This window comes from Streptomyces sp. NPDC005931 (assembly GCF_042871235.1).
GTDB lineage: Bacteria > Actinomycetota > Actinomycetes > Streptomycetales > Streptomycetaceae > Streptomyces.
The window spans coordinates 115,343-171,273 of record NZ_JBIAIG010000009.1; the positions used below are offsets into that span (position 1 = coordinate 115,343).

The window sequence follows — 55,931 nt, forward strand, 5'->3', positions numbered from 1 at the left end:
ACGGACCTCCTTCTCCGCCTCACGGGACGGACCTTAAAGGACGTCGGATTTGCGCCACCTACGGTATCAGGTCGTGAGCGACACGCCGGATCCCCCTCGATCACCCTTCGGACACCCCCCTGATCACCCGTATGGAGCAGTCGGCCCCGGCCGATGCGGAAGCGTCGGTGTGGACCATTCGGCTTGACGCGCGAGAGTAACGCTGCGTAACCTCACAGTGAGTTACCAGCCGCGCGGCCCGGAAACCACAACCGGACGCGTCGACACAGTGCCGGGGAGCTATATGTCCAGCGAATACGCCAAACAGCTCGGGGCCAAGCTCCGGGCGATCCGCACCCAGCAGGGCCTTTCCCTCCACGGTGTCGAGGAGAAGTCCCAGGGACGCTGGAAGGCGGTCGTGGTCGGTTCGTACGAGCGCGGCGACCGCGCCGTGACCGTGCAGCGCCTCGCCGAGCTGGCGGACTTCTACGGCGTCCCGGTGCAGGAACTGCTGCCGGGCACCACCCCGGGCGGCGCCGCCGAGCCGCCGCCGAAGCTGGTCCTGGACCTGGAGCGGCTGGCCACGGTGCCGGCCGAGAAGGCGGGCCCGCTCCAGCGCTACGCGGCGACGATCCAGTCGCAGCGCGGTGACTACAACGGCAAGGTCCTCTCGATCCGCCAGGACGACCTGCGCACCCTCGCCGTCATCTACGACCAGTCGCCCTCGGTCCTCACCGAGCAGCTGATCAGCTGGGGCGTGCTGGACGCGGACGCCCGCCGCGCGGTGGCGTCGCACGAGGAGAGCTGACCGCCCGACGCTACGCGGGTTGAGCAGAAACGTGCCGCCGGGGCGGTGGGACCTGAGAGGTTCCACCGCCCCGGCGGTTCTCGTACGGACGGCCCACAGCCCTCGTGGGCAGCGGGCCGTCCGTACCGGTGTGTCTCGCGCTGCCGGTCTCAGCGATCGTCGCGGCGCAGCGACGGCTTGAGCTCCTTCAGCCGGCCGAGCAGGCCGTTGACGAACGACGGCGACTCGTCCGTCGAGAACTCCTTCGCCAGCTGCACCGCCTCGTCGAGGACGACGGCGTCCGGGGTCTCGTCGACCCAGATCAGCTCGTAGGCACCGAGACGCAGGATGTTGCGGTCGACGACCGGCATCCTGTCGAGCGTCCAGCCGACGGAGTACTGGGCGAGCAGCTCGTCGATGCGCTTCGCGTGTTCCGCGTAGCCCTCGACCAGCTGCATCGTGTACTCGCTCACCGGCGGCTGCCGGGTGTCGGTCCGGGAGTGCCGGATCCAGTCCGCGAGGACCGTCAGGACGTCGGCGCCGCGCTGGTCGCCCTCGAAGAGGATCTGGAAGGCGCGCTTGCGGGCCGTGTTGCGGGCAGCCACGGTTAGCTGTTCACCCGGCCGAGGTAGTCGCTGGTGCGGGTGTCGACCTTGATCTTCTCACCGGTGGTGATGAAGAGCGGGACCTGGATCTGGTGGCCGGTCTCCAGCGTGGCGGGCTTGGTGCCGCCGGTGGAGCGGTCGCCCTGGACGCCGGGCTCGGTCTCGGCGACGGTCAGCTCGACGGCGGCCGGGAGCTCGACGAAGAGCACCTCGCCCCCGTGCTGCGCGACGGTGGCGGTGAAGCCCTCGACGAGGAAGTTGGCGGAGTCGCCGACGGCCTTGCGGTCGACCATGAGCTGGTCGTAGGTCTCCATGTCCATGAAGACGAAGTACTCGCCGTCCATGTAGGAGAACTGCATGTCGCGCTTGTCGACGGTGGCCGTCTCGACCTTGACGCCGGCGTTGAAGGTCTTGTCGACGACCTTGCCGGAGAGCACGTTCTTGAGCTTGGTGCGCACGAAGGCCGGGCCCTTGCCGGGCTTGACGTGCTGGAACTCGACGACGGACCAGAGCTGGCCGCCTTCGAGCTTGAGCACCATGCCGTTCTTGAGGTCGTTCGTGGAAGCCACGGTTGCGGAATCTCCTGGACTGACGTGGACGACCCCGGGGCAGGCGCACAGCGCGAGGCTAGAGCGCGAGCAGCTCCTTGGTCGTGATGGTGAGTAGCTCGGGTCCGCCGTCCGCCTCGGGGCGTACGACGAGCGTGTCATCGATCCGGACGCCGCCCCGGCCCGGGAGGTGGACCCCCGGTTCGACGGTGACCGGCACGCAAGCGTCCAGTTTACCCATGGCCGCCGGGGTCAACTGCGGGTCCTCGTGGATTTCGAGTCCGACCCCGTGCCCGGTGAGCACCGGCAGGGCCTGCGCGTACCCGGCGCAGTCCAGCACCTGGCGGGCGGCACGGTCCACGTCGCGGCAGGACGCACCGGGCACCAGGGACTCCCGGCCGGCGCGCTGAGCGGCGAAGACGACGTCGTACAGCTCGATCTGCCAGTCCGCCGGGGCGGTGCCGATGACGAAGGTCCGGCCGATCTCACAGCGGTAGCCGCGGTACGTGGCACCGAGGCAGACGGAGAGGAAGTCGCCCTCCTCCACCCGCCGGTCGGTGGGACGGTGACCGCGCCGGCCCGCGTGGGGTCCCGTGCCGACGGAGGTGGGGAAGGCCGGGCCGTCGGCGCCGTGGTCGACCAGGCGGCGCTCCAGCTCCAGTGCGAGGTGCCGCTCGGTGCGGCCGACCAGGATGGACTCCAGGAGTTCGCCGAGAGCCTGGTCGGTGATCTCGGCGCCGATGCGCAGACAGGAGATCTCCTCCTCGTCCTTGACCACGCGCACTTGCTCGACCGCGCCGCCGATGTCGGCGAGGCGCAGCCGGGGTGCGACGGACCGGATGGCCCGGTGCCGGGTGACGGTGAGGTGGTGCTCCTCCACGGCGAGGGAGTCGGCGCCCTGTCCGGTGGCGAGGTCGGCGGCCGCGACGGCGGGGTCGCCGCCGGTGCCGGGCACCCTGTGCACCCGCAGCGCCTCGTCGGGGCGGGCCTGCGGGTACCGGTCGTCGAGCAGGTCGGCGCACACCAGCAGGTCCTCGGTCCTGCCCAGCAGCAGCACGGCGCCCTCGGGGGCGGCACCCGCGAGGTAGCGCACATTGGCGGGCCGGGACACCAGCGCCGCCGCGCTGCCGCCCGCGTTGCAGCGTTCCCGTACCCGCGCCCGGCGGACCGCGTACACCTCTGACATGACCCGAGCCTATGAGCGGTGGCCGGATACCGCCGGTCGAGAGGTCCGAGCGTGTGCCTCCGGCCGCGCGGAGTCCGTTGTCACCGGCGGTTCGCGCGCCACCGGCGCCCGGGGTGGGCAAGGCCGCGGGGACGTGCCCGTGCCGGGTCCGTCGGGCTCACCAGGCGGGCGGGCTGGCGATGGACCGGGCCAGTACGTCGTCCAGGATTCTCGCCGTCTCCGGGATGTCAAGCTGGGAGTTGTCGATGATCGGCAGGCCCGAGCCGTACCATCCGGCCATGCGGCCGTGGATGCGGGCGACCTCCTCGTCGGAGAGGCGGCGATTGCCCGTGCGTTCCGCGTTGCGCTCCAGGACGATGTCCAGGCCCGGCAGGAGGACGACCGGCAGCAGGCCGGGACCCACGTGCCGTTTCCAACCGCCCAGTCCGACCACCGGGCGGTCGGGGAAGACCGCGTCGTCGAGGATGCACGAGATGCCGTTGGCGAGGAAGTTGCGCGCGGCGAAGCCGCAGGTGCGGCGGGCCAGGCGGTACTGCGCCTCGGAGTTGTCGTTCCACCCCGACTGGGGGTCGGCGAAGCCGGAGCGGACCCACTCGCGGACGTCGTCGAGGCTGATGTGGGCCGTGGGGACCCGGCGGTGGTCCGCCCAGTACTTGGCGACGCTGGTCTTGCCCGCGCCCGCGGGTCCTATGAGTAGCACGGCGATGGCCGCGCCGGCCGGGTCGGGAGCCGCGGCGGCGGGGGGCGTGCCGGGCACGGCCACGGGGGCACCGGGCGGCAGCGGGACGTGACCGGTGGTGTCCGGCGGAGGGGGCATCGAGGCGTGCCGCACTCCCGTGGCCTGCGGGGCCGGGCCGGCCGGGGGCGCCGGATAACCCGGCGCCGGAGGTGGCGGGGGGACGGGGGCAGGGCCCGGGTGCGCTCCCGGGTGCGGGCCACCGGGGTGATGTGCGGCCGGCGACCAGCCGGCGGCCGGTCCGTGCCCCGGCTGGTGGGGCGGCGGCAGCGGAGAACCCACTGCGTGCTGCATCCGGTGCCACTCCGTCTCGTTCTACTGGCTCGGTTCGCCTCGGGCGATGGGCGCTGACAGCGGGGGCGCGTCCGGAGTCGCCCTGGCTGGGCGGCAGGGCGAACCCCCATCCGAACGGTACCGCCCCCGGCCGTCGTTGTGTGAACGGCCGGGGGCGGTCCTGAGTGCCCGTCACCGCGAGGCGGATCGGGTCGCGGGTCGGTTCCGGGGTTCTACTGCCCCACCTCGCCGTACGCGGCGAGCAGGACCGCCGGGTCCGGGCCCTCCATCACGGTGGGCTTGGCAAGACCGTCGAGGACGATGAAGCGCAGCAGGTCGCCGCGGGACTTCTTGTCGACCTTCATGGTCTCCAGCAGCTTGGGCCATTGGTCGTAGCGGTAGTGCAGCGGCAGCCCGACCGATTCGAGGATCGTGCGGTGACGGTCGGCGGTGGCGTCGTCCAGCCGGCCCGCGAGCCGGGCCAGTTCGGCGGCGAAGTGCATGCCGACCGAGACCGCCGCGCCGTGGCGCCACTTGTAGCGTTCGTTCTTCTCGATGGCGTGCCCGAGGGTGTGGCCGTAATTGAGGATCTCCCTCAGGCCCGACTCCTTCAGGTCGGACGACACCACGTCCGCCTTGACCCGGATCGAGCGCACGATCAGCTCGGCGGTGTGCGGCCCGGCCGGGGTGCGGGCGGCCTGCGGGTCGGCCTCGATCAGGTCGAGGATCACCGGGTCGGCGATGAAGCCGGCCTTGATGACTTCGGCCAGCCCGGAGACGTAGTCGTTGACCGGGAGGGAGTCCAGCGCGGCGAGGTCGCACAGCACACCGGCGGGCGGGTGGAAGGCGCCCACCAGGTTCTTGCCCTCGGCGGTGTTGATGCCGGTCTTGCCGCCGACGGCCGCGTCCACCATGGCCAGCACGGTGGTCGGGATGGCGATCCAGCGCACCCCGCGCAGCCAGGTCGCGGCCACGAAACCGGCGAGGTCGGTCGTGGCGCCACCGCCCACGCCGACGATGACGTCGGTGCGGGTGAATCCGGACTGGCCGAGCGCCTTCCAGCAGTAGGCGGCGACCTCGGCGGTCTTGGCCTCCTCCGCGTTGGGCACCTGGATGGCGATCGCCTCGTAGCCCTGCCCGGCCAGGTCGGCGCGCAGCGCGTCCCCGGTCTCGGCCAGTGCCTCGGGGTGCACGATCGCCACGCGCTTGGCCCTGGGTCCGATCAACGCGCCGAGTTCGCCCAGGAGCTGACGGCCCACCAGGACGTCGTAGGGTTCGGTGCCCGCCGTGCCGCCGATGTGGATCCGCGTCACTGCCTCGCTCATGCTTCCTTCAACTCCAGTGCGTCCAGGGCGGCCCGGGTGACTTCTTCGGGCGTGCGGCCGTCGGTGGGCACGACGGCCGTGGCGACCTCCTCGTACAGGTGCCGCCGGGCCTCCATCAGTTCGCGCCACTGCTTGCGCGGATTGACGGCGAGGAGCGGGCGGGCGACGTTCAGGCCGGTGCGCCGGACGGCCTCCTCGACATCCATCGACAGGTAGACGACCCGCTGCCCGGCGAGCAGCGCTCGGGTGTCCGGGTCGAGGATCGCACCGCCGCCGAGGGCGAGCACGCCGTCGTGCTCGGCCAGCGCGGTGCGCACGGCCTGCTTCTCGATCGATCGGAAGGCGCTCTCGCCCTCGTCGACGAAGATGTCGGCGATGCTGCGTCCCCGACCCGCGACGATGTCGTCGTCGGTGTCCCGGTAGCCCATGCCGAGCCGGTCGGCCAGCAGCTGCCCGACGGTGGACTTGCCCACCCCCATCGGGCCGACCAGCACGACGACCGGCCCGCTCATCGGATGGCCAGGTGGTCGAGGTAGGACCGCACGTTGCGGCGGGTCTCGGTGACGCTGTCGCCGCCGAACTTCTCGGCGAGCGCGTCCGCGAGGACCAGCGCGACCATGGCCTCGGCGACGATGCCGGCGGCCGGCACGGCGCACACGTCGGAGCGCTGGTGGTGGGCGGCCGTCTCCTCGCCGGTGACGACGTCGACGGTCTTCAGCGCCCGCGGCACGGTGGCGATCGGCTTCATCGCGGCACGCACGCGCAGCAGTTCGCCGGTGGTGAGCCCGCCCTCGGTGCCGCCGGAGCGGCCGGAGGTGCGCCTGAGTCCCTCGTCCGTGGCGACGATCTCGTCGTGGGCCTTGGAGCCGGGCACCCGGGCCAGGTCGAAGCCGTCACCGACCTCGACGCCCTTGATCGCCTGGATGCCCATGAGAGCGGCGGCGAGGCGGGCGTCCAGTCGCCGGTCCCAGTGCACGTGCGAGCCGAGACCCACCGGCACGCCGTAGGCCAGGACCTCGACGACGCCGCCGAGGGTGTCGCCGTCCTTGTGGGCCTGGTCGATCTCCGCGACCATCGCCTTCGAGGCGTCCGCGTCCAGGCAGCGCACCGGGTCCGCGTCCAGCTTCTCCACGTCGGCCGGCGTCGGGTACACCCCGTAGGGGGCCTTCGCGGCGGCCAGTTCCACGACGTGGGAGACGATCTCGATCCCCGCCGTCTCCTTCAGGTACGACCGCGCCACCGCGCCCAGGGCCACCCGGGCCGCGGTCTCCCGCGCGGAGGCCCGCTCGAGCACCGGACGGGCCTCGTCGAAGCCGTACTTCTGCATGCCGGCGAGGTCGGCGTGACCGGGGCGCGGGCGGGTCAGCGGGGCGTTGCGCGCCAGGTCCGCGAGCACGTCCGGGTCGACCGGGTCGGCCGACATGACCTGCTCCCACTTGGGCCACTCGGTGTTGCCGACCATGATCGCGACCGGGGAGCCGAGGGTCAGGCCGTGCCGGACCCCGCCGAGGAAGGTGACCTCGTCCCGCTCGAACTTCATCCGGGCACCGCGACCGTAGCCCAGCCGCCGCCTCGCGAGATGGTCCGCCACCATGTCCGTGGTGATCGGCACGCCGGCGGGAAGGCCCTCCAGCGTCGCGACGAGTGCGGGACCGTGGGACTCCCCCGCGGTCAGCCAGCGCAACCTGCTCAACGGTGCTCCTCATAGCTCGCGCCCCGGTACTGCCCTGCACACGCTCCTCGCGTGCGGCTGCGGCGCGACGGGGTGCGCGGCCCCGGCCCGCCACCTCCGATCCTCCCACGTCCGCGGCCGGGACCCGGCCGCCGGTCCATCAGGCGGACGCGGCCCGGGCGACCGGGGCGGGCGGGATCAGACCGGTCCGTCGGTGCGGCCGTGCCGGGGGGCGTAGGCACCGAGGAAGTCGGCGCCGCTCGGCTGCCCGCCGACGGGCTGTGCGGCCTGGGGCGCGTACGGGCCGAGATGGGCGGCCCCGCCGCCCTGCTGCTGGGGGGCGTAGGGCCCCAGGTGGTCGGCGCCGCTGCCGCCGTGCTGCGCGGTCTGCGGCTGCTGCTGAGGGGCGTACTGGCCCAGGTAGGCAGCTCCGGGGGCCTGTCCGTGCCGGGCCGCCGCGTGGATCGGCTGCCCGTTGCGGACGGCACGACGGTAGGCGATCTTCCGCTTGATCTTGACCGCCCAGGAGACCAGGAGGACGAGCACGACCAGGGCGAGCACCGTGATCTGCACCCAGTCGGGCATGAACTTCAGCACGGCTTCGAAGATCTCGGCCTTGCCGGACGCCGTGGACACGCCAGTGGACATGAAGCGATTCCCCTCCCGTTCCGCCCCCTGCGGAACCGGACAAGGATACTGGGGCGCGTCGTTGGATCATGCCGCGGGCGCGGGGTGCGGCACGCGCATATCCGCGGCGTTGTCGTCGGTTTCCGACGCTCCGCGTCGACGCCCTCCTCCGCCGTGCCGCCGCATGCACGGACCCCGCTCACGGTGGTGACCAGGCGCCGTGCCGCCTCCCCGCGTGCCCTAGCGGGCCGCGAGAGCCCGCTCCCCCGCGTTCCGCATGGCCTCCAGCGGTGCCGGGGACCGCCCCGTCATCTGCTCCACCTGGAGCACCGCCTGGTGCACCAGCAGGTCGAGCCCGCCCACCACGGCACCTCCGTACGCCGACCAGCGGGCCGCGAGGACGGTCGGCCAGGGGTCGTACAGCACGTCGAAGAGGGCGGCCGGGCGTTCCGGCACCGCCCGGGCGAGGGGGTCGGTGACGCCGACCGGGGTGGTGGTCACGACCAGCGGCGCGTGCAGCGCCCGCTCCGCGTCGTCCCAGTCGGAGATGCGCACGGCGACGTCCAGCCGCTCGGCCCACTCACGCATCTCGGCGGCACGGGCCTCGCTGCGGACGTAGACGGCGACCTCGCCCGAGCAGATGCGGGACAGCGCGGCCAGCGCGGAGGAGGCCGTGGCTCCGGCGCCCAGGATCGCGGCGTGCTCGACCTTGTCGATGCCGTGCTCGCGCAGGGCGGCGACCATGCCGGGGATGTCGGTGTTGTCACCGGTGCGGCGGCCGTCCTGGGTGCACACGACGGTGTTGACCGCGTCGACCGAGGCGGCGGTGTCGCTGATGGCGTCCAGCAGCGGGATGACGGCCCGCTTCAGCGGCATGGTCAGCGACAGCCCCGCCCACTCGGGCCCGAGCGTCTCGAAGAACCCCGGCAGCGCGTTCTCGTCCACCTCGAAACGGTCGTACGTCCAGCCCTCCAGCCCCAGCTCCGCGTAGGCGGCGCGGTGCAGCACCGGGGAGAGGGAGTGGGCGATGGGGGAGCCGAGAACGGCGGCGCGGCGCGGTGCGGCCATCAGTTGTCCCTGGAGGCGTTGAACTGGTCGACCAGTTTCTGGTGCTCTGCGTTCGTCTTGGTGAACTTGCTGGTCTTCCCGTCGAGCGAGATGAAGTAGTACCAGCCGCCGTTCGTCGGGTCGAGCGCGCCCCTGATCGCTTCCTCACCGGGGTTGCTGATCGGCCCGGGCGGCAGACCCCTGTAGTAATACGTGTTGTACGGGTTGTCGTAGTTCCGGAGCTCGCTGAGACTCAGGTCGATCTTGCTCTGGTTCTTGACGTAGTTGTAGGTGGAGTCGAACTCCAGCATGCCGTTGGTCTCGGTGTTCCCGGGCTTGAGGCGGTTGTAGACGACCTCGGCCATCTTGCGGAAGTCGTCGTGGCTGGTGCCCTCGGCCTGGACCAGGCTCGCCACGGTGACCAACTGCCACGGGTTCTCGAGGCCGAGGCTCTCCGCCTTCTTCTCGACGCCGAGCTTCTCGTAGGTCTCGGTGGCCCGCGCGACCATGCGCTTGAGGACGTCCTCGGGTTTCTGGCCCTTGGACACGCCGTAACTGGACGGGAAGAGGAAGCCCTCCAGCGGGTCCTTCACGTTCTTGTGGTTCTTCGCCCAGTCCGGCAGACCGAGTTTCTCCCAGTCCTCCTTGGCGACCTTCGCCGTCGTGCCGTCGTCGACCTCGAGGCGTTTGTCGATCAGCTCGTAGATCTGGGCGTTCCGCTTGCCCTCGGCGATGATCAGGTTGTCGCGGCTCTTCGGGCTGAGCATCAGCTCCACCGCGCTGTCCGCCGACATCTCCTTCTCCAGCGTGTACACGCCGTCCTGGATGGACTTGCCCTGCGGATTGCTCGCCTGCGCCGCCACGAAGGCGTCGACGCTCTTCACGACACCGGCGTCCTTGAGCACCTGCCCGATCTTGTAGCCGAGCGCGCCCTTGGGGATCTCGACGGTCACCTGCTCACCGTTGCCGTCCCCCGCGAAGTCGGGGGCGCTGCCGAAACGATCCTGGTAGAACTGGTAGCCGAAGTAGGACACACCGGCGAGGCCACCGCCGAAGACCAGCACCACGACCAGGCAGGCGCATCCGCTGCGCCGTTTCCGGTCCTTGCCGCCGCGGCCCCTGCGCTCGCCGCGTCCCCGGCGGTCGCCCGGCTCGTCGTCGTGGTCGTCATCGTCGTCGCCGCCCGCGAAGAAGGCGTGTTCGCCCTCGTCGGGGCCCGGGTCCCAGTCGGTCCGCGGTTCCGGCTCGGCGCGTCGGCGGCCGGGGGGCTCGGGCGGCGGGTAGGCCTCGGGGGTGCCGTAGTAGTCGCCCTGGTCCCCGCCGTACGTCCCGCCCGGCTGCCCGTAGGGGTCCGCCGGGTCGGCCGGATACGGCTGCTGAGGCTGATTGCCGGTGTGCCAGCCGCCGGTGTCGTACTGCTGGTGCTGCTGACCTTGCTGGTGCTGCTGCGGGGCGTACCGCTGGTCGTACTGCGGGTACTGCTGCCGACCGTATCCGTCCTGCTGAGCGGTGCCCCAGTCGCCGTGGTGCGGCTCCTGCGGGTGCTGTGGATAGTGCTGCGCCTGGCCGTCGTAGGGAGACTGCTGACCCGGGTGGGGCTGCTGACCCTGCTGGGCCTGCTGTCCTCCCCATCCGCCGTCCCCGTACAACGGGTCGTCCGGATGCCACGGTTCGGAGCCTTGGCCCCGGCCATACTCAGTCATCGATCCCCTAGAGCCGCGAGGCGGCGGTCGCGCGGCACCTGAACCCCGGCTTCCGTCCCGCCTCTCTGTGTGCGGCGGCTGTTCGAACACCGCCGCATCGCGCGGAACGTTACCGTATCGCGATCAGATGACCACTTCGACGCCCTCGCCGGGTGGTTTACCTGACACCCGTTCGGATTCGAGCGCCTGCTGGAGGATGACCACGGCCGCCGCCTGGTCGATGACGGAACGTCCCTTCTTCGATCTCACGCCGGAAGCGCGCAGTCCCTGGGACGCCGTCACCGTCGTCATGCGTTCGTCGACGAGTCTCACCGGAATCGGCGCGATCATGCGTGCGAGTTCCTGGGCGAAGCCGCGGACCTTGACGGCGGCGGGCCCCTCGCCCCCCTTGAGGGAGCGAGGGAGGCCGACGACGACCTCGATGGGTTCGTACTCCTCGGCCAGCTGCGCGAGCCGGCGGTGCGCCGCGGGGATGTCCCGCCCCGGGACCGTCTCCACCGGGGTGGCGAGGATCCCGTCGGGGTCGCAGGAGGCGACCCCGATCCGGGCGTCCCCGACGTCGATCGCGAGGCGGCGTCCTCGGCGCATCGTCACTTGGCCGTGTCCGCCACGAGCCGCTCGACGGCGTCGACGGCCTCACCGACGGCCGCAGGGTTCTGGCCTCCGCCCTGGGCGACGTCCGGCTTGCCGCCACCGCCGCCGCCAAGGGTCTTCGCGGCGGTGCGGACCAGGTCACCGGCCTTGAGACCGCGCTCGCGGGCGGCCTCGTTGGTGGCGATGACCGTCAGCGGCTTGCCGTTGTTCACCGTGAACAGGGCGACGACGACGGCCCGGCCGCCCTGGATGCGGCCGCGCACGTCGAGGACCAGCTTGCGCAGGTCGTCGGCGGTGGTGCCGTCCGGGACCTGGCCGGTCACCACGGCGACGCCACGCACGTCCTTGGCGGACTCGGCGAGACCGGCGGCGGCCTGGAGCACCTTCTCCGCGCGGAACTTCTCGATCTCCTTCTCGGCGTCCTTCAGCTTGCCGAGCATGGCGGAGACCTTTTCCGGCAGTTCCTCCGGGCGGCCCTTGAGCAGTTCGGTGAGCTGGTTGACGACCGTGTGCTCACGGGCGAGGAAGGTGTAGGCGTCCACGCCGACCAGGGCCTCGATACGGCGCACGCCCGAGCCGATCGACGACTCGCCGAGCAGCTTCACCAGGCCCAGCTGGGCGGTGTTGTGCACGTGCGTACCGCCGCACAGCTCCTTGGAGAAGTCGCCGATGGTGACCACGCGGACGCGCTCGCCGTACTTCTCCCCGAACTCGGCGATGGCGCCCTGCTTCCTGGCCTCGTCGATACCCATGACGTCGGCGCGCACGTCGAGGTCGCGGGCGAGTACCTCGTTGATCTTCTGCTCGACGTCGGTCATGACCGTCTGCGGGACGGCGGACGGTGAGCCGAAGTCGAAGCGGAAGCGACCGGGCTGGTTCTCCGACCCGGCCTGGGCGGCCGTCGGGCCGAGGGCGTCGCGCAGGGCCTGGTGGGTGAGGTGGGTGGCCGAGTGGGCGCGGGCGACGGCGGTACGGCGGCGGGCGTCGATCGAGGCGTGGGCCTTGGCGCCGACGGTGACCTCGCCGACCTGGACGACGCCCTTGTGGACGTACACGCCCGGCACCGGCTTCTGGCAGTCGCGCACCTCGATGACGGCACCGGTGTCCACCTTGATCCGGCCGGTGTCACCGATCTGGCCGCCGCCCTCGGCGTAGAACGGGGTGCGGTCGAGGACGACCTCGACCTCGTCGCCCTCGGTGGCGGCGGGCGAGGACACACCGTCGACGAGGATGCCGACGACGGTGGACTCACCCTCGGTGTCGGTGTAGCCGATGAACTCCGTCTCACCGGCACTGTCGGCGATCTCCCGGTAGGCACCCATGTCGGCGTGCCCGGTCTTCTTGGCCTGGGCGTCGGCCTTGGCGCGCTCGCGCTGCTCCTTCATCAGGCGCCGGAAGCCGTCCTCGTCCACGGACAGCCCCTGCTCGGCGGCCATCTCCAGGGTGAGGTCGATCGGGAAGCCCCAGGTGTCGTGGAGCAGGAAGGCCTTGTCGCCGGGCAGGACCGTGCCGCCGTCGGCCTTGGTCTCGGAGACGGCGCTGTCGAGGATGTTGGTGCCGGCCTTGAGCGTCTTGAGGAAGGCGTTCTCCTCGGCGAGGGCCACCTTCTCGATGCGCTCGCGGTCGGTGACGAGCTCCGGGTACTGCCGGCCCATCATGCCGATCACGGTGTCGACGAGGTCCTTGACGACGGGCCCGGTGGCGCCCAGCAGGCGCATGTTCCGGATGGCACGGCGCATGATGCGGCGCAGCACGTAGCCGCGGCCCTCGTTGCCCGGCGTGACGCCGTCACCGATGAGCATGGTGGCGGTGCGCATGTGGTCGGTGACCACCCGCAGGGAGACGTCCGACTCGTGGGCGTCGCCGTAGCGGACGCCGGTCAGCTCGGTGGCCTTGTCGATGACGGCCATGGAGGTGTCGATCTCGTACATGTTCTGCACGCCCTGAAGAATCATGGCGAGCCGCTCGAGACCGAGGCCGGTGTCGATGTTCTTGCTCGGAAGGTCCCCGAGGATCTCGAAGTTGTCCTTGCCGGTGCCCTCGCCCCGCTCGTACTGCATGAAGACGAGGTTCCAGATCTCCACGTACCGCTCGTCGTTGACGGCGGGGCCGCCCTCGACGCCGAACTCGGGGCCGCGGTCGTAGTTGATCTCGGAACAGGGGCCACAGGGGCCGGGGACGCCCATGGACCAGAAGTTGTCCTTCATGCCCAGGCGCTGGATGCGCTCCTTGGGCACGCCGACGACCTCGTGCCAGATCTGCTCGGCCTCGTCGTCGTCCTGGTAGACGGTGATCCAGAGCTTCTCCGGCTCCAAACCGTAACCGCCCTTGTCCTGGGGGCTGGTGAGCAGCTCCCAGGCGAGCTTGATGGCGCCTTCCTTGAAGTAGTCGCCGAAGGAGAAGTTGCCGCACATCTGGAAGAACGTGCCGTGGCGGGTGGTCTTGCCGACCTCTTCGATGTCCGGCGTGCGCACGCACTTCTGCACGCTGGTGGCGCGGGCGAAGGGGGGCTTGACCTCACCCAGGAAGTAGGGCTTGAAGGGCACCATGCCGGCCGGGACGAGCAGCAGAGTCGGGTCGTCCGCGATGAGCGACGCCGAAGGGACGACGGTGTGCCCGCGCTCCTCGAAGAAGCTCAGCCAGCGGCGGCGGATCTCGGCCGACTCCATCAGTGGTCCTCATTCCGGTTGTACGGGTACGTCTTGTACGTCGACTCGCGGGCCGGGCCCTCGACGTACTCGGTGTCGTTGCGGTTCTCGATGACGGCGTAGTGCCGGGGCGGCGGGAGTTCGCGGTCGACAGCGGCGTTCAGGCCCAGCGCGTCGCCCAGTTCGGCCTCCCGCTGGGCCATGTTGTCGCGGACCTCGAGCGCGAAGTCCACCGCGCGGTCCCGGAGCCGGCCGCCGGCCTCGAGGGCCTTGTTCGCCGCGGTGACGGCGAGGTTCTCGGGCGTCAGCTGCTTCAGCTTGCGGTTGACCTTGGTGGTGGCCCACACGCCGGCGGCAACGCCGGTGGTGAACCAGAAGGTTCGGCGGAACATCGCTGGGTCAGTCCCTCTTTCCCCGGGCGCTTCCCCAGGTGCGCTTCTCCCGCCGCGCGCCCGGGACGGTGCGGCCCACGATCACGGTACGCCTCGACGCCTCGGCCGGCGCCCCCTCCTTGCGGCCGCCGATGGCCCGGCGCACGCCGTAGCCGAAGGCGGCGACCTTGACCAGGGGGCCGCCGAAGGTGGAGGCGACGGTGGTCGAGAGCGCGGAGGCGTTGGAGGTGACCTCCTGGACGTCGGACGCGATCGCGTCGACCCGGTCGATCTGGGTCTGCGCGGACCGCACCGCCGCGGAGGCGTCGGCCAGCAGCGGGACGGCCTGCTCGGTCACGTCCGCCACGAGCTTGGTGGTCGCCCTGAGCGTCTGGGCCAGCCTCGCGAGAGCGACCGCGAGGAAGGAGACCAGGATCGCCCAGAAGACGGCCACCAGGATTCCGGCCACCTCGCCACCGGACACTGTGTGCACCCGCTCCCTGAAACCGTGCCTGAACATCGAGAAAAGTCGTGCCACCGAGCCTATCGCGCCGGGGATGGGGCTCCGTACCGGATTACCGCCCGCCGCCGGTGGAGTCGCGCAAGCGACTGCACGGAGTGCATAGGCGCCAGTACTCCGCGTGCGCCGCGGTCCAGTAGCACCCCGCGCGCCGGTGATCCCGTACGGATCGGATGAGGCTGCTTACGCCGAGAGGGTCTCGGCGCGTTCGACGAGGTGGCCGCGTTCGAAGCGGGCCCCGGCACCGACCAGAGCGACGAGGTGAGGTGCGTTCACAGCCCGCCGGCGGGCCTGCTCCCTGTTCTCAGTGTTCTCAGTGTTGTAGATGTCCTGGATGGCGCGCTTGGCCGCGGGCTGGGCCGACTTCGGCAGGGAATCGAGAACAATCGCGGGTTCTGTGAACCCAGCATCTTTGTTCGCGGGTGTCGGGGAACACCTCGGCCAGGGCCTTCCAGAATCCGAGAGCGCCGTCCCCGACGGCCGGCACCGGGGCGCGCATGCCCCGGCGGGCACAGTCGCGTAGCAGGCCCGCCCTCGCCGCCGTCGACTCACGATTCCGTCGGCCAGCGCGACCAGCTCCTCGGTGCCATCCGCCCGCGGTGTGTGCGGCGCGGCGGGGGGCTCGCGGGAGGAGGCCGTCCGCCGGGCGCTGCGGCACCCCGGCACCGCGCCGGCGTCCCGGCCCCTGCCGCCTGCGCCGGTCGCCCCCCGGACGCACGAACCCGCCGCCTCGCCCACCCGGAAGGGCGGGGAGACGGCGGGCTGAGAAACCGCGTGCCTGCTGGGGTCAGCGGGCGTAGTACTCGACGACGAGCTGCTCGTCGCAGATCACCGGGATCTCCTTGCGGTTCGGCTCGCGGTCCAGGCGGAACGCCAGGGCCCTGAGGTTCACCTGGAGGTAGCGCGGGGTCTCACCGTCGGGGGCGAAGCCACCCTCACGAGCGATCGTGAAGAGGGTCTTCTCCTTGCTGCGGTCGCGGACCTGCACGACGTCGTCCGGGCGGACACGGAAGGAGGGCTTGTCGACCTTCTTGCCGTTGACCTGGATGTGGCCGTGCGTGACCATCTGGCGGGCCTGGTAGATCGTGCGGGCGATGCCCGAACGCAGAACCAGCGCGTCGAGGCGCCGCTCCAGCTCGACGATCAGGGCCTCACCGGTCTTGCCCTGCACCTTGGAGGCACGCTCGTAGGCGCGGACCAGCTGGCGCTCGGAGATGTCGTACTGCGCGCGAAGACGCTGCTTCTCCAGCAGACGGACCTTGTAGTCCGAGTTCTGCTTGCGGCCACGGCCGTGCTCGCCGGGCGGGTACGGGCGGGCCTCGAAGTACTTGACGGCCTTCGGGGTCAGCGCGATGCCGAGGGCACGCGACTTCTTGACCTTGGGGCGGGACTGGTTCGCCACTTCTTTTCCTTTTCCTCTTCGGCTGCCTCAGGGTTACGGGAGGTCGCATCCGCAGCCGGGGAATCCCGACGGTCCACGAGGGACGTGTCGGCAGCCGCTCCCCTGGTCTGGGCACATACGTGCAGCACACGAACGGCCCACCGACCGGTCCCGGAGCTCCGGGTGCTCCGGGTGGTGGTGGGCTGCCCGCGACACCTACGACGGTGCGCGACGCTCCTGGATCACAAGATCCGGCTGGATGTCCCGCCTGAGGCGCCGACCGGAGCCGGACACGGGACGCAGCACTTCGGAACAGTCTACAGCGTGGTCAGGACCGCTTCCGACCGAGGTGCTTCCTGGTCCACTCCACCGCGTCCGCGTAGCGGGCCTCGGCGCCGTGCCGGGTGGGTTCGTAGTACTGGCGGTCCTTGAGGGCGTCCGGCGCGTACTGCTGCTCGGCGATGCCCTCGGGCAGGTCGTGCGGGTACACGTACCCCTGCGCGTGCCCCAGTTTCGCCGCGCCCTTGTAGTGGCCGTCGCGCAGGTGCGGCGGGACGGGCCCGGCCAGCCCCTTGCGCACGTCCTCAAGGGCCGCGCCGATCGCGGTGGTGGCCGCGTTGGACTTGGGGGCCAGGGCGAGGGCGATGGTGGCGTGGCTGAGGGTGAGGGCGGCCTCGGGGAAGCCGATCATGGCGACGGCCTGGGCGGCGGCGACGGCCGTGGGCAGGGCGTTCGGATCCGCGAGGCCGATGTCCTCGCTGGCGGAGATCATGAGACGACGGGCGATGAAGCGCGGGTCCTCGCCGGCCTCGATCATGCGGGCCAGGTAGTGCAGCGCGGCGTCGACGTCGGAACCGCGGATGGACTTGATCAGGGCGCTGGCGACGTCGTAGTGCTGGTCGCCGTCGCGGTCGTACGTCACCGCCGCCCGGTCGACCGTCTCCTCCAGCGTGGTGAGGGCGATCTCCGTCTCGCCCTTGTCGAGGGCGGCTCCGGCGGCGGCCTCCAGGGCGGTCAGCGCGCGGCGGGCGTCACCACCGGCGATGCGCAGGAGATGGTTCTCGGTGTCCTCGGGGAGGCTGACGGTGCCCTTGAGGCCGCGCTCGTCGGTGAGGGCCCGCCCGAGCAGGTCCCGGATGTCGTCGTCGGTCAGCGGCTCGAGGGTGAGCAGCAGGGAGCGGGACAGCAGCGGGGAGATGACCGAGAAGTAGGGGTTCTCGGTGGTCGCGGCGATCAGGGTGACCCAGCGGTTCTCGACGGCCGGGAGCAGGGAGTCCTGCTGAGCCTTGCTGAAGCGGTGGATCTCGTCGAGGAAGAGCACGGTCTCCTTGCCGTACCCGCCGACGGCCCGGCGGGCGCCGTCGATGACCGCGCGGACCTCCTTGACTCCGGCGGTGATCGCCGACAGTTCGACGAAGCGCTTGTTGGTGGCCTTGGAGACCACGTACGCCAGGGTGGTCTTGCCGGTGCCGGGCGGCCCCCACAGGATCACCGAGGACGGTCCCGCGGGGCCCGAGGCACCCTCCCCGACCAGCCTGCGCAGGGGCGAGCCCGGCTTGAGCAGGTGCTGCTGGCCCACCACCTCGTCGAGGGTGCGCGGGCGCATGCGGACCGCCAGGGGGCTGCCGGTCGGGTCCTTCTCCTGGCGTTCTTCGGCGGCGGCGGTGAAAAGGTCGGGCTCCACGCTCAAAACCCTAAATCACCGCACTGACAGCGCGGCGGGGCTGTCAGCCGGTCCAGAAGTCCCACCAGCGGGTCAGGATCAGCATCCCGATGATGCCGATGTGCAGCACGGGCAGCACCCAGGTGAACTCGCCGAAGAATCCCCTGAGCCAGCCGGGGGCGGGCAGGAAGCCCTTGCGGACGTTGAACGAGGTCACGTACCAGAACATGACGATCGTGGCGACCCAGGCCAGGCTGCACCACAGGCACAGGGCGTTGATCCGGTACAGGGACTGGAACATCAGCCAGGCGCAGAAGACGACGCCGAAGAGGGTGCCGGCGTTGAACGTCAGCCAGTACCAGCGCGGGAAGCGGGCCCCGGCGAGCAGGCTCATGCCGACGCAGATCACGATGCCGTAGGTGACCAGACCGAGCATCGGGTTGGGGAAGCCGAAGACGGACGCCTGGTCGGACTCCATCACGCTGCCGCAGGAGACCACGGGGTTGAGGCTGCACCCGGGCGTGAACGTCTCGCCCTTGACCCTGGCCTCGAGCAGCTTGAACTTGTCGAGCGTGATGATCCACGCGGCGAGCACACCGGCCGCCCCGGTGATCACCAGGAGCAGGGCGAAGGCCCGGCTGCCGCCTTCGGTGCGCGACGCGGTGGGGCGCTCCGGTGCGTGGTCGGGCTCCATGGAGACGTCCTTGACTGTCGTCTTGCTCATCACGCCGATTCCGTCACTAGAGAGTGTGGACCTGCTTCGGGCAGGGGTCATTGTGCCGCACGGACCTGTGCGACCGGCGGTCACCGGTCATATGGGAGAACCGGCGATCACCCGTGGGGGTTCGCTTCCGGCCGACGTGCGTGGCAGGACCGCACAGGTAATCCATCAGGGTCCGGGAACGGGTGAAGCGTCGTCCACCGCGTTGACGACGAAGGCGTCGGACGCGCTGTGCGCAGCGCGTCCGACGCCTTCGGGTGATGCGTCAGCCGGGTGATGCGTCAGCCGAGCCGTGACTCCAGCTCGGCCACGATCTCGTTCACGCCGACCGCGACCTGCTCGCCGGACTCCATGTCCTTGAGCTGGACGACGCCCTCGGCGAGGTCCCGCTCCCCGAGCACCAGGGCGTACCGGGCGCCCGAGCGGTTGGCGGCCTTCATCGCGGCCTTCAGGCCCTTGCCGCCGTAGGCGAAGTCGGCGGCGACGCCGTTCTTGCGCAGCTCGGTGACCTTCGCGAACAGCACCCGGCGGGCCTCCTCGCCCAGCGGTACGGCGAACACGCTGGTGGTGGCGGGGAGTTGGAGTGCGACGCCCTCGGCCTCCAGCGCCAGGACCGTGCGGTCGACGCCGAGCGCCCAGCCGACGGACGGCAGCGCGGGGCCGCCGATCATCTCCGACAGGCCGTCGTAGCGACCGCCGCCGCCCACCGCGGACTGCGAGCCGAGGCCGTCGTGGACGAACTCGAAGGTGGTGCGCGTGTAGTAGTCGAGGCCGCGCACCAGCTTGGGGTCGTCCTCGAAGGCCACACCAGCGGCCGTGATCAGCTCGCGGACCTCCTCGTGGTACGCCTTGCAGGCGTCGCAGAGGTAGTCGCGCAGCAGGGGGGCGCCGGTCAGCTGCTTCTGCACCGACTCCCGCTTGTCGTCCAACACGCGCAGCGGGTTGATCTCCGCTCGGCGCAGGGTGTCCTCGTCGAGGTCGAGGCCGCGCAGGAAGTCCTGGAGCGCGGCCCGGTACACCGGGCGGCACTCCTTGTCGCCCAGGGAGTTGAGCAGGATGCGGAAGGCGCGCAGGCCCAGCGAGCGGTAGGCCTGGTCGGCCAGGATGATCAGCTCGGCGTCCAGGGCCGGATCCTCCGCGCCGATCGCCTCGGCGCCCACCTGCGAGAAGTGCCGGTAACGGCCCTTCTGCGGGCGCTCGTAGCGGTAGTACGAGCCGGAGTACCAGAGCTTGACCGGGAGGTTGCCCGCCTTGTGCAGGTTGGCCTCCAGGGCGGCGCGCAGCACGGAGGCCGTGCCCTCGGGACGCAGCGCGAGCCGGTCGCCGCCCTTGGTCTCGAAGGCGTACATCTCCTTGGTGACGATGTCGGTGGACTCACCGACACCGCGCGCGAACAGCTCGACGTTCTCGAAGCCGGGCGTCTCGATGTAGCCGTAGCCGGAGCCGCGCAGCGGGGCTGCGATCGCCTCCCGCACGGCGAGGTACTTGGCGCTGTCCGGCGGGATCAGGTCGTACGTGCCCTTGGGGGCCTTGAAGGTGCTCACGGAAGGTCTCGTCACATTCCTCGTCGGGGAGCCGGTGATGCTCCCTGGCCGGCGGCCACCTGCCGCAGATACGGGTTGGTGGCGCGCTCCTGGCCGATGGTGGTCTGGGGGCCGTGGCCGGACAGCACCACGGTCGAGTCGTCGAGCGGCAGGCACACCCGGGCCAGCGAGTCGAGCATCTCGGCCATGTCACCGCCGGGCAGGTCGGTGCGTCCGATGGAGCCGGCGAACAGCAGGTCGCCCGAGAAGAAAACCGGCGGGATGTCCGCGGCCTCGGGCATCCGGAAGGTCACCGACCCCTTGGTATGGCCCGGCGCGTGCGCGACGGAGAACTCCAGACCGGCCAGCTCCAGCTTCACCCCGTCGGCCAGTTCCTTGACGTCGTCGGGCTCCCCCACGGTCAGCTCGCCCATCAGCGGCATCCCGATGGAGCGGCCCAGCGCCTTCTCGGGGTCGCTCATCATGTAGCGGTCCTCGGGGTGGATCCACGCGGGCACGTCGTGCGCTCCGCACACCGGGACGACCGAGGCGACGTGGTCGATGTGGCCGTGGGTGAGGACGACGGCGACGGGCTTGAGCCGATGTTTGCGGACCGCCTCCTCCACTCCGGGAGCGGCCTGGTGGCCGGGGTCGATGATCACGCACTCCTCACCGGCGGCGGGGGCGACGAGATAACAGTTCGTCCCCCAGGCCCCGGCGGGGAACCCGGCAATGAGCACGATCGTCCTTCGTTGTGTCGGTACGGGAGGATTGCGGGAGGACACAGAGGGGCTGCGCCCGTGGTCAGAGCCTACCGGCGCTGCCGATTCCTCAGCGAACCCATATACGGTACGGGGCACACGCAGGCGGTCGGCTCACCGCACGCACGCGTACCGGTCGACACACGAGACGCATGAGGAGAGAACCCGGTGGTCAGCCAGGAGCAGCGGCGGCGTCAGCTCGCCCGGGAGAAGTTCTTGCGGCAGCAGCAGCGGCGCACCGAGGCACGGCGCAAGTCGCGCGTCCGCAATTCGGTGATCGCGTCCGTGCTCGGTGTGGTCCTCGTGGGCAGTCTCGCGCTGTACACGACCGGCACGCTCAAGCAGGACGACGACAGCAACAACGCGGGCGCGGAGGTCACGCCGAGCGCGTCGCCGTCCAGCAAGGCGCCGGACCCCTGCGAGAAGCCCGCGCCGGGCAAGGTCGAGTCGCAGACGTGGAAGAAGGAGCCGGCGCTGTCCATCGACAAGTCGGCGAAGTACACGCTCGAGCTCGACACGACCTGCGGGGCCATCGACGTGGACCTGAAGGCGTCGGCGGCCCCGCACACCGTCAACTCCTTCGACTTCCTCGCGAACAAGGGCTACTTCGACCACAGCAAGTGTCACCGGCTCACCACCAACGGCATCTACGTGCTCCAGTGCGGTGACCCGACGGGCACCGGCACCGGCGGCCCCGGCTACACGATCCCGGACGAGAACCTGAAGGACGAAAGCCTGAAGGACAACATCTACCCGGCGGGCACGGTCGCGATGGCGAACACCGGGCAGAAGAACAGTGGTGGCAGCCAGTTCTTCCTGGTCTACCAGGACAGCCAGCTTCCGCCCAGCTACACACCGTTCGGCACCGTCTCGGAGGCGGGCATGAAGGTGCTGAAGAAGATCGCCGAGGCCGGGGAGAGCACCGGAGCGGGCGACGGGGCGCCCAACGCGACGGTCGTGATCGACAAGGCGACGGTCACGAAATCCTGACCCCCAACTGCGAAATTTCGGTCGCGCGGGATGCGGACAGGCGTCCCGTCGGTCGCCTATGTTGGCCGTGACGAAACTGTGGACGATGCCCGGGGGAGCACAAGCCCCTCGCAGGCATCATGTGGAGGAGGCGCTGTGAGCAGCGACCCGTGGGGCCGCGTCGACGAGACGGGGACCGTGTACGTGCGTACGGCCGACGGCGAGCAGGTCGTCGGTTCCTGGCAGGCCGGCTCCCCCGAGGAGGCGCTGGCCTACTTCGAGCGCAAGTACGAGGGCCTGGTTGTCGAGATCGGCCTCCTCGAGAAGCGGGTGAAGACCACCGACCTGTCGTCCAAGGACGCCATGGCCGCGATCGACCACCTGCGCGAGCAGGTCGACGCGCATCACGCGGTGGGTGATCTGGACGCGCTCAGGACGCGGCTGGACAAGCTCGTGGAACTGGTGGACAAGCGCCGCGACGAGCGCAGGGCACAGCGGGCCAGGCAGTCCGACGAGGCGCGTCACGCGAAGGAGGCGCTGGTCGCCGAGGCGGAGCAGCTGGCGCAGTCCGACCAGTGGCGGGCGGCCGGTGAGCGGCTGCGGGCCCTGGTGGACACCTGGAAGGGCCTGCCCCGGCTGGACCGCAAGTCCGACGACGAACTGTGGCACCGGTTCTCGCACGCCCGCTCGGCGTTCTCCAAGCGGCGCAAGCAGCACTTCGCGCAGCTGGACGCCCAGCGCGAGGAGGCCCGCCGCATCAAGGAGCGGCTGGTCGCGGAGGCCGAGTCGCTGTCGAACTCGACGGACTGGGGTCCGACGGCCGCCCGCTACCGCGAGCTGATGTCGGAGTGGAAGGCCGCCGGCCGCGCCCAGCGCGAGCACGAGGAGGACCTGTGGAACCGTTTCCGCGGTGCCCAGGACGTCTTCTTCGCCGCCCGCAGTTCGGTGTTCGCCGAGCGTGACGCCGAGCAGGCCGAGAACCTCAAGCTCAAGGAGGAGCTGGCCGAGGAGGCCGAGAAGCTCCTCCCGATCACGGACCTGAAGGCCGCGCGGGCCGCGTTCCGGACGATCAACGAGCGCTGGGAGGCCATCGGCCACGTGCCGCGGGACGCCCGCCCGAGGGTCGAGGGCCGGATGCACGCCGTGGAGCGGGCCCTGCAGGAGGCCGAGGAGGCCGAGTGGCGCCGGACCAACCCGGAGGCACGCGCACGTGCCGAGGGGCTGACCGGCCAGCTCCAGGCGGCGGTGGACAAGCTCAAGGGCCAGATCGAGCAGGCGCGGGCGCAGGGCAACACCGCCAAGGCGGAGAAGCTCGAGCGCGAGCTGGAGGGCCGCCAGGCCCTGCTGGACCAGGCGCTGAAGGGCCTGCAGGAGTTCGGCGGCTGACACACGACGGCGAAGGGGCTCCCGTACGCGCGTACGGGAGCCCCTTCGCCGTGTGCGGGAGCAGTCTGCGGCCGTGTACGGCCCTGCGGCCGCGCCTGCACCGGCCGCGTGCCACGGCCGGTCGCGGGCTCGTCGACCGGACCGTGTTCTACGTCCGGTCGCGGCTCCAGGACCGGGCCGGGTTCTACGACCGGTCGCGGGTTTCCACGACCGGCTGTGGGCTCACGACCGGCTGCGGGTTCTACGACCGGCTGCGGGCCGAGGTCACACGGTAGACGTCGTAGACGCCCTCCACGCCCCGTACGGCCTTCAGGACGTGCCCGAGGTGCTTCGGGTCGCCCATCTCGAAGGTGAAGCGGGAGGTGGCGACCCGGTCGCGCGAGGTCTGCACGGCCGCGGACAGGATGTTCACGTGCTGGTCCGACAGGACACGCGTGACGTCCGACAGCAGCCGGGAGCGGTCCAGGGCCTCGACCTGGATGGCGACGAGGAACACCGACGACTGGGTGGGCGCCCACTCCACCTCGAGGATGCGTTCGGGCTCGCGGGACAGCGAGTCGACGTTCACGCAGTCGCTGCGGTGAACCGATACGCCGCTGCCACGGGTCACGAAACCGATGATCGGGTCGCCGGGGACCGGCGTGCAGCAGCGGGCCAGTTTCACCCAGACGTCCTCGACGCCCTTGACCACGACGCCGGGGTCCGAGCTGGAGCGGCGCTTGCGGCTGCGGCCGCGGGACGGCGGAACCGCCTCGTCGATCTCCTCGGTGGCCGCCTCCTCGCCGCCGAGCGCCTGCACCAGCTTCTGCACGATGTTCTGCGCCGAGACATGGCCCTCGCCGATCGCCGCGTAGAGGGCGGAGATGTCCGAGTAGCGCATCTCGTGCGCCAGCGTGACGAGCGAGTCGCCGGTGAGGATGCGCTGGATCGGCAGGTTCTGCTTGCGCATGGCGCGGACGATGGCGTCCTTGCCCTGCTCGATGGCCTCGTCGCGGCGCTCCTTGGAGAACCAGGCGCGGATCTTGTTGCGGGCGCGCGGCGACTTGACGAAGCCGAGCCAGTCGCGGGACGGGCCGGCGCCGGCAGCCTTGGAGGTGAAGACCTCCACGAGGTCGCCGTTGTCCAGGGTCGACTCGAGCGGTACGAGGCGGCCGTTGACCCGTGCTCCTATCGTGCGGTGGCCGACCTCGGTGTGGACGGCGTAGGCGAAGTCGACCGGGGTGGCCCCGGCCGGGAGCGCTATCACGTCGCCCTTGGGGGTGAAGACGAAGACCTCGTTGCGGGACAGGTCGAAGCGCAGGGACTCCAGGAACTCGCCGGGGTCCTCGGTCTCCTTCTGCCAGTCCAGGAGCTGCCGCAGCCACGCCATGTCGTTGATGGCGTCCTTGTCCTTGCCCGAGGACCTGGGCGCGTCCGTGCGCACCTTGGAGGCGCCGGCGACCGCCTCCTGCTTGTACTTCCAGTGCGCGGCGATGCCGTACTCCGCGCGGCGGTGCATGTCGAACGTGCGGATCTGGAGTTCGACGGGCTTGCCGCCGGGGCCGATGACCGTCGTGTGGAGCGACTGGTACATGTTGAACTTGGGCATCGCGATGTAGTCCTTGAACCGGCCGGGGACCGGGTTCCACCGCGCGTGCACCGTGCCGAGGGCCGCGTAGCAGTCGCGGACGGTGTCCACCAGGACGCGGATGCCCACCAGGTCGTAGATCTCCGCGAAGTCACGGCCGCGGACGATCATCTTCTGGTAGACGCTGTAGTAGTGCTTCGGGCGGCCGGTGACGGTCGCCTTGATGCGGGCGGCCCTGAGGTCCTGCTGCACCTCGTCGGTGACGATCGCCAGGTACTCGTCGCGCTTGGGGGCGCGCTCGGCGACCAGGCGGACGATCTCGTCGTACATCTTGGGGTAGAGGATCGCGAAGGCGAGGTCCTCCAGCTCCCACTTGATGGTGTTCATGCCCAGGCGGTGGGCGAGCGGCGCGTAGATCTCCAGGGTCTCGCGCGCCTTCTTCTCCTGCTTCTCGCGCTTGAGGTAGCGCATGGTGCGCATGTTGTGCAGGCGATCGGCGAGCTTGATGACCAGGACGCGCGGGTCCTTGGCCATCGCGACGACCATCTTGCGCACGGTCTCGGCCTGCGCGGCCTCACCGAACTTCACCTTGTCCAGCTTGGTGACGCCGTCGACGAGCAGCGCGACGGTGTCGCCGAAGTCGCGGCGCAACTGCTCCAGGCCGTACTCGGTGTCCTCGACGGTGTCGTGCAGCAGACCCGCCATCAGGGTGGCCGGGTCCATGCCGAGCTCGGCGAGGATGGTGGTGACGGCGAGCGGGTGGGTGATGTACGGGTCGCCGCTCTTGCGCTTCTGGCCGCGGTGCCAGCGCTCGGCGACCTGGTAGGCGCGCTCGATCTGGCGCAGCGTGGAGTTCTCGATCTTGGGGTCGTTGCTGCGCACTATCCGCAGCAGCGGCTCCAGCACCGGGTTGTACGGGTTCGCCCGCTGCACGCCGAGCCGGGCCAGGCGGGCGCGGACGCGGTTGGAGGAGCCGGAGCGCGCGGGCTGTCCGGTGTTCGGGCGGACCACGGGGGCCGAGCGCTCGGGAGGGGCCGGCTTGGGGCGCGGCTGCTCGGGCTTGTCGACGGGGGCGGACTGGGCGTGCTCGACCGGCCCGCCGGCGTCGTTCTTCGCGTGGGGCGCGCTCGGCGCGGGCTTCGCCGCGGCCGCCGAGGCGGACTCGGGCTTGGCGGCGGTCAGGTGCTGGGCCTCGTCTGGCAAGAGGACTCCTCGTGCGCGATCCGGGTCCCCCGGTCAGGCTCCGGAGACCCCATGGTATCGATCCTGGACCCCGGGATCCCCTTCGGACCGTTGTGAGGACCGTCTACCCGCAAACACGCGAGGCGGGCACCGGATTCCTCCGGGCCCGCCTCACGCGTCTCACCCCGTGGATCAGGCGATGGTGTCGGCCGTGTCACAGTTGCGCGGCGCGTAGCCCCTCTTGGTGTTGCACGCCTTGATGGTCACCTTGGTGCGCTCGGCCAGGTTGCCGGTCTCCCAGACGCTGCAGTCCCCCGAGGGGGAGCCGCTGGTGGTCGCCTTGCGGTCCCAGGTGCCGTTGCGGCCGACGTCCAGCCAGGTCGTGACGGCCCAGCCGTCGGCGGTGAAGTCGCAGGCCCGAATGGCGTCGCCGGGCACGTCCTGGCTGCTGCCGGGGTGGTCCACCGGGTCCTGGTTGAAGTTCCCCCAGTCATTGAAGTTGTTGATGTGCACGGCGATCAGGTGCCCGTCACCGGCGTAGGACGGGCCGGCGCCCATGCCCAGGAAGGTGGCGGCAGCGATCGCCGTCACCACCGGAATGGCTCGCATGCGCAATGGAGTTCCCCTTGAATCACGGCCACGGGCATCATCAGGACAGCCCGAAGCAGGGGCTCGCAGAGCCCTCGGTGATCCGGTTGGTTCCCCCGCGCCCGATGCCCGTGGTCAGTCGGTCGAATAGGCGCTCGATGATCCAACCCCGACTGACCCAAGCATGTCAATCACTTTGATGAACCGGCGGCGTGCGCTCTGTGAGCGGGACGTCCACCGGCACGGCGGAAAGCGGCGGGGCTTGCGTCCCGCCCCCCGCAGCGGGGGCGGGACGCAAGCCCCGTGGTGCGCATGCGCGGGTCAGAGCAGCAGGAGGGCCTCCAGCGGCGCGCCCGAGAGCGCCGGTTCCAGCCGGGCCCGGCCGCCGAGGAAGCCGAGTTCCATCAGCACGGCGAGGCCCGCGACCTCGGCGCCCGCCCTGCGCACGAGGCGGATCGACGCCTCGGCGGTGCCGCCGGTGGCGAGTACGTCGTCGATCACCAGGACGCGGTCGTCCGCGGAGAGGTCCTCCGCATGCACCTCGATCTCGGCACTGCCGTACTCCAGGTCGTACGCCTGGCTGAGGGTGGCTCCGGGGAGCTTGCCCGCCTTGCGCACCGGGATGAACCCGAGGCCGGCCTGGACGGCGACCGGGGCGCCGAGGATGAAGCCGCGGGCCTCCAGGCCGATGACCTTGGTGGCTCCGGTCCGGCCGGCGATCTCGGCCAGCGCGTCGGTGAGCGCCGCGAACGCGGGCGGGTCCGCCAGGAGCGGGGTGATGTCCTTGAACATCACCCCCGGCTGCGGGTAGTCCGCCACGTCACGGATGCGGCTGAGCAGCAGGTCCTTGATGTCGGTCATCGGCGCTTCCCGGAGGGTCGGCCCCGGCCGCGGCCCCGGGAGGCGGGCTGGCTGCGGGGACCGACGACCGCGGGGGCGGCGTCGTCGGCGTCCCCTTCGTACGCCCCCTCGGCGGGAGCGGCGTCCGCCGGCTCGTCCGCGATCGCGCCCTGGGCCCGCCTCGCCAGCACCCGCTTCTTCAGCGCCTTCATGGCCGGCTCGCGCTCCTTGAGGTCGGCGACGAGCGGGGTGGCGATGAAGATCGAGGAGTACGCACCGGCGGCGAGGCCGACGAACAGCGACAGCGAGATGTCGTTCAGCATGCCGGCGCCGAGGACACCGCCACCGATGAACAGCAGGCCCGCCACCGGCAGCAGCGCGACCACGGTGGTGTTGACCGAGCGGACCAGGGTGCTGTTGATCGACCGGTTGGCGACCTCGCTGTAGGTCCAGCGGGTCTGCTTGGTGATGTCCTTCGTCTGTTCCTTGAGGCTGTCGAAGACGACCACCGTGTCGTAGAGCGAATAGCCGAGGATGGTCAGCAGACCGATCACCGTGCCCGGTGTGACCTCGAAGCCGACGAGAGCGTAGATGCCGACGGTGATGGTGATGTCGTGGATCAGCGCGACGAACGCGGCGAGGGCCATGCGCCACTCGAAGGCGATCGCAAGGTAGATCACCACCAGGACGAGGAAGATGCCGAGACCCTGCCAGGCCTTGTTGGCGATCTGCTCACCCCAGCTGGGGCCGACCAGTTCGCCGGCGACGTCCGTCTCGTCGACGCCCAGGTCCTCGGCCAGCTGCGCCGAGACCTTGTCGGCCTGGGCGGTGTCGATGCCGGAGACCTGGATGCGCAGGCTGCCGTTGCCGAGCTTCTGGACGATGGCGTCGTGACCCGACGCCTTCTCCGCGTACTCCTCGGCCTGGGCGACCGAGACGCTCATGTTCTTCGGCGTGTTGAAGACCGCTCCGCCCTGGAACTCGATGCCCATGTGCAGGCCGCGCACCGCCAGGCCGACGATGGCCGTGATGGTGATCAGGATGGAGATGCCGTACCAGATCTTGCGGTTCTTGACGAAGTCGTAGCCGATCTCGCCATGGTGCAGTCGGGCGCCGAGGGTGCCGAGCTTCGACATCTCTACGCCTCCTTCGTCTCGACGGGGGCGTGGGGGCGGCGGGTGCGGCGCAGCGGCGGCTTGGCACCCAGGGCCTTCGGATCCAGGCCGGACCACTTGTGGCCGCTCGCGAAGAACCTGCGGCGGGCCATCAGTGTCAGCAGCGGCTTGGTGAAGAGGAAGACCACCACGACGTCGAGCACGGTGGTCAGGCCGAGCGTGAACGCGAAGCCCTGGACCTTGCCGACGGTGACGACGAACAGCACGGCGGCGGCCAGGAACGACACGAAGTCGGAGACCAGGATGGTGCGCCGGGCGCGCGGCCAGGCCCGCTCGACGGCGGGGCGCAGGGTGCGGCCCTCGCGGATCTCGTCCCGGACCCGTTCGAAGTACACGATGAACGAGTCCGCCGTGATGCCGATCGCGACGATGGCGCCGCAGACGGCCGGCAGGTTCAGCGCGAAGCCGATGGTCGGGCCGAGCAGCGACATGATCACGTAGGTGAGGGCTGCGGAGACGGCCAGCGAGGCGACGGCGATGAAGGACAGGCCGCGGTAGTAGACCAGCAGGTAGAGGACGACGAGGGCGAGGCCGATCGCGCCGGCGATCAGGCCGGCCTGGAGCTGCTCACCACCGAGGGCGGCCGTGACGGTGGTGACGCTCGCCACCTTGAAGGTCAGCGGCAGGGCGCCGTAGGACAGCATGTTGGCGAGTTCCTCGGCCGACTGCTGGTTGAAGGAGCCGGAGATCTCCGCGTTGCCGCCGGTCAGGGCTTGGCGGACGTAGGGGTCGGAGACGACCTCGCCGTCCAGGACGATGGCGAACTGGTTCTGCGGGCTCTGCTTCTGGGCCAGCTCGCCGGTGATGTCGGCGAACTTCTTGGTGCCCTTGTTCGTGAACTCCATCGTGACGGTCCAGCCCGCGCCGGAGGTGGTGTTCAGGACGGCCTTCGCCTTGTCGACGTCGGTGCCGTCGACGGCGGCGGGGCCGAGGATGTACTTCTGCCACTGACCTTGGGCGTTCTTGCCGCAGGCCACGGTGGACTCGGTGGGCTTGGCACCGTCGCCGGCCGTGGCACGGACCGATTCCTTGGTGCAGTCGAGCGCGGCGTACTGGGCCTGGAGCTTGCCGTCGGCGTCGCCGGCCGTGCCGTCGGACGCGGACGGGGAGGGGCTGGCCCCGGCTTCGGCGGAGCCGCTCGCGGACGCGGACGGGGTGGCGTCGGCCTTCAGGCCCTCGGTGACCGCGCGGCCCTGAGTCGTGGGGCTCGCCGACGGGCTCGCGGTGGCGGAGGGTGACGAGGAACCGGTGGCCTTGTCGGTCGCCTTGTCGGTCGCCTCGTCCTTGCCCGAGGAGCCCCCGGTGGCGCTCGGCGTCGGGGCTGCGCCGCCCCCGGCGATCTCGGTGGCGACGACCGGGCGGAAGTAGAGCTTGGCGGTGGTGCCGACCTGTTCCCGGGCCTGCTTGGAGTTGGTGCCCTTGGGGATGTTGACGATGATGTTGCGGTCACCCTGCGTCTGGACCTCGGCCTCGGAGACGCCCAGACCGTTGACCCGTCGCTCCATGATGGAGACGGCGGTGTTCATGTTGGTCGGGTTGATCGCGTTGGCCTGGCCCGGCTCGTTCTTCGCCTCCAGGGTGATGCTCGTACCGCCGGCCAGGTCGATGCCGAGACGCGGCGTCGTGTGACCGGACGCGAACATGCCACCGGTGAGCGCCACGATGGCGATCAGGATCAGGGCCAGCGAGCGCCACGGACTGCTCTGGGCGCTCGGGTTCCGGCCCTTTTTGGGTGCTGCCACCTTCTCGTACTCCCTCTCGGGCCGCCTCGCGCCGGGTCTGCGGGCGGGCGGCCATGACATGGTGTCGGGATTCCGTGCGAGCTGGGCATGTCCCGGGGCGCGCGGGACCGGCCCGCGCGCCCCGGGACACGACTACTTCGCCTCGGAGTCGCCCTCGGACTTCTTCGGCTGCTCGTCCGGCTTCGCCTCGGCGGTGGCGTCGGCCGGCTCGTCGGCCGCGTCCTTCTTGCCGAGGTCGACGGGCGTGTCGTCGGAGGCGGCGGCAGCGTCGGCGGAGTCGTCGGTCTCGGTGAGGGAGGAGGCGTCGTCGGGAACGACGTCGGCGTCGGACTTCAGGTCGTGCTCGATGCCGTGGACGATGCGGTTGTACTCGTCGTCGCTCAGGACTGCGCCGATCGAGTTCTTGGCGAACAGCAGCTCCACGCCCGGCCCGGCGTCGAGGAGGACCGTGTCCTCGTTGACCTCCTTGACCGTGGCATACATGCCCCCGATGGTGCGGACGCCGGAACCGGGCTGCATCTGGTTCCGCATCTCGATGGCCTCTTGCTGCTTCTTCTTGGCCGACCGGGTCATCAGGAACATGGCCCCGATGAGCACAATGAACGGGAGGAGGGTCAGGAGACTCACGGGTCGGAACTTCCTTCACACGACCGCGATGGTGAACGGCCTGATGGTTGGGGGTATGTGATGCCGTCGACAAGGGCGGCATCGGCGGAGTCTAAGCGAGTCCGCGCGCAGGGAACAACGCTCAGCATGGCACCGGGGTTCCTGCCGGGCCACCACGCGCGCCGTCACGCCCCGAACAGGTCCCCTTGTCCGTTTCCCGCGCCGTGCGGGCGGGGCGGCGTGAGGCCGAGATGCGCCCATGCCGCCGGAGTCGCGACGCGGCCGCGCGGGGTGCGGGCGAGCAGGCCCTCCCTCACGAGGAACGGTTCGGCGACCTCTTCCACGGTCTCACGTTCCTCCCCCACCGCGACGGCCAGCGTGGACAGGCCGACCGGTCCACCGCCGAACAGCTTGAGCAGGGCTTGGAGCACCGCCCGGTCGAGCCGGTCCAGGCCGCGCGCGTCGACCTCGTACACCGCGAGGGCCGCGGCGGCGATCTCCCGGGTGATGAGGCCGTCGGCCTTGACCTGGGCGTAGTCACGGACGCGGCGCAGCAGCCGGTTGGCGATGCGGGGCGTGCCGCGCGAACGGCCGGCGATCTCCGCGGCGCCGGCCGGGTCGATCTCCACGTCGAGGAGCCGCGCCGAGCGGTGGACGACCCGCTCCAGCTCGGCGGGCTCGTAGAACTCCATGTGGGCGGTGAAGCCGAAGCGGTCGCGCAGCGGTGGCGGCAGCAGTCCCGCGCGGGTGGTGGCACCGACCAGGGTGAACGGGGGCAGCTCCAGCGGGATGGCGGTGGCGCCGGGGCCCTTGCCGACGACGACGTCGACACGGAAGTCCTCCATCGCCATGTAGAGCATCTCCTCGGCGGGCCGGGACATGCGGTGGATCTCGTCGAGGAAGAGGACCTCGCCCTCCTGGAGGGAGGACAGGATCGCCGCGAGATCGCCGGCGTGCTGGATGGCGGGGCCGGAGGTGATGCGGATGGGGGCGCCCATCTCGGCCGCGATGATCATCGACAGGGTGGTCTTGCCGAGGCCGGGGGCGCCGGAGAGCAGGACGTGGTCGGCCGTGGCGCCACGCGCGCGTGCGGCGCGCAGGACGAGGTCGAGCTGTTCGCGGACCTTCTCCTGGCCGATGAACTCGCCCAGGTCCTTGGGGCGCAGGGCGGCCTCGACGGCCTGGTCCTCACGGTCGGCGACAGGGCCCACCAGCCGCTCCTCGGCGGGGGTGTCGGTCGTGTCGTCCCAGTTCATTGCTCGTGCCTCGCGGGTCGCGGTCGGATGGGTGGTACGGGGCCGCCGTGGGCCGGCTCGTTCAGCGGGCCCTGTTGAGCGTCTGGAGGGCCGCCCTCAGCAGCGCTCCCACCTGCGGGCTGCCGTCGGCGGCCTCGGCCTGCGGGGCCACGGCGGCCACCGCCTCGTCGGCCTCACGGGTCGCGTACCCGAGGCCGATGAGGGCGGCGTGCAACTGGTCGCGCCAGCCACTGCCGGTGGGGGCGCCTACGGCGGGCGCGCCGACGGGTTCGCCGAGGCGGTCCTTCAGTTCGAGGAGCAGCTTTTGGGCGCCCTTCTTCCCGATGCCGGGGACGGCGATGAGCGCCTTCTCGTCCCCGGTCGCGACCGCTCGGCGCAGGGCGTCCGGTGGGTGCACGGCGAGCATGGCCTGGGCGAGTCTCGGTCCGACGCCGCTCGCGGTCTGGAGCAGCTCGAAGACCTGACGCTCGTCGTCGTCCGCGAAGCCGTACAACGTCAGGGAGTCCTCGCGGACGACGAGGGACGTGTGCAGCTTGGCGGCCTGCCCCGTCCGGAGCGTGGACAGCGTGTTCGGCGTGCACTGCACGGCCATGCCCACACCGCCGACCTCGACGACCGCGGCGTCGGGGGCGAGTGCGGCGACGGTGCCGCTGACGAAGGCGATCATGCCGTACGGCCTTTCGTTGCGATCGTTTTCCCGCCCGCGTGCCGGGCGACGGCCTGCTGGAGCCGGTTCTGCGCGGGGGCGCGCCAGACGTGGCAGATGGCCAGGGCGAGGGCGTCCGCCGCGTCGGCCGGCCGGGGCGGCGCGGCGAGCCGCAGCACGCGCGTCACCATCGCGCCCACCTGCGCCTTGTCGGCCCGGCCGCTGCCGGTGACCGCGGCCTTGACCTCGCTCGGGGTGTGCAGGGCGACGGGGATGCCGCGGCGGGCCGCACAGAGCATGGCGACGGCGCTGGCCTGGGCGGTGCCCATCACCGTGCGTACATTGTGCTGGCTGAACACGCGCTCCACGGCGACGTACTCGGGGCGGTGCTCGTCGAGCCACTGCTCGATGCCCCGCTCGACGGCGACCAGGCGGTCCCCGAGTTCGGCGTCCACGGGGGTGCGGACGACGCCGACGCCGAGCATGGTGAGCGGCCGACCCGGTACCCCCTCGACGACACCGACTCCGCACCGGGTCAGCCCCGGGTCCACCCCCAGTACGCGCACGCCGGCCCCTCCCATTCGGTCACCTGTTTGTGCAGGCTATCGGGTGCCACCGACAACGCCCGGCAAGGCGACGGGCCGACGGGTGTGTCCCGTCGGCCCGTTGAGCCGGAATACGCTCGCGGCGGGTTACGCGTCGACCTTCTCCATGATTTCGTCGCTGACGTCGAAGTTGGCGAAGACGTTCTGCACGTCGTCGCTGTCCTCGAGCGCGTCGATCAGCTTGAAGATCTTCTTGGCGCCCTCCTCGTCCAGTTCCACCTGCATGGTGGGGACGAAGTTGGCGTCGGCGGACTCGTAGTCGATCCCGGCGTCCTGGAGGGCGGTACGGACCGCGACCAGGTCGGTCGGCTCGCTGATGACCTCGAACGTCTCGCCGAGGTCGTTGACCTCCTCGGCGCCCGCGTCCAGGACGGCCGCGAGGACGTCGTCCTCCGTCAGCTCACCCTTGGGGACGATCACCACGCCCTTGCGGTTGAACAGGTAGGACACCGAGCCCGGGTCGGCCATGGAGCCGCCGTTGCGGGTCATGGCCACGCGGACCTCGGAGGCGGCGCGGTTGCGGTTGTCGGTGAGGCACTCGATGAGCACCGCGACACCGTTCGGACCGTAGCCCTCGTACATGATCGTCTCGTAGTCGGCGCCGCCGGCCTCGAGGCCCGCACCGCGCTTGACCGCGGAGTCGATGTTCTTGTTCGGAACCGACGACTTCTTGGCCTTCTGGATGGCGTCGTACAGCGTCGGGTTGCCCTCGGGGTCCGCGCCGCCCATCCGGGCCGCGACCTCGATGTTCTTGATCAGCTTCGCGAAGAGCTTGCCGCGCTTGGCATCGATCACGGCCTTCTTGTGCTTCGTCGTGGCCCATTTAGAGTGGCCGGACATCTGCCTGTCTCCTTCGCGTAACCCATCTCTGCAACGAACGCAGGAATCCTACAAGGACTCGGCTCTCCGGTCCGCCCGCACCATGTCCACGAACAGGCCGTGCACGCGGTGGTCGCCGGTCAGTTCGGGGTGGAACGACGTGGCCAGGGCGTTGCCCTGGCGCACCGCGACGATGTGACCGTCGTGCTCGGCGAGAACCTCGGCCCCGGCGCCGACGGACTCGACCCAGGGAGCGCGGATGAAGACGCCCTCCACCGGCTCGCCCGCGATGCCCTTGACGTCGAGCGCGGCCTCGAAGGATTCGTTCTGCCGTCCGAAGGCGTTGCGGCGCACGATCATGTCGATGCCACCGACGGTCTCCTGCCCGGAGCGCGGGTCGAGGATCTTGTCGGCGAGCATGATCATGCCGGCGCAGGTGCCGTAGACCGGCATGCCCGCTCGGACACGGGCACGCAGGGGGGCCATCAGGCCGAAGAGGACGGCCAGCTTGGAGATCGTGGTGGACTCGCCGCCGGGGATGACGAGGCCGTCGACCTCGGCGAGTTCGTCGGGGCGCCGCACCGGCCTGGCCACGGCGTCGGCCGCGGCCAGGGCGATGAGGTGCTCCCGTACGTCGCCCTGGAGCGCCAGGACGCCTATGACGGGGGTGTTCATGTGATCCGGTGCCTTACCAGCCGCGGTTGGCGTAGCGCTCGGCCTCGGGGAGCGTGTCGCAGTTGATGCCCACCATGGCCTCGCCCAGGTTGCGGGACGCGTCCGCGATGATCTTCGGGTCGTCGTAGAAGGTGGTCGCCTTCACGATGGCGGCGGCGCGCTTGGCCGGGTCGCCGGACTTGAAGATGCCGGAGCCGACGAAGACGCCCTCGGCACCGAGCTGGCGCATCAGCGCGGCGTCGGCCGGGGTGGCGACACCGCCGGCGGAGAAGAGCACCACCGGGAGCTTGCCCAGCTCGGCGACCTCCTTGACCAGCTCGTACGGGGCACGCAGCTCCTTGGCGGCGGCGTACAGCTCGTGGTTGTCGTAGCCGCGCAGGCGGGCGATCTCGTTCTTGATCTGGCGCAGGTGGCGCACCGCCTCGACGACGTTGCCGGTGCCGGCCTCGCCCTTGGAGCGGATCATGGCGGCGCCCTCGGCGATGCGGCGCAGGGCCTCGCCCAGGTTGGTGGCACCGCAGACGAAGGGGGTGGTGAACGCCCACTTGTCGGAGTGGTTGACCTCGTCGGCCGGGGTGAGGACCTCGGACTCGTCGATGTAGTCGACGCCGAGGGACTGGAGCACCTGGGCCTCGACGAAGTGGCCGATGCGGGACTTCGCCATGACCGGGATGGAGACGGCGTCGATGATGCCCTCGATCATGTCCGGGTCGGACATGCGGGCCACGCCGCCGTCCTTGCGGATGTCGGCCGGGACCCGCTCCAGGGCCATGACGGCGACGGCGCCCGCGTCCTCGGCGATCTTGGCCTGCTCCGGCGTGACGACGTCCATGATCACGCCGCCCTTGAGCTGCTCGGCCATGCCGCGCTTGACGCGTGCGGTGCCGGTCTCGGGACCCTGGTTTTCGGAGAGCGTGCTGGACACGAATGACCTCGCTGAAGAGAAAGAGGGCTACTGCTTCACCGAGGAAACGCGAGGGGACCAGTCCACAGCAAGGGCCAATGGGAAGCCTGTGGATCCTTTTGGGTCCGCGGCGGTCCCGCGGTGGCTCTTCGCGGCGCGGACACCGCCGCTACGCCGCCCGCTCGACCAGGGCCGCCGGGGGTTCGTCGTCCATCTCGAACGCCATCGGGAAGGGGGCGTGCCCGGCCAGCCGGAACCAGCGCACCTTGCGGTGCCGTCGCAGGGCGCGTGCAGCCCGTACCGCGTCGTTGTGGAAGCGGCGGGCCATCGGCACCCTGCGGACCGCCTCGGCGAGCTCGCGGGCCGCTTCCTCTCCCCCGGGCGCCTGCCGGACCGCGTCCACCTGGTGGGCGTCGGCGAACACCGCGCGCAGAGCCTGGCTCAGCTCGCTCTCTGCGACCTCGCGCTGTTCCTCCACCGCCTGCCGCGCGGCGTGCGCGGCCTCGTACAGGACGATCGACGCGGCCGGGTCCAGCACCCCCGAGGTGGCCAGCTCCTGGGTCACGGAGGCGCGGCGCAGCAGTTGTGCGTCGAGCGCGGCACGCGCGGCGTCGATGCGCGCGTGCAGCCGGTCCAGGCGGCCCGCCGTCCAGCTCAGGTAGAGGCCGATGGCGGCGAGGGCTACGAGGATCCAGATGAGGGTTGCGGTCACGGGCGGCAAGGCTACCGGGGCGCTGCCCCGGCCCGGACGGACACCTCGGCCGGGGACGACCTCCGCCCCACGGCGTCAGTCGCCGCACGTGCCGTTCCGGACGGCTCCCCTCCACCGGAGGCCCCCGTCCTCATCGAGTCCGGCGGTGTGGACAACACCTGCGTTCAGTACCTCTAGTCCCTGGCCAGCCCCAGGCGTGCCCACAGCCCCGTGGTGCGGTCGTCCGCCGCCACGGCCGCCGCGCCCGCGGTCACCGTCTCGTAGACCGAGAGGATGTCCGCGCCGACCGTCGACCAGTCGAAGCGGCGGACGTGGGCGCTGCCGCGTTCGCGGAGCTTGGCGCGGCGGTCGGGGTCCTCCAGGAGGCGTACGGCCGCCTCGGCGAGGGCGTCGGCGTCCTCGTTGGGGAACAGTTCTCCGGCCGCGCCCTGGTCGAGGACCTGGGCGAAGGCGTCCAGGTCGGAGGCGAGCACGGGCGCGCCGGCGGACATGGCCTCGACCAGGATGATGCCGAAGCTCTCACCACCGGTGTTGGGCGCCACGTACAGGTCGACGCTGCGCAGGAAGCGGGCCTTGTCCTCGTCACTGATCATGCCGAGGAACTCCACGCGCGCGTGCAGCTCGCGCGGCAGCGATGCGACGGCCTCCTTCTCGTCGCCGCGGCCCGCGACCAGCAGCCGTGCCTGCGGGCGGGCCGCGAGGATCTTCGGCAGGGCCTTCATCAGCACCGGCAGGCCCTTGCGGGGCTCGTCGATGCGGCCGATGAAGCCGATCGTGTCCCCCTGCCAGTCGGGGTTGGGCTCCGCCCCGGCGAAGAAGTCGACGTCGACGCCGTTCGGGATGACCACCGCGTCCCCGCCGAGGTGCTCGACCAGGGTGCGGCGGGCGTACTCGCTGACCGCGATGCGGGCGCTGATCTTCTCCAGGGCCGCCTGGAGGATCGAGTACGCGGCGATCATCGCCCGGGAGCGCGGGTTGGAGGTGTGGAAGGTGGCCACGATCGGCCCCTGGGCCGCCCAGCAGGTCAGCAGGCCGAGGGAGGGCGAGGTCGGCTCGTGGATGTGGATCACGTCGAACGAGCCCTCGTGCAGCCAGCGCCGCACCCGCGCGGCGGACAGGAAGCCGAAGTTCAGCCGGGCCACCGAGCCGTTGTAGGGGACGGGCACCGCGCGGCCGGCCGAGACGACGTACGGAGGCAGCGGGGTGTCGTCGTCGGCCGGGGCCAGCACGGACACCTCGTGGCCCAGGCGGACGAAGTACTCGGCGAGGTCCCGGATGTGGAACTGGACACCACCCGGCACGTCCCAGGAGTACGGGCAGACGATGCCGATCCTCACGAGGTCCCCTTCCGGTCCTTCTCGGCGGCCCTCGCAGCGTCCTCGTCGTACTCCACCGTATTCCCCGGGTCACGCGCGGGGTCGAGGTCCTTCAGCCACAGACGCTGCAACATGTGCCAGTCCTCGGGATGCTCGGCGATGCCTGCGGCGAAGGCGTCGGCCAGCGCCTGTGTCATCGCGGACGCCTTCTCGCCGCGCGTACCGGACGGGGGTACGGGGACCGGCGGATGGACCCGGCCGCGCATCACGGGCGAGTCGTCGTACCAGAGCGTGGCGGGCAGCAGCAGGGCGCCCGTCTGCTGGGCGAGTAGCGCGGGGCCGGCCGGCATCCGCGCCTTCTCGCCGAAGAAGTCGACCTCCACGCCCGAGGCGGACAGGTCGCGGTCGGCCACGAGGCAGACCAGGCCGCCGTCGCGCAGCCGCCGGGCCAGGGTGCCGAAGGCGGAGCCGCCGCTGTGCGGGAGGACCTCCATGCCCAGGCCCTCGCGGTAGGCGACGAACCGGTCGTACAGCGTCTCCGGCTTCAGCCGCTCGGCGACGGTGGTGAACGGGATGCCGAGCGCGGTGGTGACCCACGCGCCCGCGAGGTCCCAGTTGGCCAGGTGCGGCAGCGCCAGGACGACGCCCCTGCCGGCCGCCAGGCCATCGGTCAGGTGGTGCAGGTCGTCGGGCGCGAAGCCGCTCCTGACGCGCTCGGCGCTCCAGGCCGGGAGCCGGAAGGACTCCATCCAGTAGCGCAGGTAGGACCGCATGCCCGCGCGGGAGAGTTCGGCGAGCCGCGCGGGGCTCGCGTCCGGCACCACGCGCGCGTAGTTGGCCTCCAGCCGCAGCACGCCCTTGCCGCGCTGCCTCCAGGCGAGGTCGGCGATGGTCCGGCCGAGCCGTACGGCGACGGGCTCGGGAAGCTTCTTCACGGTGCCCCAGCCGGCGCCGTACAGGGCGTCGATCAGCCGCTCACGGGCGCTCACTTGGCGGCCTCGCTCCCCTCGGTCTCCTGCCGCTCGGCCGCCTCGACCTCGGCGGACTCGCGGCGCACGGTGACGACCCGCTGGATCAGCGTGACGAGGCTGCCGACGGCGACGATCCACAGGGCGACCGGCAGCAGGTACTGGATGCCGGGCACGCCGAACGCGTGCAGGCCCGCGAGGCCGGCCGCGACCAGCGAGATGACCAGCCGCTCGGCCCGCTCGACCAGGCCGTTCACCGCGACCGGCAGGCCGATCGACTCGCCGCGCGCCTTGGTGTACGACACCACCTGGCCGCTGGCCAGGCAGAAGATCGAGACGGCGCACAGGGCGATGTCGTCGCCGCCGCCCGCGTACCACAGGGCGAACCCGCCGAAGATCGCGCCGTCGGCGACCCGGTCCAGGGTGGAGTCGAGGAAGGCGCCCCAGCGGCTGGAGCGGCCCAGCTGGCGGGCCATGTTGCCGTCGACCAGGTCGGAGAACACGAACAGTGTGATCACGACCGTGCCCCAGAAGAACTCGCCCCTGGGGTAGAACACCAGCGCGCCCGTCACCACGCCCGCGGTGCCGATGAGCGTGACCGTGTCGGGGCTGACCCCCCGCCGGATGAGAAACGCGGCGAACGGCGTGAGGACACGCGTGAAGAATGCACGCGCGTACTTGTTCAGCATGGCCTTCCCGACGGTCGTGTGGCCGCATGGCCCCTGCTGGCCACCGGCTGGCCCATCGTAGCCACGCGCGTGCGGGCGCGGAGGCCGGGCACCCGGACCGGTCGCGGGGCCCGTCGGACCGGGGATCTCACGGGTCCATCACGGGGAGCGGGGTGGCGGGATCGGGTCGTTCGTATGGACGCACCGTGACGGGAGTGGAAAGCTCGAAGAACCGCGGGCGTCGCCGGAGCCGCACCGCACGCGGGGCTCCGCGTGTCCGCGCCCACAGTGACCTCACCGTGCACGGGAGGCAGGACCATGGGCGACAAGGCGCACACACACCCCGGAGCCGCCGGCAGGGCACAGGCGGCCGACCACCCCGCGTCCGTACGGAATGTGGTGCTGGTCGGCCACTCCGGATCGGGCAAGACGACTCTGGTGGAGGCTCTCGCGCTGACCGCGGGAGCGGTCAACCGGGCGGGCCGCGTGGAGGACGGCGGGACCGTCTCCGACTACGACGAGATCGAGCACCGGCAGCAGCGCTCGGTACAGCTCTCCCTGGTGCCCGTCGAATGGGACGGCATCAAGATCAACCTACTGGACACCCCCGGATACGCCGACTTCGTCGGTGAGCTCAGGGCCGGTCTGCGAGCGGCGGACGCGGCCCTTTTCGTCGTCTCGGCCTCCGACGGCGTGGACGGCTCGACCCGCATGGTGTGGGACGAGTGCGCGGCCGTCGGCATGCCGCGCGCCATCGTCGTCACCCGTCTGGAGGCCGCCCGGGCGGACTTCGAGGAGATGACGCGGATCTGCGCGGAGACGTTCGGCGGGGACGACCCCGACGCCGTCCTGCCGCTGTACCTGCCGCTGCACGGCCCCCAGGGGCCCGACGGGCACGCGCCCGTGACCGGGCTGGTCGGCCTGCTGTCGCAGAAGCTGTTCGACTACTCGACCGGCGAGCGCAAGGAGTCCGAGCCCGGCGAGGACCAGCTGCCGCTGCTCGAGGAGGCCCGCAACCGGCTCATCGAGGGGATCATCTCCGAGAGCGAGGACGAAACCCTCATGGACCGCTACCTCGGCGGCGAGCGGGTCGACGTCAAGACGCTGATCGAGGACCTGGAGCGGGCGGTCGCGCGCGGCGTCTTCCACCCCGTCCTGGCCGCCGCCCCCGCGGCCGACGGCGCCCGACAGGGCCTCGGCACGGTCGAGCTGCTGGAGCTGATCACCCGGGGTTTCCCGACGCCGCTGGAGCACGGCGCCCCGCGCGTGACCACCGTCGACGGCAGGCCGCGCGAGCTGGAGCCCTGTGACCCCGACGCCCCCTTGGTCGCCGAGGTCGTGAAGACCTCCTCGGACCCGTACGTCGGAAGGCTCTCGCTGGTGCGGGTGTTCTCCGGGACCCTGCGCGCCGACCAGACGGTCCACGTCTCCGGGCACGGCCTGGCCGACCGGGGCCACGAGGACCACGACGTCGACGAGCGGATCGGTGCCCTGTCCACGCCGTTCGGCAAGCTCCAGCGCCCGGTGTCGCACGTCATCGCGGGCGATCTGGCGTGCGTGGCCAAGCTCGGCCGCGCGGAGACCGGGGACACCCTGTCCGCCAAGGACGACCCGCTGCTGATGGAGCCGTGGGAGATGCCCGACCCGCTGCTGCCGCTCGCCATCCAGGCGCACAGCAAACCCGACGAGGACAAGCTCTCGCAGGGGCTGGCCCGGCTGGTCGCCGAGGACCCGACGATGCGGCTGGAACAGAACCAGGACACCCACCAGGTGGTCCTGTGGTGCCTGGGCGAGGCCCACGCGGACGTGGCCCTGGAACGGCTGCGCAGCCGTTACGGCGTCCAGGTCGACGTCGTACCGCACAAGGTCTCGCTGCGGGAGACGTTCGGCGGCAGGGCGTCCGGGCGCGGGCGGCACGTCAAACAGTCCGGCGGCCACGGGCAGTTCGCCATCTGCGAGATCGAGGTGGAGCCACTGCCGGGCGGTTCGGGCATCGAGTTCGTGGACAAGGTGGTCGGCGGCGCCGTGCCGCGGCAGTTCATCCCCTCCGTGGAGAAGGGCGTGCGGGCCCAGGCCGCCAAGGGAGTTGCCGCGGGCCATCCGCTGATCGACGTCCGGGTGACGCTGCTGGACGGCAAGGCCCACTCGGTGGACTCCTCCGACGCCGCGTTCCAGACGGCGGGCGCGCTGGCCCTGCGGGAGGCCGCGGCCGATGCGAAGATCCACCTGCTGGAACCGGTGGCCGAGGTGAGCGTACTGGTCGGTGACGACTACGTGGGCGCGGTGATGAGCGACCTGTCCGGCCGGCGCGGCCGGGTCGTCGGAACCGAGCAGGCACCCGGCGGGCGCACGCTCGTCAAGGCCGAGGTGCCCGAGATCGAGATCGGCCGGTACGCCATCGACCTGCGCTCGCTCTCCCACGGCACCGCGCGCTTCAGCCGCCGCTACGCACGGCACGAGCCGATGCCGCCGCAGATCGCCGAGCGGGTGCGCGAGGAGGCGCGCAGCGCCTCCTAGTCGGCGCCGGGCGCCCGCGCGGACGGTCCGCGGGCGCCCGCGCACCCACCCTGCCGGAACACGCCTCCGCGATGCCTCACTCCCTCTCGGCGGGCGGCTTGGGCCGTCCGCCGACGGATGCCGACGGCTGGGGATACGCTGAAGAACTGATCAACAGGTGTGCGCAGCAAGGAAGTCGGGAAGGCCGCATGACGACAGTCGCGGCGATCGGGGGCGGGAATGACCGTTGAGAGCGGTTATGCGGACTTCTTCGGTCCGCAGGTGCCGCGCATGGGCGACGAGGGGCAGACGCCGACGTTCGCGCTGGCCTCCGCCGCCTATCGGGACAACGAGGCCGAGGAGATACTCAAGGCCAACACCGAGTGGCACAAGTCCGCCGTCGGCAAGCCCAGGATCGCGCTGTTCCGGCCCAACCTGGGCGAGGCGTTCTCCCGGGCGATCATCGACCGGATGCTGGGCGCCGGCCGCGCGCCGCTGATCCAGTCGTTCGGCACCCAGCCACAGGTGGTGGTGGAACACGCGCTGGCGGCCCACCGCATCCGCCGGGAGCGCGACAACTGGCTGAGCGCCGTCATGGTCCTGTGCGGGCTGCTGTTCCTGCCCGGGCTCGTGGTGTGGCTGCTGGTCTTCCAGATCCGCACCACGATCGTCAAGCGCGAGGACAAGCGGGCCGGGGCGCTGGCCACCACGCTCCTCGTGGCGATGGGCGCCCTCGCGGTGATCTTCCTGATCCGCATGCCGTTCGGCGGCTTCTGGGGGTGGTACGCGCGTGCGGCGGTGATCGCCCCGGTGGTGGGCTGGTTCTGGGCGAAGCGAATCTGCGAGCGCACCGCGACGGACCTCAGGGAGCGCTGGGACAGCCTGCTCTCCGGCGGCAGCGTGGGTGCCAAGGTGCCGGAGGCGGTGCCGAGCAGCCCCGGCGAGACCGCGGCCGAACAACTGCGCCAGTCCCTGGCCCGGCTCAGCGCCGAGCAGCAGTCCAACAGCGTCTTCTACGCCGGGCCCAAGGGCATACTCGGCATGGGCACCCGCTGGGGCAGCTGGACACTCGCCGAGGAACTGGTACCGGCCGACCGGGACCGGGAGATCCACCCCTTCCGCAGCTGGGACGTCATCAAGGCCATCCACGACCGGCTGCGCATGCTGGAGCGCGGCCCGCTGCACACCGGCGGATTCCCCAAACCGTCGATACAGCACTGGATCGTCACGCCGATCGGCGAGAACGCCACGGCGGTGACCCGGCCCGACGGCACGGACGTCGAGGCGTACCGGATCAAGCCGCACGCCATACAGGACATCTGCAACAAGCAGCAGTTCAGCGCGGGCGACCGGCACTATCTGGGCGTCCAGTGGACCCTGTGGGACGGCCAGTTGGTCATCACCATGCTGATCACGGTGACGGTGCTGCACGAGACGCTGCGCATCGAGGTCACCGGGCACGCGCTGGGGCCGGTGCACTCCCTGTTCACCACCAAGCCGGCGGCCAAGGAGAAGGAGGTCCAGAAGTCGATCAGGTTCTGGGAGACCCGCAAGGTGAAGCTCCCCCTGGTCGACACCGACGAGGTGGTGCGCCTGGCCGCGCGGGCTCCGCTGACCTGGTACCCGCCGCTGCTGTACTGGCTGGGCGGCAGCCTGACGCTGCCCGAGCCGTTCGGCCTGCGGCATGCCTGGGCCGACAAGCCGTGGCGGCACCGATTCATGGCCGACGACGCGCTGCGGGCGGCGACGCCCGTGCTGCGGGTGGTGCACCAGGCGGCGATCAAGGTCCTGGCGGAGAACGGCGTGGACACGGAGAAGTTCGGTGCACGCTCGTCGTTCCTCAGCACGGCGGTGCAGGACGCGGCGCCCAAGAAGGCGGACCTCTACGACGCGTGACGCCGGGAGGACCGCGGGCGGTCGTTCGGCCGCCGTGAGGGGGCCGCCCCCGGCCTCACCCCGCGCGAGCGCGGCCGGGTGTGGGGGCACGCCCGAGGGCCGTCCGGGCGACGGCCCGCCGGGCTCAGCCGGCCGGCCACGCCTCCGCGAGCATCTTGCGGGTGTCGGCCAGCAACTGCGGCAGCACCCTGGTGTGACCGACCACCGGCATGAAGTTCGTGTCCCCGCCCCAGCGCGGCACGATGTGCTGGTGCAGGTGCGCGGCGATGCCGGCGCCCGCGACCGTGCCCTGGTTCATGCCGATGTTGAACCCGTGCGCCCCGGACGCGACGCGCAGCGCGGTCATCGCCTGCTTGGTCAGCTCCGCGAGCTCCGCGGTCTCCTCGGCGGTGAGGTCGGTGTAGTCGGCGACGTGGCGGTACGGCACGGTCATCAGGTGGCCGCCGTTGTACGGGTAGAGGTTGAGCACCGCGTAGACCCGCTCGCCACGCCGGACGACCAGCCCGTCCTCGTCGGACGTGGCCGGGATCGAGCAGAAGGGGCAGCCGTCGTCGGCCCCGGGGCCGGTCGGCTTGTTCTCGCCCTGGATGTAGGCCATCCGGTGGGGCGTCCACAGACGCTGGAACGCGTCCTGCGTGCCCACTCCCAACTGCTGCTCCGGCTCACTCGTCATGCGTGCAGCATATGGCGTCGCCCGCAGCCACGGGAAAGGCCCCCGGGCTCGCTCCCGGGGGCCCCACGTGCGCGTGTCAGACCTGCGCCCGGTCCTCGACGACCTTCACGATCTTGTCGATCGCCTCGTCGGCGGGGATGCCATTCTCCTGGGAGCCGTCGCGGTAGCGGAAGGAGACCGAGCCCGCGTTCATGTCGTCGTCGCCGACGATGATCATGAAGGGGACCTTCTGCTTCTGCGCCGTCCGGATCTTCTTCTGCATGCGGTCCGAGGAGGAGTCGACCTCGATGCGCAGCCCCCGCTTGCGGGCCTGCGCGGCGAACTTCTCCAGGTACTCCACGTGCGCGTCGCCCACCGGGATGCCGACCGCCTGCACCGGCGCCAGCCACGCCGGGAAGGCGCCCGCGTAGTGCTCGAGCAGCACGGCGAAGAAGCGCTCGATGGAGCCGAAGAGTGCACGGTGGATCATGACCGGGCGGGTCTTGGAGCCGTCGGCGGCGGTGTACTCCAGGTCGAAGCGCTCGGGCAGGTTGAAGTCGAGCTGGATGGTCGACATCTGCCAGGTGCGGCCGATGGCGTCCTTGGCCTGGACGGAGATCTTAGGACCGTAGAAGGCGGCGCCGCCCGGGTCCGGGACCAGCGGCAGGCCCTGCTTCTCGGCGACCCGGCGCAGCGTCTCGGTGGCCTCCTCCCACGCCTCGTCCGAACCGACGAACTTCTCCGGGTCCTTGGTGGACAGCTCCAGGTAGAAGTCGGTCAGACCGTAGTCGCGCAGCAGGTTGAGGACGAAGGTGAGGGTCTTGTCGAGCTCCTCGGACATCTGCTCACGGGTGCAGTAGATGTGCGCGTCGTCCTGGGTGAAGCCGCGGGCCCGGGTCAGGCCGTGTACGACGCCCGACTTCTCGTACCGGTACACGGTCCCGAACTCGAACAGGCGCAGCGGCAGTTCGCGGTAGGAGCGGCCGCGCGCGTCGAAGATCAGGTTGTGCATCGGGCAGTTCATGGGCTTGAGGTAGTAGTCCACGCCCTCGTCGAGCTGCATGGGCGGGTACATGCCGTCGGCGTACCAGTCCAGGTGGCCCGAGGTCTCGAAGAGCTTCCCCTTCGTCGCGTGCGGGGTGTAGACGAACTCGTAGCCCTCCTCCTCGTGACGGCGCCGCGAGTAGTCCTCCATGACCCGGCGGACGACGCCGCCCCTGGGGTGGAAGACGGCGAGGCCGGAACCGATCTGCTCCGGGATGGAGAACAGGTCGAGCTCGGCGCCGAGCTTGCGGTGGTCGCGCTTCTCGGCCTCGGCCAGGAACTCCAGGTGGGCCTTGAGCTCGTCCTTGGACGGCCAGGCGGTGCCGTAGATGCGCTGGAGCATCGGGTTCTTCTCGCTGCCGCGCCAGTAGGCGGCGGCGTTGCGCATCAGCTTGAACGCCGGGATGTTCCGGGTGGTGGGCAGGTGGGGACCGCGGCAGAGGTCCTTCCAGCACAGCTCTCCGGACCTGGCGTCCAGGTTGTCGTAGATGGTCAGCTCACCGGCACCGACCTCGACGTCCGCGCCGTCGTCGCTGGAGGCGGAGCCCTTGAGGCCGATCAGCTCCAGCTTGTACGGCTCGTCGGCGAGCTCCTCGCGGGCGGCCTCGTCGGTCACCACGCGGCGGGAGAAGCGCTGCCCCCGCTTCTGGATCTCCTGCATCTTCTTCTCGATGGCCTTGAGATCCTCGGGCGTGAACGGCTTCTCCACATCGAAGTCGTAGTAGAAGCCGTCCCGGACGGGCGGTCCGATGCCCAGCTTGGCCTCGGGGAACAGTTCCTGCACGGCCTGGGCCATGACGTGCGCGGTGGAGTGGCGCAGGATGTTGAGGCCGTCCTCGGAGGAGATGTCCACTCCCTCGACGGTCTCGCCGTCCCCGACCTCGTAGGAGAGGTCCTTGAGCTCGCCGGCCACGCGCGCGGCGATGACCGAGCGCTCGCCGGCGAAGAGCTCGGCGGCCGTAGTGCCCGTCGTCACCACGCGTTCTTCCCGCTCGGAATCGCGTTGGATGATCACACGGACGTCTGACACCGGTCTCTCCTGACTGAAGGGTGTGGTCGCGGCGCCATACCGGAGCGCACGCATGGGTGCGATCGTACCGACCCGTGACCGCCCTGGGCGAAATCGGCCCTCGGGGGTCCAGGACGGACCCGGTGCGGACCGTGCCCACGGGCCCGGTCAGTCCCCGAAGTCGGGCCCGCAGGCCTCGCCGAAGAAGGCCGCCGCCTCCACGTGCTCCTGGAGCGACTTCATCAGCCGGTCCCGCTCGGCCTCGTCGACCTGCACCGGTACGACCTCCCCGACCCCCGTCAGCCGGCGGAAGCCGCCCCGGCTCTCCAGGAGCCCGCGCACCCGTACGGGCACCCCGACGAGGTGCGCGTGCCCGGCGATGCGGTACTGCTCCTCGCCGAGCGTGATCCGCACGTACCCGACCTCTGCGCCGGCCAGCACGCGCAGCCGTACGGTGCCCTCGCCGCGCGGGCCGGACCGGCGCATTCGGACCACCACGCCGGTGATCCGCACCGGTACGGACGGCTCCCGGTGCCGATAGCGGGCGCCGGCCTCGCGCAGGGCGGGGAGGTCGCCGGGCGAGAACTCGACGGGTTCGGCGCCGGCGGCGCAGCCTTCCGGCACGCCGGCCGCCGGGGCCCATGCGACGGCGATCCGGGCGCCCTCACTGCCCCGCACGAGGGTGACGAGGGCCTCGGTCAGTTCGTGGCTGACGCCCGCTTCGACGGCCCCGTCGAACGCGTCCATGCCGCCGGTGGCGCGCCGGTAGTCGACAGCCTCCCGCGCGGCGTGCAGGGCCTGGTGGAGGCGTACGGCGAGGGGGCGGGCGGTGGCGACGGGCGCGAAGGCGGTCAGCCGGCGACCGCCGTGGGCGGGGCCGACCAGGATGTCGTCCAGCGTGGCGGCGGCCGGGCGGCGGTGCCGGGTGCCGTGGTAGCCGGCCCGGGCTCGGGTGGCGAGCGCGGCGGCGAGCAGGGTGCGGCGGGCGGCGGTGCGCAGCTGCTCCTCCGCGGTCCAGGCGGCGGTGCCGCCGGGCCCGGCCGGTGTGTCGCGCCACCAGCGGATCTCGTCGCTGGGCACGGTGAGCGAGGCGAGCACCTCGCGGGCGGAGGGGGTGGCGCTGCGGGACAGGGCCTGCAGGGCCTCGGCGAGCAGGTCGTCGCTGTCGGGGAAGGCACGGCTCTCCGGCACCAGCAGGCTGGTGCCGCCCGCGCCCGGTCCGGGCGGGGTCCAGCGGCCGTAGCGTCCGGGAGCGCCGCCGCGCCGCTGCCAGCCGTGGCGGTGCAGCAGGGCGCCCAGGACGGCCGGGTCGACCTCGGCGGGCTCGAGGGCCCGTGCGCCGGAGCCCTCGGCGGGGTGCGGGCGTACCGGCCGCAGTGGTCCGCCGATCGGGCGGTGCGTCATGGTTTCCCTCCCGTCCCGACCCGCGTCATGATCTCGCACAGCGCCCGGTCGTCGAAGATGCGGGCGGTCGGGATCCGCACGGTGGTGCGGCGCCGACCGGTGACCGGGTGCCCGGCCAGGTTGGTCCAGTAGCAGCAGTGCCGGAGGTCGAGCCGGTCGTGGCCGGCGCGCAGCCAGTCGCCCTGCGAGCGCGGGACGAGCATGACGACGAGGATCTTGTGCACCGAGACCGGGGTGCGGGCCAGCTTGGCCAGGTGCGCGTTGTCCAGCGTGAACGAGAAGGAGGGGCCCGGCGGGTGGGGCGCCACCTGGTAGGTGGCCTTCAGCTGGACCTTGATGGTGACCTCGTCGTCGACCGTGTGCCCCGGTGCGCTGTGGCTGACGTGCCAGTCGATGCCGTTGTCCGGAAAGGGCTGGGACAGTGAGCAGCCCGCGGCCGCCGCGACCGCGTGCAGGTAGCCGACCTGCAAGGTCTCCATGCAGGCGGTGGTGGCGAGAGTGCCTCGGGAGGGAGCCGTGCGCTCGGGCAGCAGCCCGCCCCGTTCGGGCTGCACCATGGCCATGACCAACAGCCTTCCAGAACAGGTGTGTCCCGCTGCGGGCCGCTGAACTGCGCGTACCCGTACTCCTGTTGTCTCCTTCCGGCGTACGGCCCAAACAGCCCGGGTATCAACCGGTCGGGCAGTGGACGGCGCGTCAACTGCCGGTGGTGAGCGAGGGGTTGTTGGGTATGACGTGCTGGTACGAAGGGCCGCTGGCCGCTTTCGACACGGAGACGACGGGCGTGGACGTCGAGACCGACCGGATCGTGTCGGCCGCCGTCGTCGTCCAGGACGCTCCGGGCACCCGGCCGCGGGTCAGCCGCTGGCTGGTGAACCCGGGGGTTCCGGTGCCCGCCGCGGCTACACGGGTGCACGGGCTGACGGAGGAGCACCTCCAGCGCAACGGCCGCTGGCCGGCGCCGGTGATGTACGAGGTGGCCGAGGCGCTGGCCGAGCAGGCCGGGGTGGGCCGCCCGCTGGTGGTGATGAACGCGCCGTTCGATCTCACTCTGCTGGACCGGGAGTTGCGCCGTCACCGCGCCTCGTCGCTGAACCGGTGGTTCGAGCGGACGCCGCTGCTGGTACTGGACCCGTGGGTCCTCGACAAGCACCTGGACCGCTACCGCAAGGGCCGCCGCACGCTCACCGACCTGTGCGAGCACTACGGCGTCCCGCTGGAGGGGGCGCACGACGCGGCGGCGGACGCGGTGGCCGCGCTGGAGGTGACCCGGGCGGTCGGGCGGCGCTTCGCGTCCCGGCTGGAGCGGCTGTCCCCGGGTGAGCTGCACACGCTCCAGGCGGTGTGGCACGCGGCGCAGGCCCGGGGACTCCAGGCGTGGTTCGCGCGCAGCGGTACGGAGGAGTCGGTGGACCCGGCCTGGCCCCTGCGCCCGGACCTGCCGGCGGCGGCCTGAGCCGTGCCGTGGAGGCCGGAGACGACTCCGACGCGGGGCGCAGCCCGCGGGACACACGAAGAGAGCGACGCGGTCCGCGCAGATGCGGAAACACGTCGCTCTCGGCCGTGGGCGATACTGGGTTCGAACCAGTGACCTCTTCGGTGTGAACGAAGCGCTCTCCCACTGAGCTAATCGCCCGGGAACGCACTGAACAATACAGGTGCCGGGACGCTTCCTTCAAACCGCTTCCAGGTGGGCGGCCAGTCCGCGCCGCCCGGCCCGCATCATCAGCGTGTGGTTGAGGTGGAAGAGGGGTCGTCCCGGCACGGCGAGCCGCCTGAGCAGCGGTCTGCGCACGTCGACCTCCTGGTCGTAGCGGGCGAGGCTGCCGCCGTCCCCGCGGCGGCTGATCGTCCAGCGCGCCCAACCCTCGACGTCCCCGGACAGGCCCGCCTCCAGTATCCCGGCCGCGGGGTCGCGAAGCCCCTCCTTCATGGCCGTGACCAGGTCGAACGGGAGGAGCGAGCGGATGCGGACGAGTCCTCGGGTGTCGTCGACGCGGGTGACCTCCCGCACCTGCGGCCACCAGCCGGGATAGTCCTCGATGCGCTCCAGCGCCCGGTACACCGCCGGCACCGGCGCGGTCAGGCTCCACAGACTGCGGAATCGGTAATGGTTCCAGTCCATGCACCGAGTGTGCCCGCCCGCGCTTGGCGTGCGCCTCACGGCATCCGGTCCCCGAGCAGCGCCAGGTTCTCGGCGGCGGCGAGGCCGCAGAGCGCGGTGTCGTCCTTCTCCGGGTCGGCGAACAGCCCGGACCTCACGCCCTTCTCCGCCTTCGTCCACCACTCGGTCAGGTCCGACCCGGCGAATCCGAGACCGGTCTCGGTGAAAAGGCCTTGCTGTTCTGACGCAGGTACAGGTCGTAGGGGTACATGACGCCGTACATCCCACTGTCGCCGGCCCGGCCGGTCCGGTCGCTGATCCTCCTCATCGCCCCGTCGAAGTCGCCCCAGGTCCACCCCGGTTCGATTGTCCGCCCCGGTTCGGCCTTGACGCCGGCCCGGGTGTGGACGGGTTGTCGTCGACCGGGGGCCATCGAGTCCGAACCGACCGGCACGCCGAGGAGCCTGCTGTCCATCTCACCGAACTTCTCGAGGCCCGCACGAAGTCCCTCCATGGAGGATGGCCCGCCTCGACCTGCTCGTTCAGGTCGAGCACTACATTCTTCGCATCGTATTCGCGCAGGAATCCGATGGCATTCTGGAAGACGCCCGGCGGATTCCCGCCCGGGGACCGGGTGTTGAACTTCTTCCAGAAGTCGAGGTACGGCTGTAAGTCGGTCTTGACCTTGAGTCTTCGGGTCTTCTTCCCGAAGAGCCCGATCGTCCTGTTGTTCCGCTGGGCCCGATCCTCGGCATCCCCCAGGAGTAACGGATCGTCACCTTCCCCTCTCCCGAGCCGCTGCCCCACCGCACGCGCTCGCCGTGGCGCGCCGAGCCCCGCGACGGCCGGCGAAGCCCCAGCCGCTTCGAGGATCGTCCGCCTCACGGCCCGCCCCTCCGGCACCCCCGCTCTGGTGCAGCGCGCCTCCCCGGCGCCGTCGCACCCGCGCATGAATCATGTCGAGCAAGCGCTTGCCGACACAAGGTGCGGAGGCCCTAGGACCACGTCGACGATTCGGACAGGAATTGATGGCCGCGCGGACCGCTCGGCGCCGCCGGACACTCCGCCCGCTGTCGACGGGCGAGGGCGGGAACGCCCACGTGGAGGTGCGTGAGCGACCGGCCGAACGGCTGTGGGCCCGCCGGGGCGGGAGCCGCGGAAGGTCACGGTTGGATGAAGCCGGGCGGCAAGCGGAGGATCCGGCCTCCGTGCGGAGCCTCACGGCACGGTCACCCCTCGCACACGACGAGGCGGCCCGGCTCACCAGTGGTGAGCCGGGCCGCCTGTGATCCGGTGGGCGATACTGGGTTCGAACCAGTGACCTCTTCGGTGTGAACGAAGCGCTCTCCCACTGAGCTAATCGCCCGGACGCAGGAAGAACATTACCCCATGTCAGGGGGTGCCCGTGACCAGGGCCGGCCGAGCCATGACACCCCCTGCGCGGATCACTGGTCCTTGATCTTCCAGGGCATCTCGAAGCCGAACTTCCACAGGTAGATCCCCGCGAGCACGGCCACGATGACGACACCGACCGTGGTCAGGATGATGTTGCGTCGCCGGACCTTTGGGTCCAAGGCCCGCTGGGCCGCCTCGGTGACCTTGCGCTTGGTCCAGCGCAGCACCAACTGGGCCCAGACGAACTCGGTCGCCCAGATCGCCATGCCCCCGAATATCACGACCCAGCCCGGTCCGGGCAGCGGCAGCATGATGACGCCGGCCACCACGACCGCGAGGCCGATGATGAAGACTCCCACCTGCCAGCTGAGGTGCAGGGCGCGCCGCGCCTTGATGAATTCCGGCGCCCTCGAACCGAGCGCCCGCTCGTCCCGCACCCCGTCCGCCTTCGCCACGTCGGCCGCCTTCGCCATGTCGGCCGCCACGGCGGCTTCGCCAGGCTTGTTACTCCCCGTGTTCATACGGCCAAACACTACCGGAGACATTCCGGTCACCGGAATGGGCGCAGGTCGCGAACGATCTCTCGGCCGGAAGAGTTACGTAAACGCCCGCAAAACACTCAGAGGGGTTTACAACGGCACCGTAGGTGGCATGTCGATTTCGCCGACGTGCGAATCCCCGAGCGCACACTGAGCGAAAGGCCCTGGCGCTTATGAACACCACGGTCAGCTGCGAGCTGCACCTGCGCCTCGTTGTGTCGAGCGAGTCCTCCCTGCCTGTCCCCGCAGGCCTGCGGTACGACACGGCCGACCCCTACGCCGTGCACGCCACCTTCCACACCGGAGCCGAGGAAACCGTCGAGTGGGTGTTCGCCCGCGACCTCCTCGCCGAGGGACTTCACCGCCCCACCGGCACCGGCGACGTCCGTGTCTGGCCGTCGCGCAGTCACGGCCAGGGCGTCGTCTGCATCGCCCTGAGCTCTCCGGAGGGCGAGGCCCTGCTCGAGGCCCCGGCGCGGGCCCTGGAGTCCTTCCTGAAGCGCACCGACGCCGCCGTGCCCCCCGGCACGGAGCACCGGCACTTCGATCTCGATCAGGAGCTCTCGCACATCCTGGCAGAGAGCTAGGCGAGACCCCACAAGCCGCCCGGCGCCGTCGACTCGGGGAGACGGCTCGGGCCCGGACAGCCGTACACGGCACGCACCGGCGCCGACCGCCGCGGGTTTCCGCGGCGTCGGCGCCGTTGTGTTGCGGCGGGCCGCGGCGCCGACCGGCACGCCACGGACCGGCCGGTGTGCGAGCCGCACGGGGTGCCCCTCCGGCACCACACATCACCGTGGGTGATCGAAACCCGCGCGGCTCCGGTCACAACCGGAAGTTCTCCCCACCTGGCAGGCGGTCGCCGGCCGAAGAGCGACCGCGGCCAAGCGTCCGCCCGCCCCGGCTCCGTCCTCGGCAGCACTGTCCACCGCGCCCCGCCGGAGCCCGACCGGCCACCGCACGCCACCCCGGCCGCTTCCTCCGCCGGGCCTGTGTCGGGTCCGCGTCGCCTGTCCGGGCAGCCGGGCCCGCGTCGCCCGTCCGGAAAGCGGCCCCGCAGAGCGCGGCGCCCTGCGCCGGGAACGCTCCAGGGCCTTCCGGCGTTCTATTCGAAGCCATGTGCGGAGCGGGGGCGGTGCGGGGCTCACCGGAGCCACTACCATCGGCCAGCATCCACGGGCGCCCGCCCGACCCCCAGGCCAGGGAGCGAATCGTGCTGATCACCCACGACACCCGGTGCGCCCTCGACACCGTGGTGGATCTGGTGAACACCGCGCCGGAGGACGACTCGGCACCGGACGGACTGCCGGACGTCGCGTCCCTCGAGGACTTCGTGCGCAACCACAAGGTCAGCGATGTCGGCGTGCTCTCGGATTTCGACCTGTCGGCGGTGCGCAAGCTGCGCGGCCGGTTCGCGGCGGTCTTCGCGGCGCCCGACAGCCGCACCGCCGCCGGGCTGATCAACGAGTTGATCGCAGCGGCAGGCACCACGCCCCGTCTCACGGACCATGACGGCTACGACTGGCACGTGCACTACTTCGCACCCGGCGCCTCCGTGGCCGACCACCTGGCCGCCGACTGCGGGATGGCGCTGGCGTTCTTCGTGGTCGCCGGGGAGCAGGAGCGGCTGCGGCGCTGTGAGGCCCCGGACTGCCGGCACGCCTTCGTCGACCTGTCGCGCAACCGCTCGCGGCGCTACTGCGACAGCCGCACCTGCGGAAATCGCCTGCACGTCGCCGCGTACCGGGCGCGCCGCAAGGAGGCCGCGGGCTGACGCCGCAAGCGCCCGCCCGCCGCGACGACCGCTGGGAGGCCGGCGGTGCCGAGCCGACGCGGTCCCGACGGGTGGCGCCGGGACCGCGCGTACGGCTCACAGCCAGAGCAGGTCGTGCAGGGCAGCCGTGAGCAGCAGACACCCGATCACCGCCAAGAAGATCAGCAGCGGTGGCTGGGATAGGGCGAAGAGGCATCCGCGCGGCTCGTCCTGCGGCGGCGCGGCCTCGCTCTGTGTCGTGTCCAGCATCTCGCGCGCATGATGACGCATCGAGCGGGTTCGACGCGATCGGCGCTCATCCGGAGAGCGACACTCCGCAGATTGCGCTTTCCCCGGTTCCGGTGGTGATCACTTACGGTCCATACCGGATCGCCTCTGACGATTCAGCACGCCGGACGCGGTCGCGGGGGGTCCGGCGGTGTCATATGCCGTGTTTCTTGAGGATGGCCTCGATGTCGCTGAAGTCGTCGTCCCCCTGCGTCGCGCGCGTGGGCCGCGCGGCCGGGCGGGTGGCCGGGCCGGAGCCCTGTCCCAGGGAGGGCGCCGAGGCGGCCGGGGCCACCGCCTCCTGCTGCGCCGCCGCCCGGGCCGCCCTGCGCTCCTTGCGGGTGCCGCCGCGCCTGCGCTCCACGGCACGCGTGGTCATGAACAGCACCAGGGACAGCCCCAGCACCCCGAACCCCGCCCAGGCCGTCGGGCTGAACGCCGTGTCGGCCAGCCATTGGACGACGCCGGTCATGACCAGGCCGACGGGCACGAGCGAGTAGGCGGCGATGCGGGCGGCGGCGAGGAAGCGTTTGCGGTAGGCGGTGACCACCGCGATACCCAGACCCGCCGCGGAGACGGCGGAGCAGACGGTCTCGGCAATCATCCGGTCCTCCAGGCAGGATTCGGTCGAGGGCGGGCACTTCGTCCCCCTCCATCCTGCACCTCCCGGCGCCCGCCGGGCCATGCTCCGACCCGGACATCAGGGACATCTCCGGGTCGGCTCCTCCGCAGGTGCCGGCATCGGCGTACAGCCCGCATCGTGCGCCGGACACGTCCCGGACCCGCCCCGGGACGCGAGTGCGCGAGGTGTGTTCGGGGGACCGCGCCGGGGCTGGGAGACTGTGGTCATGAGCGACTCCTCCCCCGTCCGTCCCGCCGCCCCCGTCCTCGACGTGTGGTGCGAGCTCCAGTGCCCGGACTGCCGTACCGCGCTCGACGACCTGCGCGCCCTGCGGGCCCGCTACGGCGACCGGCTGGAACTCCGGCTGCGGCACTTCCCGCTGGAGAAGCACAAGCACTCCTTCGCCGCCGCCCAGGCCGCCGAGGAGGCGCTCGTGCAGGGCAGGGGATGGGAGTACGTGGAGGCCGTTCTCGGCCGGGCCGAGGAACTGGGCCGTCAGGGGGAACCCCTCCTGGTCGAGGTGGCCCGCGAACTGGGGCTGGACGCCGAGGAGTTCGACACCGCGCTGATCGACGGACGGCACATCCTGATCGTGGACGCGGACCAGGCCGAGGGCAAGGCGATCGGCGTGACCGGCACCCCGACGTACGTCATCGGGGGCGAGCGCCTCGACGGCGGCAAGAGCCAGGAGGGCCTGCGGGAGCGCATCGAGGAGATCGCCGACCGCCTGCTGGCCGGCCGGGACGACTGACCGGGCGGCCCCGGCCGCTACAGGAGCGGCTTGTACATCGAGCACTCCACCGTCCGGTAGCCGAGTGACGCGTAGAGCCGCTCGGCCGGGGTATTGCCGGCGAACACGTTGAGGCCGAGGTCCCGCTTGCCCGCGGCGGCCGACTGGGCTTCGGCGATCAGCATGAGCGAGCGTCCGTGTCCCCGGCCGCGGTGGGCGGCGTGGGTCGCCACGTCGAAGACGTAGCCCCGCGCGTCCCGCACCGCGAGCCACAGCGTGCCCACCGGAGTGCCCTCGTGCTCGAGGACGCTGACAAGCATGCCCGGGGTGGCGCGTCCCTGGGGCAGCAGGGCGGCGTGGTCGCGCTCCGACTTGGCCCACGCCTCGGCCTCGGGCACGCCGCGCTCGATCCAGTCGCGCGCGTGGGCCTCCTTGCCCCGGTCCAGCCAGGGCCCGAACTCCTCCTCGGTCATCGGCCGCGCCCGGGTGCCCTCCGGCAGGGCGGGCGGGGCGTCCCCGAGGGCCTTCTCCATGCTGCGGTTGCGCAGGACGTAGCCGAGCGCCGTGGCGAGTCGGAGAGCGGCCACGGCCGGGGCGGGGACGGTGACCTCGATGCGGCGGCAGCCCCAGCCGCGCGCCACTTCCTCCGCGGCGAGCGCGGCGACCGTCCCCCGGCCGCGCCGCCGGTCGGGCTCCGCGATGCCC

53 protein-coding genes, 2 tRNA genes and 2 pseudogenes (1 of these 57 cut by a window edge) are annotated in these 55,931 nt (G+C 71.2%); 9 read left to right on the top strand and 48 right to left on the bottom strand.

Annotated features, from left to right (window positions below; all coding sequences use genetic code 11):
- Positions 1 to 283: 283 nt before the first annotated feature.
- Positions 284 to 787: a transcriptional regulator BldD gene (gene bldD / locus ACFYOV_RS21435; protein ID WP_004990661.1), complete on the top strand. Its 504-nt coding sequence runs from the start codon at positions 284 to 286 to the stop codon at positions 785 to 787.
- A gap of 149 nt (positions 788 to 936) precedes the next feature.
- On the opposite strand, the gene nusB is transcribed toward bldD, so the two are convergent.
- The 20 genes and pseudogenes from nusB to ACFYOV_RS21535 form a co-directional block, all read right to left on the bottom strand.
- A complete protein-coding gene (nusB, locus tag ACFYOV_RS21440; RefSeq protein WP_389089793.1) occupies positions 937 to 1,371 on the bottom strand; it encodes a transcription antitermination factor NusB in 435 nt (144 codons plus the stop codon).
- A gap of 2 nt (positions 1,372 to 1,373) precedes the next feature.
- Positions 1,374 to 1,940 (bottom strand): elongation factor P, encoded by a 567-nt coding sequence (efp, locus tag ACFYOV_RS21445; protein ID WP_389089795.1) that lies wholly within the window; start codon positions 1,938 to 1,940, stop codon positions 1,374 to 1,376.
- Positions 1,941 to 1,998: 58 nt separating this feature from the next.
- Positions 1,999 to 3,105: an aminopeptidase P family protein gene (locus tag ACFYOV_RS21450; protein ID WP_389089797.1), complete on the bottom strand. Its 1,107-nt coding sequence runs from the start codon at positions 3,103 to 3,105 to the stop codon at positions 1,999 to 2,001.
- A gap of 157 nt (positions 3,106 to 3,262) precedes the next feature.
- Positions 3,263 to 4,135, bottom strand: a complete 873-nt coding sequence (locus ACFYOV_RS21455; RefSeq protein ID WP_389089798.1) for a Pro-rich N-terminal domain-containing protein — start codon at positions 4,133 to 4,135, stop codon at positions 3,263 to 3,265.
- Between the two features lie 212 nt (positions 4,136 to 4,347).
- Positions 4,348 to 5,439, bottom strand: coding sequence for a 3-dehydroquinate synthase (gene aroB / locus ACFYOV_RS21460; RefSeq protein WP_389089800.1), 1,092 nt, complete (start codon positions 5,437 to 5,439; stop codon positions 4,348 to 4,350).
- Positions 5,436 to 5,951, bottom strand: a complete 516-nt coding sequence (locus ACFYOV_RS21465; RefSeq protein WP_389089801.1) for a shikimate kinase — start codon at positions 5,949 to 5,951, stop codon at positions 5,436 to 5,438. Before ACFYOV_RS21465 ends, aroB begins: the two co-directional genes overlap by 4 nt.
- Complete coding sequence (gene aroC, locus ACFYOV_RS21470; protein WP_389089803.1) at positions 5,948 to 7,132, bottom strand: chorismate synthase; 1,185 nt, start codon at positions 7,130 to 7,132, stop codon at positions 5,948 to 5,950. The genes ACFYOV_RS21465 and aroC overlap by 4 nt, the downstream gene beginning before the upstream one ends.
- 177 nt (positions 7,133 to 7,309) lie before the next feature.
- On the bottom strand, positions 7,310 to 7,759 hold the full coding sequence (locus ACFYOV_RS21475) for a hypothetical protein (protein WP_389089804.1): 450 nt from the start codon (positions 7,757 to 7,759) through the stop codon (positions 7,310 to 7,312).
- Positions 7,760 to 7,978: 219 nt separating this feature from the next.
- A complete protein-coding gene (locus tag ACFYOV_RS21480; protein ID WP_389089806.1) occupies positions 7,979 to 8,806 on the bottom strand; it encodes a shikimate dehydrogenase in 828 nt (275 codons plus the stop codon).
- On the bottom strand, positions 8,806 to 10,488 hold the full coding sequence (gene mltG, locus ACFYOV_RS21485) for an endolytic transglycosylase MltG (protein WP_389089807.1): 1,683 nt from the start codon (positions 10,486 to 10,488) through the stop codon (positions 8,806 to 8,808). The genes ACFYOV_RS21480 and mltG overlap by 1 nt, the downstream gene beginning before the upstream one ends.
- Before the next feature lie 123 nt (positions 10,489 to 10,611).
- A complete protein-coding gene (ruvX, locus tag ACFYOV_RS21490; protein ID WP_389090017.1) occupies positions 10,612 to 11,076 on the bottom strand; it encodes a Holliday junction resolvase RuvX in 465 nt (154 codons plus the stop codon).
- A 2-nt stretch (positions 11,077 to 11,078) separates the two neighbouring features.
- Positions 11,079 to 13,751, bottom strand: coding sequence for an alanine--tRNA ligase (gene alaS / locus ACFYOV_RS21495; protein WP_389089809.1), 2,673 nt, complete (start codon positions 13,749 to 13,751; stop codon positions 11,079 to 11,081).
- The gene (locus tag ACFYOV_RS21500; RefSeq protein ID WP_389089810.1) at positions 13,751 to 14,122 is read right to left on the bottom strand and encodes a hypothetical protein; all 372 of its coding nucleotides are present in this window, start codon (positions 14,120 to 14,122) and stop codon (positions 13,751 to 13,753) included. Before ACFYOV_RS21500 ends, alaS begins: the two co-directional genes overlap by 1 nt.
- Positions 14,123 to 14,129: 7 nt before the next feature.
- Complete coding sequence (locus ACFYOV_RS21505; protein WP_389089811.1) at positions 14,130 to 14,594, bottom strand: DUF948 domain-containing protein; 465 nt, start codon at positions 14,592 to 14,594, stop codon at positions 14,130 to 14,132.
- 210 nt (positions 14,595 to 14,804) lie between these two features.
- Positions 14,805 to 15,218 (bottom strand): annotated as a pseudogene (locus ACFYOV_RS21510) (transposase); the annotation flags it as partial.
- 190 nt (positions 15,219 to 15,408) lie between these two features.
- Complete coding sequence (gene rpsD, locus ACFYOV_RS21515) at positions 15,409 to 16,023, bottom strand: 30S ribosomal protein S4 (RefSeq protein ID WP_389089813.1); 615 nt, start codon at positions 16,021 to 16,023, stop codon at positions 15,409 to 15,411.
- Positions 16,024 to 16,330: 307 nt separating this feature from the next.
- The gene (locus ACFYOV_RS21520; RefSeq protein ID WP_389089814.1) at positions 16,331 to 17,686 is read right to left on the bottom strand and encodes a replication-associated recombination protein A; all 1,356 of its coding nucleotides are present in this window, start codon (positions 17,684 to 17,686) and stop codon (positions 16,331 to 16,333) included.
- A gap of 43 nt (positions 17,687 to 17,729) precedes the next feature.
- Positions 17,730 to 18,389 (bottom strand): vitamin K epoxide reductase family protein, encoded by a 660-nt coding sequence (locus tag ACFYOV_RS21525; RefSeq protein WP_389089816.1) that lies wholly within the window; start codon positions 18,387 to 18,389, stop codon positions 17,730 to 17,732.
- Between the two features lie 278 nt (positions 18,390 to 18,667).
- Positions 18,668 to 19,930, bottom strand: a complete 1,263-nt coding sequence (gene hisS / locus ACFYOV_RS21530) for a histidine--tRNA ligase (protein ID WP_389089817.1) — start codon at positions 19,928 to 19,930, stop codon at positions 18,668 to 18,670.
- A gap of 11 nt (positions 19,931 to 19,941) precedes the next feature.
- A complete protein-coding gene (locus tag ACFYOV_RS21535; RefSeq protein WP_389089819.1) occupies positions 19,942 to 20,649 on the bottom strand; it encodes an MBL fold metallo-hydrolase in 708 nt (235 codons plus the stop codon).
- A gap of 189 nt (positions 20,650 to 20,838) precedes the next feature.
- On the opposite strand from ACFYOV_RS21535, the gene ACFYOV_RS21540 reads away from it, so the two are divergent.
- Both ACFYOV_RS21540 and ACFYOV_RS21545 read left to right on the top strand, forming a co-directional pair.
- The gene (locus ACFYOV_RS21540; protein WP_389089820.1) at positions 20,839 to 21,660 is read left to right on the top strand and encodes a peptidylprolyl isomerase; all 822 of its coding nucleotides are present in this window, start codon (positions 20,839 to 20,841) and stop codon (positions 21,658 to 21,660) included.
- 135 nt (positions 21,661 to 21,795) lie between these two features.
- A complete protein-coding gene (locus tag ACFYOV_RS21545; protein WP_389089822.1) occupies positions 21,796 to 23,025 on the top strand; it encodes a DUF349 domain-containing protein in 1,230 nt (409 codons plus the stop codon).
- Positions 23,026 to 23,266: 241 nt separating this feature from the next.
- Here ACFYOV_RS21545 and relA read toward each other — a convergent pair whose 3' ends face one another.
- The 16 genes from relA to pgsA all read right to left on the bottom strand — a co-directional run bounded on the left by relA (position 23,267) and on the right by pgsA (position 39,315).
- Positions 23,267 to 25,795: a GTP pyrophosphokinase gene (gene relA, locus ACFYOV_RS21550; RefSeq protein WP_389089824.1), complete on the bottom strand. Its 2,529-nt coding sequence runs from the start codon at positions 25,793 to 25,795 to the stop codon at positions 23,267 to 23,269.
- 171 nt (positions 25,796 to 25,966) lie between these two features.
- Positions 25,967 to 26,383 carry a hypothetical protein gene (locus ACFYOV_RS21555; RefSeq protein WP_389089826.1) on the bottom strand — a complete coding sequence of 139 codons (417 nt, stop codon included), beginning with the start codon at positions 26,381 to 26,383 and terminating at the stop codon, positions 25,967 to 25,969.
- Between the two features lie 300 nt (positions 26,384 to 26,683).
- Positions 26,684 to 27,223, bottom strand: coding sequence for an adenine phosphoribosyltransferase (locus ACFYOV_RS21560; protein WP_389089827.1), 540 nt, complete (start codon positions 27,221 to 27,223; stop codon positions 26,684 to 26,686).
- Positions 27,220 to 28,338: a protein translocase subunit SecF gene (gene secF, locus ACFYOV_RS21565; protein ID WP_389089829.1), complete on the bottom strand. Its 1,119-nt coding sequence runs from the start codon at positions 28,336 to 28,338 to the stop codon at positions 27,220 to 27,222. Before secF ends, ACFYOV_RS21560 begins: the two co-directional genes overlap by 4 nt.
- A 2-nt stretch (positions 28,339 to 28,340) precedes the next feature.
- Entirely contained in the window at positions 28,341 to 30,119 is a 1,779-nt protein-coding gene (gene secD / locus ACFYOV_RS21570) for a protein translocase subunit SecD (RefSeq protein ID WP_389089831.1), read from the bottom strand.
- 132 nt (positions 30,120 to 30,251) lie between these two features.
- On the bottom strand, positions 30,252 to 30,746 hold the full coding sequence (gene yajC, locus ACFYOV_RS21575; protein ID WP_389089832.1) for a preprotein translocase subunit YajC: 495 nt from the start codon (positions 30,744 to 30,746) through the stop codon (positions 30,252 to 30,254).
- A gap of 164 nt (positions 30,747 to 30,910) precedes the next feature.
- Entirely contained in the window at positions 30,911 to 31,981 is a 1,071-nt protein-coding gene (gene ruvB, locus ACFYOV_RS21580; protein ID WP_389089833.1) for a Holliday junction branch migration DNA helicase RuvB, read from the bottom strand.
- 61 nt (positions 31,982 to 32,042) lie between these two features.
- Complete coding sequence (ruvA, locus tag ACFYOV_RS21585) at positions 32,043 to 32,648, bottom strand: Holliday junction branch migration protein RuvA (RefSeq protein WP_389089834.1); 606 nt, start codon at positions 32,646 to 32,648, stop codon at positions 32,043 to 32,045.
- On the bottom strand, positions 32,645 to 33,193 hold the full coding sequence (ruvC, locus tag ACFYOV_RS21590) for a crossover junction endodeoxyribonuclease RuvC (RefSeq protein WP_389089836.1): 549 nt from the start codon (positions 33,191 to 33,193) through the stop codon (positions 32,645 to 32,647). Before ruvC ends, ruvA begins: the two co-directional genes overlap by 4 nt.
- 126 nt (positions 33,194 to 33,319) lie before the next feature.
- Positions 33,320 to 34,072: a YebC/PmpR family DNA-binding transcriptional regulator gene (locus tag ACFYOV_RS21595; RefSeq protein WP_389089837.1), complete on the bottom strand. Its 753-nt coding sequence runs from the start codon at positions 34,070 to 34,072 to the stop codon at positions 33,320 to 33,322.
- Between the two features lie 48 nt (positions 34,073 to 34,120).
- Positions 34,121 to 34,726 carry a pyridoxal 5'-phosphate synthase glutaminase subunit PdxT gene (pdxT, locus tag ACFYOV_RS21600; protein WP_389089839.1) on the bottom strand — a complete coding sequence of 202 codons (606 nt, stop codon included), beginning with the start codon at positions 34,724 to 34,726 and terminating at the stop codon, positions 34,121 to 34,123.
- Between the two features lie 13 nt (positions 34,727 to 34,739).
- Positions 34,740 to 35,651, bottom strand: coding sequence for a pyridoxal 5'-phosphate synthase lyase subunit PdxS (gene pdxS / locus ACFYOV_RS21605; RefSeq protein WP_093768304.1), 912 nt, complete (start codon positions 35,649 to 35,651; stop codon positions 34,740 to 34,742).
- Between the two features lie 148 nt (positions 35,652 to 35,799).
- Complete coding sequence (locus ACFYOV_RS21610; protein ID WP_389089840.1) at positions 35,800 to 36,342, bottom strand: hypothetical protein; 543 nt, start codon at positions 36,340 to 36,342, stop codon at positions 35,800 to 35,802.
- Positions 36,343 to 36,515: 173 nt separating this feature from the next.
- A complete protein-coding gene (locus ACFYOV_RS21615; protein WP_389089842.1) occupies positions 36,516 to 37,679 on the bottom strand; it encodes a glycosyltransferase family 4 protein in 1,164 nt (387 codons plus the stop codon).
- Complete coding sequence (locus ACFYOV_RS21620) at positions 37,676 to 38,647, bottom strand: phosphatidylinositol mannoside acyltransferase (RefSeq protein WP_389089843.1); 972 nt, start codon at positions 38,645 to 38,647, stop codon at positions 37,676 to 37,678. The genes ACFYOV_RS21615 and ACFYOV_RS21620 overlap by 4 nt, the downstream gene beginning before the upstream one ends.
- Complete coding sequence (gene pgsA / locus ACFYOV_RS21625) at positions 38,644 to 39,315, bottom strand: phosphatidylinositol phosphate synthase (RefSeq protein ID WP_389089845.1); 672 nt, start codon at positions 39,313 to 39,315, stop codon at positions 38,644 to 38,646. Before pgsA ends, ACFYOV_RS21620 begins: the two co-directional genes overlap by 4 nt.
- 297 nt (positions 39,316 to 39,612) lie before the next feature.
- Here pgsA and ACFYOV_RS21630 point away from each other — a divergent pair, with 297 nt between their 5' ends.
- Positions 39,613 to 41,811, top strand: coding sequence for an elongation factor G-like protein EF-G2 (locus ACFYOV_RS21630; RefSeq protein WP_389089846.1), 2,199 nt, complete (start codon positions 39,613 to 39,615; stop codon positions 41,809 to 41,811).
- 219 nt (positions 41,812 to 42,030) lie between these two features.
- Positions 42,031 to 43,686 (top strand): hypothetical protein, encoded by a 1,656-nt coding sequence (locus ACFYOV_RS21635; protein WP_389089848.1) that lies wholly within the window; start codon positions 42,031 to 42,033, stop codon positions 43,684 to 43,686.
- 124 nt (positions 43,687 to 43,810) lie between these two features.
- Here the strand turns inward: ACFYOV_RS21635 and ACFYOV_RS21640 are convergent, their stop codons facing one another.
- From ACFYOV_RS21640 to ACFYOV_RS21655, 4 genes are all read right to left on the bottom strand, one after another.
- Positions 43,811 to 44,359: an HIT family protein gene (locus ACFYOV_RS21640; protein WP_389089849.1), complete on the bottom strand. Its 549-nt coding sequence runs from the start codon at positions 44,357 to 44,359 to the stop codon at positions 43,811 to 43,813.
- Positions 44,360 to 44,435: 76 nt separating this feature from the next.
- The gene (gene thrS, locus ACFYOV_RS21645; RefSeq protein WP_389089851.1) at positions 44,436 to 46,412 is read right to left on the bottom strand and encodes a threonine--tRNA ligase; all 1,977 of its coding nucleotides are present in this window, start codon (positions 46,410 to 46,412) and stop codon (positions 44,436 to 44,438) included.
- 147 nt (positions 46,413 to 46,559) lie between these two features.
- Positions 46,560 to 47,795 carry a hypothetical protein gene (locus tag ACFYOV_RS21650; protein WP_389089852.1) on the bottom strand — a complete coding sequence of 412 codons (1,236 nt, stop codon included), beginning with the start codon at positions 47,793 to 47,795 and terminating at the stop codon, positions 46,560 to 46,562.
- Positions 47,792 to 48,358 (bottom strand): DUF4365 domain-containing protein, encoded by a 567-nt coding sequence (locus ACFYOV_RS21655; RefSeq protein WP_389089854.1) that lies wholly within the window; start codon positions 48,356 to 48,358, stop codon positions 47,792 to 47,794. Before ACFYOV_RS21655 ends, ACFYOV_RS21650 begins: the two co-directional genes overlap by 4 nt.
- 167 nt (positions 48,359 to 48,525) lie before the next feature.
- Between ACFYOV_RS21655 and ACFYOV_RS21660 the strand changes: the two genes are divergently transcribed.
- Positions 48,526 to 49,251: a 3'-5' exonuclease gene (locus ACFYOV_RS21660; protein ID WP_389089855.1), complete on the top strand. Its 726-nt coding sequence runs from the start codon at positions 48,526 to 48,528 to the stop codon at positions 49,249 to 49,251.
- 108 nt (positions 49,252 to 49,359) lie between these two features.
- Here ACFYOV_RS21660 and ACFYOV_RS21665 read toward each other — a convergent pair.
- The 5 genes and pseudogenes from ACFYOV_RS21665 to ACFYOV_RS21685 form a co-directional block, all read right to left on the bottom strand.
- A tRNA-Val gene (locus tag ACFYOV_RS21665) sits at positions 49,360 to 49,431 on the bottom strand.
- A gap of 39 nt (positions 49,432 to 49,470) precedes the next feature.
- The gene (locus ACFYOV_RS21670; RefSeq protein ID WP_389089857.1) at positions 49,471 to 49,920 is read right to left on the bottom strand and encodes an SRPBCC family protein; all 450 of its coding nucleotides are present in this window, start codon (positions 49,918 to 49,920) and stop codon (positions 49,471 to 49,473) included.
- A 104-nt stretch (positions 49,921 to 50,024) separates the two neighbouring features.
- A pseudogene (locus tag ACFYOV_RS21675) lies at positions 50,025 to 50,850 on the bottom strand (ABC transporter substrate-binding protein); the annotation flags it as partial.
- A gap of 343 nt (positions 50,851 to 51,193) precedes the next feature.
- A tRNA-Val gene (locus ACFYOV_RS21680) sits at positions 51,194 to 51,265 on the bottom strand.
- Positions 51,266 to 51,344: 79 nt separating this feature from the next.
- A complete protein-coding gene (locus tag ACFYOV_RS21685) occupies positions 51,345 to 51,815 on the bottom strand; it encodes a TIGR02611 family protein (protein WP_389089859.1) in 471 nt (156 codons plus the stop codon).
- Between the two features lie 191 nt (positions 51,816 to 52,006).
- Between ACFYOV_RS21685 and ACFYOV_RS21690 the strand changes: the two genes are divergently transcribed.
- Positions 52,007 to 52,420, top strand: coding sequence for an SsgA family sporulation/cell division regulator (locus ACFYOV_RS21690; RefSeq protein WP_004002642.1), 414 nt, complete (start codon positions 52,007 to 52,009; stop codon positions 52,418 to 52,420).
- Positions 52,421 to 53,046: 626 nt separating this feature from the next.
- Entirely contained in the window at positions 53,047 to 53,607 is a 561-nt protein-coding gene (locus ACFYOV_RS21695) for a CGNR zinc finger domain-containing protein (protein WP_389089860.1), read from the top strand.
- Positions 53,608 to 53,703: 96 nt separating this feature from the next.
- Here the strand turns inward: ACFYOV_RS21695 and ACFYOV_RS21700 are convergent, their stop codons facing one another.
- Positions 53,704 to 53,856: a hypothetical protein gene (locus ACFYOV_RS21700; RefSeq protein WP_389089861.1), complete on the bottom strand. Its 153-nt coding sequence runs from the start codon at positions 53,854 to 53,856 to the stop codon at positions 53,704 to 53,706.
- Positions 53,857 to 54,028: 172 nt separating this feature from the next.
- On the bottom strand, positions 54,029 to 54,478 hold the full coding sequence (locus ACFYOV_RS21705) for a hypothetical protein (protein ID WP_389089863.1): 450 nt from the start codon (positions 54,476 to 54,478) through the stop codon (positions 54,029 to 54,031).
- A 244-nt stretch (positions 54,479 to 54,722) separates the two neighbouring features.
- Between ACFYOV_RS21705 and ACFYOV_RS21710 the strand changes: the two genes are divergently transcribed.
- A complete protein-coding gene (locus ACFYOV_RS21710; RefSeq protein ID WP_389089864.1) occupies positions 54,723 to 55,247 on the top strand; it encodes a DsbA family protein in 525 nt (174 codons plus the stop codon).
- A gap of 17 nt (positions 55,248 to 55,264) precedes the next feature.
- On the opposite strand, the gene ACFYOV_RS21715 is transcribed toward ACFYOV_RS21710, so the two are convergent.
- Positions 55,265 to 55,931: the 3' portion of a GNAT family N-acetyltransferase gene (locus tag ACFYOV_RS21715; RefSeq protein WP_389089865.1), read on the bottom strand. 158 nt of this gene lie beyond the right edge of the window; the window shows 667 of its 825 coding nt (coding positions 159–825); its start codon lies beyond the right edge, outside the window; the stop codon is at positions 55,265 to 55,267.

Coding starts and splice junctions, on each gene's coding strand:
- bldD (WP_004990661.1), top strand. CDS start 284: ATGTCCAGCGAATACGCCAAACAGCTCGGGGCCAAGCTCCGGGCGATC.
- ACFYOV_RS21450 (WP_389089797.1), bottom strand. CDS start 3,105: ATGTCAGAGGTGTACGCGGTCCGCCGGGCGCGGGTACGGGAACGCTGC.
- ACFYOV_RS21455 (WP_389089798.1), bottom strand. CDS start 4,135: ATGCAGCACGCAGTGGGTTCTCCGCTGCCGCCGCCCCACCAGCCGGGG.
- aroB (WP_389089800.1), bottom strand. CDS start 5,439: ATGAGCGAGGCAGTGACGCGGATCCACATCGGCGGCACGGCGGGCACC.
- ACFYOV_RS21465 (WP_389089801.1), bottom strand. CDS start 5,951: ATGAGCGGGCCGGTCGTCGTGCTGGTCGGCCCGATGGGGGTGGGCAAG.
- ACFYOV_RS21475 (WP_389089804.1), bottom strand. CDS start 7,759: ATGTCCACTGGCGTGTCCACGGCGTCCGGCAAGGCCGAGATCTTCGAA.
- ACFYOV_RS21480 (WP_389089806.1), bottom strand. CDS start 8,806: ATGGCCGCACCGCGCCGCGCCGCCGTTCTCGGCTCCCCCATCGCCCAC.
- mltG (WP_389089807.1), bottom strand. CDS start 10,488: ATGACTGAGTATGGCCGGGGCCAAGGCTCCGAACCGTGGCATCCGGAC.
- ruvX (WP_389090017.1), bottom strand. CDS start 11,076: ATGCGCCGAGGACGCCGCCTCGCGATCGACGTCGGGGACGCCCGGATC.
- alaS (WP_389089809.1), bottom strand. CDS start 13,751: ATGGAGTCGGCCGAGATCCGCCGCCGCTGGCTGAGCTTCTTCGAGGAG.
- ACFYOV_RS21500 (WP_389089810.1), bottom strand. CDS start 14,122: ATGTTCCGCCGAACCTTCTGGTTCACCACCGGCGTTGCCGCCGGCGTG.
- ACFYOV_RS21525 (WP_389089816.1), bottom strand. CDS start 18,389: ATGAGCAAGACGACAGTCAAGGACGTCTCCATGGAGCCCGACCACGCA.
- ACFYOV_RS21555 (WP_389089826.1), bottom strand. CDS start 26,383: ATGCGAGCCATTCCGGTGGTGACGGCGATCGCTGCCGCCACCTTCCTG.
- ACFYOV_RS21560 (WP_389089827.1), bottom strand. CDS start 27,223: ATGACCGACATCAAGGACCTGCTGCTCAGCCGCATCCGTGACGTGGCG.
- secF (WP_389089829.1), bottom strand. CDS start 28,338: ATGTCGAAGCTCGGCACCCTCGGCGCCCGACTGCACCATGGCGAGATC.
- ruvB (WP_389089833.1), bottom strand. CDS start 31,981: ATGAACTGGGACGACACGACCGACACCCCCGCCGAGGAGCGGCTGGTG.
- ruvA (WP_389089834.1), bottom strand. CDS start 32,648: ATGATCGCCTTCGTCAGCGGCACCGTCGCCGCACTCGCCCCCGACGCC.
- ACFYOV_RS21595 (WP_389089837.1), bottom strand. CDS start 34,072: ATGTCCGGCCACTCTAAATGGGCCACGACGAAGCACAAGAAGGCCGTG.
- pdxT (WP_389089839.1), bottom strand. CDS start 34,726: ATGAACACCCCCGTCATAGGCGTCCTGGCGCTCCAGGGCGACGTACGG.
- pgsA (WP_389089845.1), bottom strand. CDS start 39,315: ATGCTGAACAAGTACGCGCGTGCATTCTTCACGCGTGTCCTCACGCCG.
- ACFYOV_RS21630 (WP_389089846.1), top strand. CDS start 39,613: ATGGGCGACAAGGCGCACACACACCCCGGAGCCGCCGGCAGGGCACAG.
- ACFYOV_RS21635 (WP_389089848.1), top strand. CDS start 42,031: ATGACCGTTGAGAGCGGTTATGCGGACTTCTTCGGTCCGCAGGTGCCG.
- ACFYOV_RS21640 (WP_389089849.1), bottom strand. CDS start 44,359: ATGACGAGTGAGCCGGAGCAGCAGTTGGGAGTGGGCACGCAGGACGCG.
- ACFYOV_RS21650 (WP_389089852.1), bottom strand. CDS start 47,795: ATGACGCACCGCCCGATCGGCGGACCACTGCGGCCGGTACGCCCGCAC.
- ACFYOV_RS21655 (WP_389089854.1), bottom strand. CDS start 48,358: ATGGCCATGGTGCAGCCCGAACGGGGCGGGCTGCTGCCCGAGCGCACG.
- ACFYOV_RS21660 (WP_389089855.1), top strand. CDS start 48,526: ATGACGTGCTGGTACGAAGGGCCGCTGGCCGCTTTCGACACGGAGACG.
- ACFYOV_RS21670 (WP_389089857.1), bottom strand. CDS start 49,920: ATGGACTGGAACCATTACCGATTCCGCAGTCTGTGGAGCCTGACCGCG.
- ACFYOV_RS21685 (WP_389089859.1), bottom strand. CDS start 51,815: ATGAACACGGGGAGTAACAAGCCTGGCGAAGCCGCCGTGGCGGCCGAC.
- ACFYOV_RS21690 (WP_004002642.1), top strand. CDS start 52,007: ATGAACACCACGGTCAGCTGCGAGCTGCACCTGCGCCTCGTTGTGTCG.
- ACFYOV_RS21700 (WP_389089861.1), bottom strand. CDS start 53,856: ATGCTGGACACGACACAGAGCGAGGCCGCGCCGCCGCAGGACGAGCCG.
- ACFYOV_RS21705 (WP_389089863.1), bottom strand. CDS start 54,478: ATGATTGCCGAGACCGTCTGCTCCGCCGTCTCCGCGGCGGGTCTGGGT.
- ACFYOV_RS21710 (WP_389089864.1), top strand. CDS start 54,723: ATGAGCGACTCCTCCCCCGTCCGTCCCGCCGCCCCCGTCCTCGACGTG.